At 64.0% G+C, this 56,062-nt stretch carries 55 protein-coding genes (2 of these 55 running past the window's edge); 30 read left to right on the top strand and 25 right to left on the bottom strand.

Annotated elements, in window-relative coordinates:
- The 3 genes in view from mnhG to NO357_RS19735 are tightly spaced (each overlapping or abutting the next) and all read right to left on the bottom strand, a layout consistent with a single transcriptional unit that may run on beyond the window.
- Window positions 1-351, bottom strand: the 5' portion of a protein-coding gene (gene mnhG / locus NO357_RS19745) for a monovalent cation/H(+) antiporter subunit G (protein ID WP_306737466.1). 57 nt of this gene lie to the left of the window's left edge; only the first 351 of its 408 coding nucleotides appear in the window; it begins with the start codon at window positions 349-351; its stop codon lies beyond the left edge, outside the window.
- A complete protein-coding gene (locus tag NO357_RS19740; protein ID WP_306737465.1) occupies window positions 348-641 on the bottom strand; it encodes an MrpF/PhaF family protein in 294 nt (97 codons plus the stop codon). Before NO357_RS19740 ends, mnhG begins: the two co-directional genes overlap by 4 nt.
- Window positions 641-1,114: a Na+/H+ antiporter subunit E gene (locus tag NO357_RS19735; RefSeq protein ID WP_306737464.1), complete on the bottom strand. Its 474-nt coding sequence runs from the start codon at window positions 1,112-1,114 to the stop codon at window positions 641-643. Before NO357_RS19735 ends, NO357_RS19740 begins: the two co-directional genes overlap by 1 nt.
- Window positions 1,115-1,446: 332 nt before the next feature.
- Between NO357_RS19735 and NO357_RS19730 the strand changes: the two genes are divergently transcribed.
- The 4 genes from NO357_RS19730 to NO357_RS19715 all read left to right on the top strand — a co-directional run bounded on the left by NO357_RS19730 (window position 1,447) and on the right by NO357_RS19715 (window position 6,055).
- The gene (locus tag NO357_RS19730; protein ID WP_306737463.1) at window positions 1,447-2,106 is read left to right on the top strand and encodes an ABC transporter ATP-binding protein; all 660 of its coding nucleotides are present in this window, start codon (window positions 1,447-1,449) and stop codon (window positions 2,104-2,106) included.
- Complete coding sequence (locus tag NO357_RS19725) at window positions 2,084-3,871, top strand: capsule biosynthesis protein (protein ID WP_306737462.1); 1,788 nt, start codon at window positions 2,084-2,086, stop codon at window positions 3,869-3,871. The genes NO357_RS19730 and NO357_RS19725 overlap by 23 nt, the downstream gene beginning before the upstream one ends.
- Before the next feature lie 78 nt (window positions 3,872-3,949).
- Window positions 3,950-5,443 carry a phosphomannomutase/phosphoglucomutase gene (locus tag NO357_RS19720; protein WP_306737461.1) on the top strand — a complete coding sequence of 498 codons (1,494 nt, stop codon included), beginning with the start codon at window positions 3,950-3,952 and terminating at the stop codon, window positions 5,441-5,443.
- A gap of 126 nt (window positions 5,444-5,569) precedes the next feature.
- Complete coding sequence (locus tag NO357_RS19715; protein WP_306737460.1) at window positions 5,570-6,055, top strand: DUF995 domain-containing protein; 486 nt, start codon at window positions 5,570-5,572, stop codon at window positions 6,053-6,055.
- Window positions 6,056-6,089: 34 nt separating this feature from the next.
- On the opposite strand, the gene NO357_RS19710 is transcribed toward NO357_RS19715, so the two are convergent.
- From NO357_RS19710 to NO357_RS19685, 6 genes are all read right to left on the bottom strand, one after another.
- A complete protein-coding gene (locus NO357_RS19710; RefSeq protein ID WP_306737459.1) occupies window positions 6,090-8,108 on the bottom strand; it encodes a M3 family metallopeptidase in 2,019 nt (672 codons plus the stop codon).
- Between the two features lie 74 nt (window positions 8,109-8,182).
- Window positions 8,183-9,127, bottom strand: a complete 945-nt coding sequence (locus NO357_RS19705) for an NAD(P)-dependent alcohol dehydrogenase (protein WP_306737458.1) — start codon at window positions 9,125-9,127, stop codon at window positions 8,183-8,185.
- Window positions 9,128-9,158: 31 nt separating this feature from the next.
- Window positions 9,159-10,211, bottom strand: coding sequence for a HesA/MoeB/ThiF family protein (locus tag NO357_RS19700; protein ID WP_306737457.1), 1,053 nt, complete (start codon window positions 10,209-10,211; stop codon window positions 9,159-9,161).
- Window positions 10,212-10,223: 12 nt separating this feature from the next.
- Window positions 10,224-10,679 (bottom strand): dUTP diphosphatase, encoded by a 456-nt coding sequence (gene dut, locus NO357_RS19695; RefSeq protein WP_306737456.1) that lies wholly within the window; start codon window positions 10,677-10,679, stop codon window positions 10,224-10,226.
- Window positions 10,680-10,707: 28 nt separating this feature from the next.
- Window positions 10,708-11,901 carry a bifunctional phosphopantothenoylcysteine decarboxylase/phosphopantothenate--cysteine ligase CoaBC gene (gene coaBC, locus NO357_RS19690; protein ID WP_306737455.1) on the bottom strand — a complete coding sequence of 398 codons (1,194 nt, stop codon included), beginning with the start codon at window positions 11,899-11,901 and terminating at the stop codon, window positions 10,708-10,710.
- Between the two features lie 123 nt (window positions 11,902-12,024).
- Window positions 12,025-12,828: a ChaN family lipoprotein gene (locus NO357_RS19685; RefSeq protein WP_306737454.1), complete on the bottom strand. Its 804-nt coding sequence runs from the start codon at window positions 12,826-12,828 to the stop codon at window positions 12,025-12,027.
- A 55-nt stretch (window positions 12,829-12,883) separates the two neighbouring features.
- Between NO357_RS19685 and cobU the strand changes: the two genes are divergently transcribed.
- The 4 genes from cobU (at window position 12,884) to NO357_RS19665 (ending at window position 16,574) form a co-directional block, all read left to right on the top strand.
- The gene (cobU, locus tag NO357_RS19680; RefSeq protein ID WP_306737453.1) at window positions 12,884-13,402 is read left to right on the top strand and encodes a bifunctional adenosylcobinamide kinase/adenosylcobinamide-phosphate guanylyltransferase; all 519 of its coding nucleotides are present in this window, start codon (window positions 12,884-12,886) and stop codon (window positions 13,400-13,402) included.
- Window positions 13,399-13,971 carry a histidine phosphatase family protein gene (locus tag NO357_RS19675; protein WP_306737452.1) on the top strand — a complete coding sequence of 191 codons (573 nt, stop codon included), beginning with the start codon at window positions 13,399-13,401 and terminating at the stop codon, window positions 13,969-13,971. Before cobU ends, NO357_RS19675 begins: the two co-directional genes overlap by 4 nt.
- A 57-nt stretch (window positions 13,972-14,028) precedes the next feature.
- Window positions 14,029-14,895, top strand: coding sequence for a glutathione S-transferase (locus NO357_RS19670; RefSeq protein WP_306737451.1), 867 nt, complete (start codon window positions 14,029-14,031; stop codon window positions 14,893-14,895).
- Window positions 14,896-15,059: 164 nt separating this feature from the next.
- Window positions 15,060-16,574 carry a YifB family Mg chelatase-like AAA ATPase gene (locus tag NO357_RS19665; protein ID WP_306737450.1) on the top strand — a complete coding sequence of 505 codons (1,515 nt, stop codon included), beginning with the start codon at window positions 15,060-15,062 and terminating at the stop codon, window positions 16,572-16,574.
- On the opposite strand, the gene NO357_RS19660 is transcribed toward NO357_RS19665, so the two are convergent.
- The 4 genes from NO357_RS19660 to rsmI all read right to left on the bottom strand — a co-directional run bounded on the left by NO357_RS19660 (window position 16,561) and on the right by rsmI (window position 19,870).
- Entirely contained in the window at window positions 16,561-17,475 is a 915-nt protein-coding gene (locus NO357_RS19660; RefSeq protein WP_306737449.1) for an alpha/beta hydrolase, read from the bottom strand. The two genes, NO357_RS19665 and NO357_RS19660, sit on opposite strands and share 14 nt — an antisense overlap.
- Window positions 17,472-18,407 (bottom strand): glutathione synthase, encoded by a 936-nt coding sequence (gshB, locus tag NO357_RS19655; protein WP_306737448.1) that lies wholly within the window; start codon window positions 18,405-18,407, stop codon window positions 17,472-17,474. Before gshB ends, NO357_RS19660 begins: the two co-directional genes overlap by 4 nt.
- Before the next feature lie 120 nt (window positions 18,408-18,527).
- Window positions 18,528-18,977 carry a YraN family protein gene (locus tag NO357_RS19650; protein ID WP_306737447.1) on the bottom strand — a complete coding sequence of 150 codons (450 nt, stop codon included), beginning with the start codon at window positions 18,975-18,977 and terminating at the stop codon, window positions 18,528-18,530.
- Complete coding sequence (rsmI, locus tag NO357_RS19645) at window positions 18,974-19,870, bottom strand: 16S rRNA (cytidine(1402)-2'-O)-methyltransferase (protein WP_306737446.1); 897 nt, start codon at window positions 19,868-19,870, stop codon at window positions 18,974-18,976. The genes NO357_RS19650 and rsmI overlap by 4 nt, the downstream gene beginning before the upstream one ends.
- A gap of 89 nt (window positions 19,871-19,959) precedes the next feature.
- On the opposite strand from rsmI, the gene NO357_RS19640 reads away from it, so the two are divergent.
- The 6 genes from NO357_RS19640 to murJ all read left to right on the top strand — a co-directional run bounded on the left by NO357_RS19640 (window position 19,960) and on the right by murJ (window position 28,568).
- Window positions 19,960-21,138 (top strand): penicillin-binding protein activator, encoded by a 1,179-nt coding sequence (locus NO357_RS19640; RefSeq protein ID WP_306737508.1) that lies wholly within the window; start codon window positions 19,960-19,962, stop codon window positions 21,136-21,138.
- A complete protein-coding gene (locus tag NO357_RS19635) occupies window positions 21,125-23,932 on the top strand; it encodes a [protein-PII] uridylyltransferase (protein WP_306737445.1) in 2,808 nt (935 codons plus the stop codon). The genes NO357_RS19640 and NO357_RS19635 overlap by 14 nt, the downstream gene beginning before the upstream one ends.
- Window positions 23,929-24,162, top strand: coding sequence for a YdeI/OmpD-associated family protein (locus tag NO357_RS19630; protein ID WP_306737444.1), 234 nt, complete (start codon window positions 23,929-23,931; stop codon window positions 24,160-24,162). The genes NO357_RS19635 and NO357_RS19630 overlap by 4 nt, the downstream gene beginning before the upstream one ends.
- 158 nt (window positions 24,163-24,320) lie before the next feature.
- Window positions 24,321-25,541: a hypothetical protein gene (locus NO357_RS19625; protein WP_306737443.1), complete on the top strand. Its 1,221-nt coding sequence runs from the start codon at window positions 24,321-24,323 to the stop codon at window positions 25,539-25,541.
- A gap of 28 nt (window positions 25,542-25,569) precedes the next feature.
- Window positions 25,570-26,895 (top strand): hypothetical protein, encoded by a 1,326-nt coding sequence (locus NO357_RS19620; RefSeq protein ID WP_306737442.1) that lies wholly within the window; start codon window positions 25,570-25,572, stop codon window positions 26,893-26,895.
- A gap of 128 nt (window positions 26,896-27,023) precedes the next feature.
- Window positions 27,024-28,568 carry a murein biosynthesis integral membrane protein MurJ gene (murJ, locus tag NO357_RS19615; RefSeq protein ID WP_306737441.1) on the top strand — a complete coding sequence of 515 codons (1,545 nt, stop codon included), beginning with the start codon at window positions 27,024-27,026 and terminating at the stop codon, window positions 28,566-28,568.
- A gap of 156 nt (window positions 28,569-28,724) precedes the next feature.
- On the opposite strand, the gene NO357_RS19610 is transcribed toward murJ, so the two are convergent.
- On the bottom strand, window positions 28,725-29,423 hold the full coding sequence (locus NO357_RS19610; RefSeq protein ID WP_306737440.1) for a rhomboid family intramembrane serine protease: 699 nt from the start codon (window positions 29,421-29,423) through the stop codon (window positions 28,725-28,727).
- 104 nt (window positions 29,424-29,527) lie between these two features.
- On the opposite strand from NO357_RS19610, the gene trpS reads away from it, so the two are divergent.
- A complete protein-coding gene (trpS, locus tag NO357_RS19605) occupies window positions 29,528-30,544 on the top strand; it encodes a tryptophan--tRNA ligase (RefSeq protein WP_306737439.1) in 1,017 nt (338 codons plus the stop codon).
- Here trpS and NO357_RS19600 read toward each other — a convergent pair.
- Entirely contained in the window at window positions 30,541-32,448 is a 1,908-nt protein-coding gene (locus tag NO357_RS19600; protein ID WP_306737438.1) for an ankyrin repeat domain-containing protein, read from the bottom strand. The genes trpS and NO357_RS19600 overlap by 4 nt on opposite strands.
- Between NO357_RS19600 and NO357_RS19595 the strand changes: the two genes are divergently transcribed.
- From NO357_RS19595 to NO357_RS19545, 11 genes are all read left to right on the top strand, one after another.
- Window positions 32,401-33,270 (top strand): branched-chain amino acid aminotransferase, encoded by an 870-nt coding sequence (locus tag NO357_RS19595; RefSeq protein WP_306737437.1) that lies wholly within the window; start codon window positions 32,401-32,403, stop codon window positions 33,268-33,270. The two genes, NO357_RS19600 and NO357_RS19595, sit on opposite strands and share 48 nt — an antisense overlap.
- Window positions 33,271-33,345: 75 nt before the next feature.
- Entirely contained in the window at window positions 33,346-33,801 is a 456-nt protein-coding gene (locus tag NO357_RS19590; protein ID WP_306737436.1) for a universal stress protein, read from the top strand.
- Between the two features lie 99 nt (window positions 33,802-33,900).
- Complete coding sequence (locus NO357_RS19585; protein WP_306737435.1) at window positions 33,901-34,464, top strand: NifU family protein; 564 nt, start codon at window positions 33,901-33,903, stop codon at window positions 34,462-34,464.
- Window positions 34,454-35,047 (top strand): tRNA (adenosine(37)-N6)-threonylcarbamoyltransferase complex dimerization subunit type 1 TsaB, encoded by a 594-nt coding sequence (gene tsaB, locus NO357_RS19580; RefSeq protein ID WP_306737434.1) that lies wholly within the window; start codon window positions 34,454-34,456, stop codon window positions 35,045-35,047. The genes NO357_RS19585 and tsaB overlap by 11 nt, the downstream gene beginning before the upstream one ends.
- On the top strand, window positions 35,037-35,483 hold the full coding sequence (locus NO357_RS19575) for a GNAT family N-acetyltransferase (protein ID WP_306737433.1): 447 nt from the start codon (window positions 35,037-35,039) through the stop codon (window positions 35,481-35,483). The genes tsaB and NO357_RS19575 overlap by 11 nt, the downstream gene beginning before the upstream one ends.
- 101 nt (window positions 35,484-35,584) lie before the next feature.
- A complete protein-coding gene (locus tag NO357_RS19570; protein WP_306737432.1) occupies window positions 35,585-36,574 on the top strand; it encodes a BMP family lipoprotein in 990 nt (329 codons plus the stop codon).
- Between the two features lie 7 nt (window positions 36,575-36,581).
- A complete protein-coding gene (locus NO357_RS19565) occupies window positions 36,582-38,147 on the top strand; it encodes an ABC transporter ATP-binding protein (protein ID WP_306737431.1) in 1,566 nt (521 codons plus the stop codon).
- 14 nt (window positions 38,148-38,161) lie between these two features.
- Window positions 38,162-39,259: an ABC transporter permease gene (locus NO357_RS19560; RefSeq protein ID WP_306737430.1), complete on the top strand. Its 1,098-nt coding sequence runs from the start codon at window positions 38,162-38,164 to the stop codon at window positions 39,257-39,259.
- Window positions 39,259-40,224 (top strand): ABC transporter permease, encoded by a 966-nt coding sequence (locus NO357_RS19555; RefSeq protein ID WP_306737429.1) that lies wholly within the window; start codon window positions 39,259-39,261, stop codon window positions 40,222-40,224. The genes NO357_RS19560 and NO357_RS19555 overlap by 1 nt, the downstream gene beginning before the upstream one ends.
- A 118-nt stretch (window positions 40,225-40,342) precedes the next feature.
- Entirely contained in the window at window positions 40,343-41,266 is a 924-nt protein-coding gene (locus NO357_RS19550; RefSeq protein ID WP_306737428.1) for a sulfite exporter TauE/SafE family protein, read from the top strand.
- 1 nt (window position 41,267) lies between these two features.
- Window positions 41,268-42,038: a TIGR02186 family protein gene (locus tag NO357_RS19545; protein ID WP_306737427.1), complete on the top strand. Its 771-nt coding sequence runs from the start codon at window positions 41,268-41,270 to the stop codon at window positions 42,036-42,038.
- Window positions 42,039-42,044: 6 nt separating this feature from the next.
- On the opposite strand, the gene NO357_RS19540 is transcribed toward NO357_RS19545, so the two are convergent.
- The 6 genes from NO357_RS19540 to NO357_RS19515 all read right to left on the bottom strand — a co-directional run bounded on the left by NO357_RS19540 (window position 42,045) and on the right by NO357_RS19515 (window position 48,228).
- Complete coding sequence (locus NO357_RS19540; RefSeq protein ID WP_306737426.1) at window positions 42,045-43,574, bottom strand: ATP-dependent DNA helicase; 1,530 nt, start codon at window positions 43,572-43,574, stop codon at window positions 42,045-42,047.
- A gap of 45 nt (window positions 43,575-43,619) precedes the next feature.
- Window positions 43,620-44,252, bottom strand: coding sequence for an acyl-homoserine-lactone synthase (locus NO357_RS19535; protein ID WP_306737425.1), 633 nt, complete (start codon window positions 44,250-44,252; stop codon window positions 43,620-43,622).
- An 86-nt stretch (window positions 44,253-44,338) separates the two neighbouring features.
- The gene (locus NO357_RS19530) at window positions 44,339-45,085 is read right to left on the bottom strand and encodes a helix-turn-helix transcriptional regulator (RefSeq protein WP_306737424.1); all 747 of its coding nucleotides are present in this window, start codon (window positions 45,083-45,085) and stop codon (window positions 44,339-44,341) included.
- Window positions 45,003-45,212 carry a hypothetical protein gene (locus NO357_RS19525; RefSeq protein ID WP_306737423.1) on the bottom strand — a complete coding sequence of 70 codons (210 nt, stop codon included), beginning with the start codon at window positions 45,210-45,212 and terminating at the stop codon, window positions 45,003-45,005. The genes NO357_RS19530 and NO357_RS19525 overlap by 83 nt, the downstream gene beginning before the upstream one ends.
- Window positions 45,213-45,426: 214 nt before the next feature.
- Window positions 45,427-46,716: a crotonyl-CoA carboxylase/reductase gene (gene ccrA / locus NO357_RS19520; protein ID WP_306737422.1), complete on the bottom strand. Its 1,290-nt coding sequence runs from the start codon at window positions 46,714-46,716 to the stop codon at window positions 45,427-45,429.
- Window positions 46,717-46,848: 132 nt separating this feature from the next.
- Window positions 46,849-48,228, bottom strand: a complete 1,380-nt coding sequence (locus NO357_RS19515) for a 1-acyl-sn-glycerol-3-phosphate acyltransferase (protein ID WP_306737421.1) — start codon at window positions 48,226-48,228, stop codon at window positions 46,849-46,851.
- A 137-nt stretch (window positions 48,229-48,365) separates the two neighbouring features.
- Between NO357_RS19515 and NO357_RS19510 the strand changes: the two genes are divergently transcribed.
- The 4 genes from NO357_RS19510 (at window position 48,366) to glyA (ending at window position 52,880) form a co-directional block, all read left to right on the top strand.
- Window positions 48,366-50,333: an ethylmalonyl-CoA mutase gene (locus NO357_RS19510; RefSeq protein ID WP_306737420.1), complete on the top strand. Its 1,968-nt coding sequence runs from the start codon at window positions 48,366-48,368 to the stop codon at window positions 50,331-50,333.
- A 69-nt stretch (window positions 50,334-50,402) separates the two neighbouring features.
- A complete protein-coding gene (locus NO357_RS19505; RefSeq protein WP_306737419.1) occupies window positions 50,403-50,846 on the top strand; it encodes a GNAT family N-acetyltransferase in 444 nt (147 codons plus the stop codon).
- A gap of 11 nt (window positions 50,847-50,857) precedes the next feature.
- The gene (gene deoD, locus NO357_RS19500) at window positions 50,858-51,562 is read left to right on the top strand and encodes a purine-nucleoside phosphorylase (RefSeq protein WP_306737418.1); all 705 of its coding nucleotides are present in this window, start codon (window positions 50,858-50,860) and stop codon (window positions 51,560-51,562) included.
- Window positions 51,563-51,581: 19 nt separating this feature from the next.
- Window positions 51,582-52,880 carry a serine hydroxymethyltransferase gene (gene glyA / locus NO357_RS19495; RefSeq protein WP_306737417.1) on the top strand — a complete coding sequence of 433 codons (1,299 nt, stop codon included), beginning with the start codon at window positions 51,582-51,584 and terminating at the stop codon, window positions 52,878-52,880.
- A gap of 139 nt (window positions 52,881-53,019) precedes the next feature.
- Here glyA and NO357_RS19490 read toward each other — a convergent pair whose 3' ends face one another.
- The 4 genes from NO357_RS19490 to NO357_RS19475 all read right to left on the bottom strand — a co-directional run.
- A complete protein-coding gene (locus tag NO357_RS19490) occupies window positions 53,020-53,862 on the bottom strand; it encodes an urea carboxylase-associated family protein (RefSeq protein ID WP_306737416.1) in 843 nt (280 codons plus the stop codon).
- 187 nt (window positions 53,863-54,049) lie between these two features.
- On the bottom strand, window positions 54,050-55,222 hold the full coding sequence (locus NO357_RS19485) for a type III PLP-dependent enzyme (protein ID WP_376744406.1): 1,173 nt from the start codon (window positions 55,220-55,222) through the stop codon (window positions 54,050-54,052).
- A gap of 184 nt (window positions 55,223-55,406) precedes the next feature.
- On the bottom strand, window positions 55,407-55,616 hold the full coding sequence (locus NO357_RS19480) for a hypothetical protein (protein ID WP_306737414.1): 210 nt from the start codon (window positions 55,614-55,616) through the stop codon (window positions 55,407-55,409).
- Between the two features lie 48 nt (window positions 55,617-55,664).
- A protein-coding gene (locus NO357_RS19475) for a hypothetical protein (protein WP_306737413.1) crosses the window boundary here: on the bottom strand, window positions 55,665-56,062 show its 3' portion. 319 nt of this gene lie beyond the right edge of the window; 398 of the gene's 717 nt are visible here — the last part of the coding sequence; its start codon lies off the right edge, out of view; it ends in the stop codon at window positions 55,665-55,667.

Below are 56,062 nucleotides of genomic sequence, written 5' to 3'. Positions count from 1 at the left end.
CGCCACGGTCAGCGGCTCCGGCTCGGCGGCGATCAGCCCTTCGGCCTCGCGCGGGCGCAGCCCAGAGACCAGCGCCGCGTTGGCCACCGCGTGGGTCGCCGTCGGCCCGGTGATGAACAGGAAAATGCCGATCACGATCAGCTTGACCGTCACCAGCGTCAATCCCGACTGCAGGCACATGCCCGCGATCAACAGGATCATCCCGGCGCTGTCGGTGACCGAAGCGGCATGTAGCCGCGACCAGAAATCGGGAAGCCGCCAGGTCCCGAAGGCGCCGACCAGTGCGAAGAACGCACCGCTCACGACCAGCACCCAGCTCAGCACTTCCTGGATCAGCGCCGCGGTGCTCATGACTGCTCCTCCTCGTCATCCCGCGTGCGGGCGTAATCGCCGATCGCGCGATAGCGGAAGAACTTCAGCACCGCGATCGTGCCGACGAAGTTGATCAAAGCGTAAAGCAAAGCGATATCAAGGAAATCCGGCCGTCCCGACAGGAACCCCTTCACCGCGATCAGGAGCACCGTCAGCGTGCCGAACAGGTTCACCGCCAGCACCCGGTCATACACCGTGGGGCCGCCGAACAACCGCATCAGCGTCAGCACCATCCCCAGTATGATCATGATAGTGGCGACAACGAACATCACACGGCCTCCGCCGCGCTGACGCGCCGATCCATCTCGGTCAGTTCTCCGATCGTGCCAGGCGTATAGGCCACGGCATGCACCAGGAACCGCTCGGGCTCGGTTTCGACCGTGATCGTACCCGGCGTCAGCGTGATCGAATTGGCAAAGATCACTTGCCCCAGATCGGTCTTCTGGGTCACCTGAACCGCGAACAGATGCTGCCTGATCGGCATCTGCGCCGCCAGGATGATCCGCGTGACCGCCCAGTTGGCCTTGGCGATTTCGCCCAGAAGCCAAAAAAGATACAGTGGAAAACCCAGCGGCTTGAGCGCCAGCTCAACCGGGTCGCTGTCTACCAGGTCCATCCGCCGCACCACCAGTACCGCAAGCCCGGCCGAGGCCACGCCAAGTCCGACGATCATCGGTGTGTAGATGCCCGACAGCAGCAGCCATAGCACGACAAGAACGACAAATGCGCCGATGATCCGCAATATCAGCTCCCTGTTGGGCGGGCGGCGCTCGGCGCCGGAACCCGCTGTGTCCCCGTTCTTTCTTTACAGGTTTTGGTACACGCGGCGGCACCGGAAGACAACAACCGGTGCTCGGCTTTTGCCAGCCATGCTCGCCGCATCGCGGCGTCTGCCACCGCCGTGGCAATCGCTACACCGGTCCCTCTGGGCCATTTTTCAACGGCCAAGACACAATTTTGCCGTATCCCGTTGTAATAAGAGGACCCATTCCGTCATAATGATTGGAACCGAGGCAAATCTTGCCTTAAGGAAACCCCGCTAAAGAGGGTGGCAGAGCAGAGCCGGAGCACGAAATGCTCGAGTTTGAAAATGTCAGCAAGTCCTTCTGGACGGGCTCGCAGCGCAAGGTGATCCTTGACCGGGTTTCCTTCCGCGTCGAGCTTGGCCGCTCTATCGGGATTCTGGCGCCCAATGGCACCGGCAAGACCACGCTCATCAACATGATGGCCGGGCTCGAAAAACCCGACGAGGGCGAGATCCGCCGTGGTTGCCGCATCTCCTTCCCGCTGGGCTTCATGGGCGGCGTCGTCGGCAAGCATTCGGCGGTCGAAAACTCGCGCTACATCGCGCGTCTCTATGGGCTCGATCCCGATTATGTCGAAGCCTACTGCCGCTGGCTCTGCGGGCTGGGCGAATATTTCGACCAGCCGCTGGGCACCTATTCCTCGGGGATGCGGGCGCGGTTCTCGTTTGCGCTGATGCTGGCGCTCGATTTTGACATGTACCTGATCGATGAAGGCATGCCCGGTTCGACCGATGTCGAATTCAACAGGAAAGCCGGCGACATTTTGCGCGATCGGCTGCGCACCACCACCGTTGTGATCGTCTCGCACAGCCCGCAGACACTCGAACAGTTCGCCAGTTCGGCCGCCGTGCTGCTCGACGGCAAACTGCACATGTTCGACACCTTGGAAGAAGCGAAACATCTCTATGACTACCAAACCCAAGGCTAGGAAATTCCGCATCCGACGCACCACGCCAGCGGATGGCGCAGGCATGGCATCCGCGGCCGGCAGCAGCCCGGACGCGACGACGAAACCGTCGCAGCCGGTGACCGCCACCACCCTGACCCGCCCGACCGCGTCGTCCCGCCCGGCGAACCAGGCAGCCACCGCTTCGAACGCGACGCATCAGGCAAGGCAGCCCGAGCCCCGGGCGACACAACAGCCCGCCCCCGAACAGGCCGGGCCCGCACCCCGGAGCACCGACATCGCTTCGGCACGCGAAACCAGGGCCGAAACCAATATCGACTCGATCCGCCGCGAAGGCCTCACCGGCCGTCAGTTGCGCATGGCCCGACGCGTGGCACAGAAACACGGTCTGGCGCCGATCTCGGATTTCGACGCCGTGCGCCAGTTGCGCCTGCGCGGCATCGACCCGTTCCAGCGCGCCAACATGCTCGAACTGGTGGTTCCGACCGAGGCCGGTCAAGGCGGTGGCCATGACGGCGGTGACCCGCCGCTGCCGGTCGATACCGGCGGCAACCCGCCCGATCCCGGCCGGGTGCAATTGCCCCAGACCGTGCAGCTCGGCAAGGCCGGGCTGCCCTCGACCGATACGATGTCCCCGGCCGAGCGCCGCGCCGCCGAGATCACCGAAATACAACGCGACATCGCCCGGCGCCGCCGCCGCAAGCTGTTCCTGCTGTTCAGCCGGCTCTCGGCCTTTGTCTTTGTCCCGACCATTATCGCCGGCTGGTACTATTTCGTGCTGGCAACGCCGATGTATGCCACCCATACCGAATTCCTGATCCTCCAGGCCGATGGTGGCGGCGGTGGCGGCATGCGCGGGCTTCTGCCGTCCAACTATGCCACAAGCCAGGACAGCATCGCCGTGCAATCCTATCTGCAATCCAAGGACGCGATGCTCAGGCTCGATGCCGAATACGGTTACCGCGCGCATTTCTCGGCCTCCTCCATCGACCCAATCCAGCGGCTCGACCCCGATGCCTCGAACGAGGCGATGCACAAGCTCTATAAGAAGAACGTCAAGATCGGCTACGACCCCACCGAAGGCGTGGTCCGGATGGAGGTGGTCGCCGCCAATCCTGAAGTCGCCTTCAACTACGCCTCACTGCTGGTGAAATTCGCCGAGGAACGCGTCGACGAACTGTCGCGCCAGAAGCGTGAGGATTCGATGCGCCTGGCCGACGAGCGCCTGGAAGAGGCCAAGGCCGAACGCCGCGCCGCGCAGGAGGCACTCATCCGGCTGCAGGAAACCGAGGGCGTCGATCCCGCCGAACAGCTCGCCGTTCTGCGCCAACAGATCGCCGGCTACGAGGCCGAGCTGCTGGAGAAGAAGCTCCATCTCGCCGCGCTGCTCGACAACCCGCGCCCCAACCGCGCCAAGGTCGACGGCACGCAGGGCGACGTGCGCCGGCTGACCGCCCTGCTCGAAACTCTGAACGCCAAGATGACCGAGGAATCGAACGGCCAGGGCTCGCTTGCCGCCCGTGCCGCCAAGATCGCCATCGCCCAGGCCGACCTTCAGTCCGCCGACCTGTTCCTGCAATCGGCACTCGAGGCTGCCAAGGCGGCCGAGGCCGAAGCCAGCAAGCAGGTGCGCTATCTCACCGTCCCGGTACAACCGATCGCGGCGCAGGAACCCTCCTATCCGCGCGCCTTCGAGAACACGGTTCTGGCCTTCCTGATCTTCGCCGGCATCTACCTGATGATCTCGCTGACCTCGTCGATCCTGCGCGAACAGGTCTCGTCGTGAACACAGTCGCGCCTTGCGTGCAAAAGGCTGTCATGTAATGTCCCCCCGATCAGGACGACACGAGGAATCCGCATCGCAATGAAACCGCTTGCCACCGTCACGCCCAACACTTGGGAGTTTCTGCGCGACCCGATGATCGCGCCCACCGGTTTCCGCGAATACGATGCCCGCTGGAAATATCCCGACGAGATCAACCTGCCCGGCATGACGTCCCTGGGTCTCGGCCTCGGCACCCAGATGCGCCGTCGCGGCATCGCCCCGGTGATCGCGGTCGGCAACGATTATCGCGACTACTCGCTGTCGATCAAAAACGCGCTGATCGTTGGGCTGGTTCAAGCCGGCATCGCGGTCAAGGATATCGGCCCCGCGCTCAGCCCGATGGCCTATTTCGCCCAGTTCCACCTCGACGTGCCAGCGGTCGCCATGGTGACCGCCAGCCACAATCCGAACGGCTGGACCGGTGTCAAGATGGGATTCGAGCGCCCACTGACCCACGGTCCCGACGAGATGGCCGAGCTGCGCGATATCGTGCTGAACGGCGAAGGCCAACCCGCAGCCGGTGGGTCCTACGAATTCGTTGACGGCGTGCGCGAGGCCTATCTCGATGACCTCGTCGGCGACTTCCGCATGACCCGCAAGCTGCGCATCGTCTGCGCCACCGGAAACGGCACCGCCTCGGCCTTTGCCCCCGAGTTGTTCGAACGCCTCGGCGTCGAGGTGATCCCCTCGCATAACGAACTCGACTACACCTTCCCCAACTACAACCCCAACCCCGAAGCCATGGAGATGCTGCACGACATGGCCGACAGCGTGAAGGCTCACGGTGCCGACATGGCGCTTGGCTTCGACGGCGATGGCGACCGCTGCGGTGTCGTGGACGACGAGGGCGAGGAGATTTTCGCCGACAAGGTCGGAGTCATCATGGCCCGCGACCTGTCGAAGCTCTATCCCGGCTCGACCTTCGTTGCCGACGTCAAGTCCACCGGCCTCTTCGCCTCGGACCCCGAGCTGCAAAGGAACGGCGTCACCGCCGATTACTGGAAGACCGGCCACAGCCACATGAAGCGCCGGGTGAAAGAGATTGGCGCGCTGGCGGGATTCGAGAAATCCGGGCACTATTTCCTCGCCGAGCCGATCGGCCGCGGCTACGATTGCGGCATGCGCGTCGCGGTCGAGATCTGCAAACTGATGGACCGCAACCCGGGCCAGTCGATGTCCGACCTGCGCAAGGCGCTGCCGAAGACCTGGTCCACCCCCACCATGTCGCCCTATGCCGCCGACACCGAGAAATACGATATCCTCGACCGCTTGGTGCAAAAGCTGGTCGCCAAATACAACGCCGGCGAAACCTTCGCCGGCCGAACTATAAAAGAGGTTGTCACCGTCAACGGCGCCCGCGTCATCCTCGACAACGGCTCCTGGGGCCTGGTGCGCGCGTCGTCCAACACCCCCAATCTCGTGGTCGTCTGCGAAAGCAGCGACTCCGAGGCCGAAATGCGCGCCATCTTCGCCGATATCGACGCGGTCATCCGCACCGAGCCCGGCGTCGGGGACTATGACCAGACGATCTGACGCCGCCCGCCCCGCAACAACCACAGACCGATTTCTGGAAACAGTTTGTCAACGGTAAGCGCCTTGACCGTTCTGCTCCAGATGGCGACTGTATTACTTTGTATTGACCTTTTTTGAGGGGCGATAATGACGCCATCGAAATTCCAGCTACTCACGGCGGCCCTGCTTGTCGCACTGCCGGGCTGGTCCGCTGCCGATTCCAAACCTCGTGGCGCCCAACCGGCAAGCTATGAAAAGATCGCTACCGCCTATGCCGGCAAGACCGAGCTCTGGGGCGACAACTGCAACGGTGGCATCTACTTCGCGCCGAACTGGCAGGCCCGGGCATGGTGCGCCGACACCAGCGAAAACTTCGGGGCCGGGCGGTGGTCTGTCGAACCCGGCGGTCTCGTCTGTCATGACCTGACCTGGTATTGGCCAAACGGGGCGCGTGCCGGCGCGTCTCCGGGGGGCAAGACCTGCGTTTCACACGTGGTCGACCGGTGGGGCAAGCTGTGGCGCAATTGGCCCGGTTCCGCCGAGTGGTGGCCGCTCGACGGCTCCGGCGCTCTCGTGCGCGGGTACAAGCTGCAACAGCAGGTGCAACAGACACAACGCCGGCTCGGCATGTGATCGCCACCTGCCTGGCGTGTGACCGCTTGCGGGCTCAGCCAGCGGGAACCAGCCCCCGGCCTTTCAGCAGCGCCTCGACCCCTGGCAACCGCCCGCGGAACCGGGTGTAAAGCTCGCCCGCATCGACCGACCCACCGGTTGACAGAATGTTCGTCTCCAGACCCTTGGCGACCTCCGGATCGAACGCACCGCCAGCTTCCTCGAAAGCGGCGAACGCGTCGGCGTCCATCACCTCGGACCACATGTAGGAATAATAACCCGAGGAATAGCCGTCACCGGAAAACACATGCGCGAAGTGCGGCGTTGCATGCCGCATCACGATCGCATCCGGCATCCCGATCCCCGCCAACACCTCCGCCTGCCGATCCATCACGTCCACCGGCGCCGGTCCGTCATGAAATTCGAGATCGACCATCGCCGAGGCCACGAACTCCACAGTCTGGAACCCCTGATCGAAATTCGCCGCCTCAAGCACTTTCTCCAGCATCGCGTCCGGCATCGCCTCGCCGGTCTCGACGTGTCGCGCAAACTCGCGCAGCACCTCCGGCACCTCCAGCCAATGCTCGTAAAGCTGCGACGGCAGTTCCACGAAATCCCGCGCCACCGACGTGCCCGACACGCTCTCATAGGTCACGTCCGACAGCATCTGGTGCAGCGCGTGGCCGAACTCGTGAAACAGCGTTCGCGCATCGTCATAGGAAAGCAACGCCGGATCGCCCTTGGCGAAGTTGCACACATTGATTACCACCGGCGCCTGTTCCTTTGGCCACTTGGCCTGAGATCGCATCGCCGAACACCACGCGCCCGAGCGTTTTGAGCCCCGCGCGAAATAATCCGCGATGAACACCGCCACGTGCCGTCCGTTCCGCGTCACCTCCCACGCCCGGCAATCGGGGTGGTAGAGCGGCACGTCCAAAGGTGAAAACTCCAACCCGAACAACCTGTTGGCGCAGGAAAATGCCGCCGCAATCATCCCCTCCAGCGGCAGAAAAGGCTTCAACGCGGCATCATCCAGATCATGCTCGGCACGGCGCCGCCGCGCCGCGTAGTAACGCCAGTCCCAAGGTTCCAGCCGGCCGTTAAGACCATCGTCATGCATCATCCCTTCCAGAATTGCGGCATCGGCTTCGGCCCGCGCCCTGGCCGGTGCCCACACCGCCACCAGCAACTCGCGCACCGCGTCCGGCGTCTTCGCCATCTCGGTTTCCAACTTGAACTCGGCGAAATTTCCGTACCCCAGCAGCTTCGCCCGTTCCTCGCGTAGCGCGAGGATTTCGCGCGCGATCTCGCGATTGTCGGTCGCGCCGCCATTGGCCCCCCGCGCCGCCCAGGCCCGGAATGCCTTTTCCCGCAGATCACGCCGCGGCGAGCTTTCCAGGAACGGCACGATCAGCGATCGGTTCAACGTCACCACCGGGCCGTCGACCCCCTTCTCGCGACCGGCCTCGCGGGCAGCAGCCACGACGAAGCCGGGCAGCCCTTCGAGGTCTTCCTCACCAAGTTCCATGAACCAGTCACGCTCGTCGGCCAGAAGGTTTTGGGTGAAAGCGGTGCCAAGTTCGGCCAACCGTGCCTTGATCTCCTTCATCCGCGCCTCGTCCGCACCGGAGAGCGCCGCGCCCGAGCGCACGAAATTGCGCCGGGTCAGCATCAGCACGCGGGCCTGCTCGTCGGTCAGACCCAGCTGCTCACGCCGCTCCCAAATCGTCTCGATCCGCCGAAACAGCGCCTTGTTGGCGGTAATTGCCGCGAAATGCCGCGCCAGCTTCGGCGAAAATGCCCGCTGCAAGGCCTCGCGCTCGGGGTTGCTGTCGGCCCCGGCGACGCTGAAGAACACCGCGAGCACCTTGTCGAGCGCCTCGCCCGCGGCTTCCAGCGCCCCGATCACGGTGTCGAAATCGGCCTGGCGGGCATCTTCGGCAATGGCCGCGATTTCGGCCTCATGCACCGCGAGCGCCTGCTCCAGCGCCGGCGCGAAATCGGCATCCGAGATCGCGTCGAACGGGGCAATCCCGAACGGTGTCTGCCAATCGGCCAAAAGCGGGTTCGTCATCTCGGGTTTCTCCAGTTTCGCTGCCGCACAGACATAGGGTATGACGCCGGCCGCCACAATCCGGACACCGCGGTTCAAGCGGCCAGATCAAGCCGCACAATGCCTGTCTTGTGCCCGGTTTCGACGAAGCGGAAGGCCTCGATGACATCGTCCACCGCAAAGCGCCGGTCGAACACGCCCTTGACCTGCCCGGACTGCATTAGACCGGCCAGGTCCTGGACGAACCCGGGCGCATCGGTCGGAAACGGCACGCCCACCCGTCCGCCGCGCAACGCGGCCAGCCAGATGTTCGACCAGACGGGCCCCAGATCGGTGGCGCAATACAGCCCGCCAGGCTTCAGCAAACTGCGGCAGGCGAAATACGACGTATGCCCGACCGCGTCCATCACCACGTCAAAGGTCTCGCCGATCGCCGTGAAGTCCTCGACCGTGTAGTCGAGAACCTGCCCCGCCCCCAGATCCCGTGCCAGGCTCAGGTGCCGCGGCCCGACAACCGCGGTCACATGCGCCCCCCGCGCCCGGGCCAGCTGCACCGCGGCTGTGCCGATCGCGCCCGACGCGCCGTAAATCAGGATCGATTGCCCGCGCGCCAGTCGCTTGACAGTGGAACTGGCATACCACGCGCCCTCGCAGATCACTGCCTCGTCCATCGGTACCGGGTCAGGGATGACCGCCACGGCGCCGTTCTGCGGCACGCAGATAAATTCTGCATGCGCCCCGAACCGCTCGGGGGACATCCCGAACACCCGGTTACCTGGTGCAAACCGCTCCACCCCGGCGCCGCAGCGCTCTACCACACCCGCGAAATCCATCCCCGTGATCCGGTGGCGCGGCCGCCACCAGCCCGTCATCGCCCTGGCAAAGAAAGGATGCCCGCGCAGGGTGGCGGTATCGGTCCGGTTCACCGTGCTGCAATGCACCCGCACCAGAACCTCCCCCGCCCCTGGGTCCGGCACTGAAACGTCGGCAAGGTGTAGGCTCTCGGGTGGGCCGTAGCGATCGCAGATCACGGCTTTCATCGTGGCAACTCCGCAAATGACGTGCCTCAGACTACCCGCCGCGCGCTCCGCCGCAAACCGGGCAATCGGCGCGCCGTTTTACCGTGATCTTGCGGCTTTCGCCCCACAGCCCGTCATAGATCAGCATCTCACCTTTCAATACATGCCCCGCCCCGGCGATCAGCTTCACCGCCTCCAGCGCCATCATCGCGCCGATCACGCCTGGCAGTGGCCCGACCACGCCCGCCTCGGAGCAACTCGGCGCCAACCCCGGCGCAGGCGCCTCAGGGAAGACACATTGATAGCACGGAGCACCGCCGCCCGCATCGAACACCGAAAGCTGCCCCTCCCATTGGGTAATCGCTCCGGAAATCAAAGGCTTGCCGACCGAAACCGCGGCCCGATTGGCCAGGTAACGGGTGTCGAAATTGTCCGTCCCGTCGATGATCACGTCATACTCGCCAAACAGCTCCCCGGCGATTTCCTCGTTCAGACGCCGCTGATAGGGCTTCACGACGACAAACGGGTTCAGCGCCCGCATCCGCTCCGCCGCGGAAAATACCTTGGACATCCCGATGGTCTCATCGGAATGGATGACCTGCCGCTGCAGGTTCGAGCCGTCGACCTCATCGTCATCGACAACGCCGATCGTGCCCACCCCCGCCGCCGCGAGGTAGAGCAGTACCGGCGACCCCAAGCCCCCCGCGCCGATCACCAGCACCTTCGCCTGTTTCAACCGTTTCTGCCCCGGCCCGCCCAGTTCGCGCAGCACGATATGGCGGGCATAACGGCTCAGTTCGGTTTCCGAAAACGCTCCCGGCGCCGCTTCACCCCCGGCCACCGCCGGCGCCTGCGCCCGCGCCTTCAGCCAGCCAAGACCGCGAGCATATCCCGTCGCCGCCACGGCAAACACCCCGATCATCCCCCACAGCACCGGGCTTTCTCCCGTCGCCATCCGCAGGGCATGGCCGTCGGGCAGAACCAGATGCATGACAAAGACCGCCAGCCACAACAGCCCGATCAGTCCCCAGACCATGCCCACGGGCCAGCGCATCAGCCGCCCCAGACCCCAGATCATCGCCGCGAGACCGAAAACCAGCAGCATCCGCCGCGCCCCCTACACGCGCCCGGTCGAGCCGAACCCGCCCGCACCGCGCGCCGTGTCGCTCAGTTCCTCAGCCATGTCGAACCCCGCCTGAACCACCGGCGCCACCACCAGTTGAGCGATCCGCTCACCATGCGTCACTGTGAACGGCTCGGTGCCTGCATTGAGAACGATCACGCCCAGCTCGCCGCGGTAGTCGCTGTCGATCGTGCCGGGGCTGTTGGGCAAGGTGATCCCGTGCTTCAGAGCCAACCCCGAGCGCGGCCGCACCTGCACCTCGAAGCCGTGCGGTATCTCCAGCCGCAGCCCGGTCGGCACCAGCGCCCGTTCCCCAGGCGCCAGCACCACCTCCCTCCGGTCCGGCAGGTTCGCCCGCACATCCGCCCCGGCCGCACCCCGCGTCTCGTAAGATGGCAGCGCCACCGCCCGGTCGGCGCCGCCGACCCAACTCAGCCTGATCCGCACCACGCCTGCCCTTTCGTCTTTCCGAAAATACTCAAGCCAGCGCCTCGGCGATGCGCTCGGCCAGCCGTTTGGCAACCTCGGCCTTGCCCATCCGCGGCCAGTCCTCGACGCCATCCTCCATGATCAGGTGCACCGCGTTCTCGTCGCCGCCCATGATGCCGGTTTCGGGACGCACGTCATTGGCCACGATCCAGTCGCAGCCCTTGCGCAGCCGCTTGGCGCTTGCGTTCTCGATCACATCGTCGGTCTCGGCGGCAAAGCCCACCACGAGGTCCGGCCGGCCCGTCTTCATTCGGCTCACCGTCGCCAGGATATCCGGGTTCTCGGCGAACTCCAGCACCGGAAGCTTGCCACCCACCTTCTTGATCTTCGACGTCGCGGCCGAGGTCACTCGCCAATCCGCCACCGCGGCGGCAAAGACCGCGGCATGCACCGGCAGCGCCGCCTCGACAGCTGCCAACATCTCAGTCGCGCTCTCGACCTCGACGACCTCCATACCGCCGGGCCGTGCTGCATCCGCCGGGCCAGTCACGAACACCACCTCGGCCCCGAAATCGCGCAGCGCTTCGGCGATCGCCGTGCCCTGTGCGCCCGACGAGCGATTGGCGATATAGCGCACCGGGTCGATTGGCTCATGCGTGGGCCCCGAGGTCACCAGCACCCGCTTGCCGGCCAGCGGCCCGCCGGCCAGGGCCAGCCCGACGGCGTCGACGATCTCCAGCGGTTCAGCCATCCGCCCGGGACCGAATTCGCCGCAGGCCATGTCGCCGTCATTCGGTCCGACAAATCCCACGCCGTCGCCCTTGAGCGTCGCAAGATTGCGCTGGGTGGCGGCGTGGTCGTACATCCGCACATTCATCGCCGGGGCTGCCAGAACCGGCGTGTCGGTCGCCATCAACAGCGTCGAGGCCAGATCATCGGCATGCCCCCCCGCCATCTTGGCCAGCAGGTCCGCCGTCGCCGGCGCCACCACCACCAAATCGGCGACGCGGCTAAGCTGGATATGCCCCATCTCGGCCTCGTCGGTCAGGTCGAAAAGATCGGTATAGGCCTTCTCGCCGGCCAGCGCGGCCACGCTGAGCGGCGTGACGAATTCCTGCGCTGCGCGTGTCAGCACCGGCGTGACCGCCGCCCCGCGTTCACGCAGCCGCCGGATCAGGTCCAGGCATTTGTACGCGGCGATCCCGCCGCCGATGATCAGAAGAATGCGTTTGCCCGCCAGCATCTCGGCCTCCGCGAAAGCTTCGATCCGATTGTTACGGTGCATCCTCGCGGAAAACAATGACTCCGACCGCAACTCCCGGTCCGCCGTCGCCTGCAGGACCGCGCGATCCCCGGAAAAACTGGCTCACTCCGCCTCTTTGCCGTTCTCAAACATCGCACAGGGATCGTCGCGCTCGGCCTCCGGTACGGTCTCGACCGCGTCGAACGCCCCGTCTTCGCCACCCGGCTCGACGAGTCCCAGCGAAAACACCGCCGCATCGCTGACCCGCGCCAGATAGACCGGCGCGCCCCAGTCCCTGCGGGCATGGCCATTACCGGTGATCACCACCACTGGCCCGCCGGTGTCGCGTAGCGCCGCGACCGCCGTGCGCGCCAGCACCGCGTCGCGCAACCTCTGCAACTCGACGATCCCCGGCAGCATCTCCTCCGGCAACGCCTCGCAATGCGCCTCGAACTGGAACTGCTCCCGCACCGCCTGCAGGCTCTCGGGCAAGGGCTCCGTCAGGCCATAAGCCTCAGCATCGGGCCCGAAATTTTCGACGACCCCGGTCTCCATCGCCGCCCGCGTCTCCTCCCGCGGCACCCCAGCGCCATAGATCGCCGCCTGCGGCGCGGCAGCAAAGATCGGGTAATACATCGCGAAATCGGGCCAGCCCAGGTGCTGCCAATCCAGCGCCTCGCCCAGCGCCGTTTCATCGCCGCGCAGCTCCGGGGTAACCCGCTCCGCCAGCCCCGGCGTCAGCATTTCGAAGACCAGCGCTGTCGGCGCAAGCGCCGCTACCAGCTCGGCCTGCCGCGCATGCGCCTCGGCATTGTCATGAACTTCGCCCAGAAACACCACCTCTGCCTCGGACATTCCCGAGGGCAGCTCGGCCGCCTGCACCGCGCCTGCCGTCACCAGCCACAAAGCCGCCAGAATCCTGCCCATGCTTTTCTCCCTGTCCGCAACCTGCTACGCCTCCTTCGCAGATAAGGACGGCACCATGGCAGCGCAACTCACCCTGGTTCTCGGCGGCATCGCGTCCGGCAAATCCGCCCATGCTGAAGGGCTGGTGCGGGCCGTCGGCAAGCCGATGATCTACCTCGCCACGGCCGAGCCCGGCGATGCCGAGATGCAGGCCAAGATTTCCCGCCACCGGACCGCCCGGGGGGCAGGATGGGATACCATCGAAGAGCCGCTCGCCGTCGCCAAACGCCTCCGGGACGCACCGGCGCAGCACGCGATCCTGTTCGACTGTGCCACCATGTGGCTGACCAACCACTTGCTGGCCGATCATGATCTCGCCGCCGAACAGGCCGGATTGCTCGATGCCCTCGCCGCCTGCTCCTCGGACCTGGTGATCGTCTCCAACGAGGTCGGCCTCGCCGGCGTGCCTGAAAACGCCCTCGCCCGCCGATTCGCCAATGCGCAGGGCACCCTCAACCGGGGGCTCGCCGCCGCCGCAGACCGCGTCGATCTCGTCACCGCCGGACTGGCGCAAACCCTCAAGGGGGCAAGATGAGCCGGGTTTTCTGGGTCCGACACGGCCCCACCCATGCCAAAACGATGGTCGGCTGGTCCGACCTGCCCGCCGATCTTTCCGACACCGCCCGTCTGTCCCGGCTGACAGCCTTCCTGCCCGGTGACGCGCTTGTCGTCTCTTCCGACCTCAGCCGTGCCGTGACCACCGCCGATGCGATCTCCGGCCCGCGCCAACGCCTGCCCCATGACCCGGCCCTGCGCGAGATGCATTTCGGCGACTGGGAACTCAAGCGCCATGCCGAGATCGAGGATCAGGCCCACGCCCGCCGCTTCTGGGAACAGCCCGGCGACATCCGCCCTCCCGGCGGCGAGAGTTGGCACGAGCTCACCGCCCGGGTCGACGGTGCCGTCGCGCGGCTGATAGCCGAGAACCCGGACGCCGACATCATCGCCGTGGCACATTTCGGCGCCATTCTCAGCCAGCTGCAACAGGCGCTCCGCCTCACCCCCTACGAGGCCTTCTCCCACCGCATCGACAACCTTTCGGTCACAGAACTGCATCGCCGCGGCACCGGCTGGCACGCCGAGCGCTTCAATCACTGTCCGTGATGATCTGCTCTCAAAACATCATTTTGCCGCGAACTCCGGCGCGCCTAACCTGCCTCCATGACCTATGATCTTTTCGTCGCTGACCGCGCCTTCTCCAGCTGGTCGCTCCGCGGCTGGCTGATGTTCGAGCAGTTCAATCTGCCGGTCCGCACCCACATGGTCGGACTCTACGACGGCACCATGGCCGAAGACCTTGCCGACCTCGCCCCGGCGCGGTTTGTGCCGGTGATGCGCGACGCGGACGGTATCGTGGTGGGCGATAGCCTCGCCATGGCCGAAACCCTGGCCGAACGTCATGCCCAAGCCGGGCTCTGGCCTTCCGATCCCGCCGCCCGGGCGCTGGCGCGCTGGATGGTCGCCGAAATGCATTCGGGGTTCACCGCGCTTCGCTCCGACTGCCCGATGCAGCTTCTGCATCAATACCAAGGCTTTGTCCCATCCGATGCTGTTCGCGCCGACCTTGATCGCATCGAAACCCTTTGGGTGCTGGCCCGTGACCGCCACGGCGCATCCGGCCCGTGGCTTTTCGGCGCCTACAGCCTGGCCGATGTGTTCTACGCCCCCGTCGCCGCTCGGATCGCCGGTTACGCTCTACCGGTGGGCGCCGACGCGACGGCATATGTCGCCCAAACCCTCGCCGCCCCTGCCATCCGCCGGTGGCGCGCCATGGGGCTGACCAAGAGCTACGACCCGGTGCCCTATGCCATCGACCTGCCGACGCAACCCTGGCCCGGCCCCACACCGTTGCCGGCCCGCGCCGTCGACGCGGGCCCCTCGGAAAACGCCGCCTGTCCCTATTCCGGCTTGCCCGTCACCCATTTCATGGAACTCCAGGGCCACACCTTCGGCTTTTGCAACGCCTTCTGCCGCGACAAGACCGTGCAGGACCCCGAGGCCTGGCCCGCCTTCACCGCGCTGCTCTGACCCGGTGATCGCGCCGGCGGTGCAGGTGCGACAACCCCGCCGTCACTCGGCAATTAGGGTGGAAACGCTCTGACGGGGGCGGTCCAATCCCCGCGGCGTTAACCATTCCTCAACTATCCCCGCGCTATTGATTAACCAACGTTAACCACACCCGGAGCGCTGAGATGGTCGCCCGCGCCTATACGGTCGCCTTCGAAGGCGTGGAGGCCCGCACCGTCGAGGTGCAATGCGCCGTCACCCCCGGCCTGCCCGGCTTTTCCATCGTCGGACTGCCGGACAAATCGGTTTCCGAGGCGCGCGACCGGGTGCGCACCGCATTGTCGTCACTCTCCATCGCCCTGCCCTCGAAACGCATCACCATCAACCTCTCGCCGGCCGACATGCCGAAGGAAGGCAGCCACTACGACCTGCCTATTGCACTGGCGCTCCTCGCCGCGCTCGAGATCATCCCGTCCGATGCGACCGAGGCCACCACCGCGCTGGGCGAACTGTCACTCGACGGCTCGCTCGTGCCCGTCACCGGCGCGCTGCCCGCGGCGATGAGTGCGGCTGAGGGCCACCGCACACTGATCTGCCCCAGCGCTTCGGGGGCCGAGGCCGCCTGGGTCGGCGCCGCGCGGGTGCTGGCCCCGAAGACGCTGGCCGATGCGGTACGCCATTTCACCGGCCAGTCCCCGTTGCCGCCCGCCGAACCCGGCGAGGTTGCCGACGTCGCCCAGGTCCGCGACCTGGGCGACGTCAAGGGTCAGGAACGCGCCAAGCGTGCGCTCGAAATCGCCGCCGCCGGACGCCATCACATGATCATGGTGGGCACACCGGGCTCGGGCAAATCCATGCTCGCGGCGCGGCTGCCCGGCATCCTGCCGCCGCTGACCCCGGCCGAGGCGCTGGAAACCTCGATGATCCACTCGCTTTCGGGCCTGCTCGACGAAGGCGGCATTTCCCGCACCCGACCCTTTCGCGAGCCGCACCATACCGCCTCGATGGCCGCCATCGTCGGTGGCGGCCGCGGCGCGAAACCAGGCGAGATCAGCCTCGCTCACAATGGCGTGCTGTTCATGGACGAATTCCCGGAGTTCCCGCGACAGGTGCTGGAAACCCTGCGCCAGCCGATCGAGACCGGCGAAGTCGTCGTCTCCCGCGCCAATGCCCATGTGCGGTACCCCTGCCGCTTCCTGCTTCTGGCCGCCGCCAACCCGTGCAAATGCGGCTATCTCTCCGACCCCGCCCGCGCCTGTTCCCGCGTACCCCACTGCGGCGAAGATTATCTCGGCCGCATCTCCGGTCCGCTGATGGACCGCTTCGATCTGCGGATCGAGGTGCCCCCGGTCGCCTACGCCGATCTCGATCTGCCCGCGGCCGGCGCCAGCTCGGCCGAGGTCGCCGCCCGCGTGGCGCAGGCCCGCGACATCCAGGCCGCGCGCTTCGCGGACAGCCCCGGCATGCGGCTCAACGCCGATGCCGAAGGCGCATTGCTGGAAGACATCGCCACACCCGACGAGGACGGCCGCGCCCTGCTGGTCAAGGTGGCTGAACGGTTCGGCCTGTCGGCCCGCGGCTATCATCGTGTCTTGCGCGTCGCCCGCACCATCGCCGATCTCGACGGCTCTCAGGCGGTGCGTCAGCCGCATGTGGCCGAGGCAGTGGGCTACCGGCTGATGACCCTCAAAGAGACCTGATCCAGCCCGACACCTGGGTCAGCGTAGCCTCCGCCTCGGGGATGATTCGCTGGAAGATCGGCCAGACATGCGGCAGGTCGCGGGCAATGACCTCGTTGACCTCCACCCCTTGCCGGCGCAGAACCGCGGCCATTCGCAGGGTATCGTCGCGCAGGATCTCGGTGTCCCCGACACACATCCAGACCGGTCCGACCCCCGCGAAATCGGCGAACAGCGGCGAGGCCCGCGGATCGCGCGGATCGGCACCATTGAGATACATGACCTCCAAGTCCTTCGCCCGCGAGGTCGGCAACATCGCCTCGACGACAGCATTGTCGCGAAACGAGTCGCCGGAGAAGGTCATGTCAGTGAGCGGCGAAAAGGCGAAGGTCGCCGCCGGCTGCGGCAGCCCGAGACGGCAGATCTGGCCCAGCAGTGCCAACGCGATGCCACCGCCGGCGCTGTCGCCACCCAACACGATCCGCCGCGACGGCCCGGCCGCGATCAGCGCGCCATAAGCGGCCAGCGCGTCGTCGATCGCCGCCGGGAACGGATGTTCCGGCGCCTTGCGGTAGTCCGGCATCACCGCGACCCGCCCGGTCAGCGCCGAGATCCGCGCCAGCATCGCCCGGTGCGTGGCGGGCGAGCCCATCACATAGCCGCCGCCGTGGAAATAGAGGAGGAGTTCCCGGTCGTCCGCCCCCGGCCCCCGCACCTTCAGCGCCGGTACGTTTTCCAGCCTGTCCGGGACGTAGCGGCTGCCGCGGGGACCGTGGAACATAAGCCGCGCGCTGCGCTCGAAACTCTGCCGCAGCTCCTCGGGATGCTCGATCCGTGCCAGCCGTCGCTTCTCGATGAGCCGCAGCACGCCGTTCAGCGCCCGCGCCCTGACGCTGGGCCGGTTCGTCGCGGCCCGGGTCATGCCCGCTTCGCCTCGATCGCCTCCCAGATCTGCGCCGCCACGTTGACGCCATCGAACCGCTCCAGCTCCTGGATGCCGGTGGGCGAGGTCACGTTGATCTCGGTCAGGTAATCGCCGATCACGTCGATCCCGACGAACACCTGCCCCTTCTCGCGCAGAAGCGGGCCGATGGCGGCGCAGATTTCCCGGTCCCTGTCGCTGAGTCCGATCTTCTCGGGCCGGCCGCCGACATGCATGTTCGACCGCGTCTCGCCCTCGGCCGGCACCCGGTTGACCGCGCCCACCGGATCACCATTGACTAGGATGATGCGCTTGTCGCCGTTGCTGACATCGGGCAGGAATTTTTGCGCGATCAGCGGTTCGCGCGAAAACCCGGTGAACATCTCGTGCAGCGAGGCCAGGTTGCGGTCGCTCTCGGTCAGGCGGAAAACGCCGGCGCCACCATTGCCGTAAAGCGGCTTGAGGATGATATCACCGTGTGCGTCTTTGAACTCCCGGATGGTGTCGAGATCGCGGGCGATGGTGGTGGGCGGCGTCAGGTCGGGGAAGTCCAGCACCAACAGCTTTTCGGGATAGTTGCGCACCCAGAACGGATCGTTCACCACCAGCGTCTGCGGATGGATGCGCTGCAGCAAATGCGTTGTCGTGATGTAGAACATGTCGAAGGGCGGATCCTGGCGAAGCCAGACCACGTCGAACTCGGACAGGTCTACGTCGCGCCGCTCTCCCAAGGTGTAATGGTCGCCCTCGACACGCCGCACCGCCAGCGGCCAGCCCCGCGCCATCACCCGGCCGTCGCGGAACGACAGATGTTCGGGCGTGTAGTAGAACAGTTCGTGACCGCGCGCCTGGGCTTCCTCGGCGAGGCGAAACGTACTGTCGGCGTCGATGTTGATCGGGCCAATCGGGTCCATCTGGATGGCAATTCTCATGAGGCTCGCTCTTTTCTAGATCGTCGCCTCTTACATGGCCCAGCCGAACCGCCGGTGCAATCCGTCGCAGATGGTTTCCTGGCGGCATGTCATCGAGACGCCGGCCGGACGGGGACCAGGCTACATGTCGCCGAATGCGTTCTCGACAATCCTGACCGCGCCGGCCGCATCGACCAGCGCCACGTCGAACCGCACGTCGGTCAGCAGCCCCGCCGGCGCCGATGCCAGGTATTCCTCCGCCGCGCCATAGATCCGCGCCATCTGCCGCGCGCTCAGGCTTTCGGCCGCCCGCGCGAAACTCGCGCTCTTCTTGACTTCGACGAAAACCAGCGCGTCGCCATCGCGCATCACGAGGTCGATCTCCCCCTGCTGCCCGCGAAAGCGCCGCCGCTCCTCGATCAACCCGCGCCGGACATAATCGCGCACCACGCTGTCTTCCGCGGCGAGGCCCGACAAAAAGGCCTGCTGTCCGCGCCGCCGCCGGGCACCATCAGGCGTCGCGGACAGTCCATCCCCCGGCTCGGCAACCGATTGCCGGGCAGACCCGACCTGAGAATTTCGCGCCGTCATTCGCCGTCTTCCTTCACAAGCACCAAAGCCCGCTGATAGATCTCGCGCCGTTTTCGCCCGGTTTCCCGGGCCACCCGGTCCGCCGCATCGCGCACCGACTCCGTCCTGAGCGCGTCGCGTATCGCCGAGTCGACATCTATTTCCTTAATTTTCAATGAACTTCCACGGTCCACCAGAAAGACGATCTCGCCCTTCAGGACCTTCGCGGCAGCATGCTCGGCCAGCTCGTCGAGCGTGCCGCTCACCACCTCCTCGAATTTCTTGGTCAACTCGCGGCAGAGCGCCGCCCGGCGCGCGCCGCCCAGCACCTCGGCGGCATCCTTCAGCGTCGCGGCGATGCGGCGGGGCGATTCGTAGAAGATCAGCGTCGCCGGTACGTCGGCGAGCTCGGCAAGAGCGGTTTTCCGCTTGGCGCCCGTCGCCGGCAGGAAACCGGCGAACAGAAACCGGTCCGTGGGCAAACCCGACAGCGTCAGCGCCGTGATCGCCGCCGAGGCGCCCGGCGCGGCGTGCACGGCGTGCCCCGCCGCCCGCGCCGCCCGCGCCAGGTCGAAGCCCGGGTCGGAAATCATCGCCGTGCCGGCTTCGGGCGCATAGGCCACCGATTTGCCCTCGGCCAGCGCCTGCAACAGCTTGGCCCTAACCTTTTCGCCGCTGTGTTCGTGATAGGCGATCAGCGGGCGACCCGACAGCGCTAGCCCGTGGATCTCCATCAACCGCCGCAGGCTGCGGGTGTCCTCGGCCGCCAGCACATCCGCCACAGCCAGGATATCGAGTGCCCGCAGCGTGATGTCCCGCGCCGCCCCGATCGGCGTGGCCACCAGCCAGAGCCCCGGCGCCAGACCGCCGCCTGCCCCTGCCCCTGCCGTCACTTCGTCGCGTGTCCGATTCACCCCTAGACCCCGAATGCTGGTCGATTATTATTCCCCAGGAAGCCGCCGTCGGCCCGGCGTCGCGTCATCCTAGGGAGTGAGAAGTGTCCATGTTTGCCGTTTTGTCCCCGATCCGCAAGAGTGCCGCCCGGCTGCTGGCGTTGACCTCGGTCCTCTGGCTTGCCGCCTGTCAGCCGGTCGCCGTAGGCGGCGGTGGCGGCCCCCGGATCAATCCGACCGCACCGGTGCCGGTGGCGCTGCTGGTACCTCATGGTTCGTCCAGCAGCGGCGATACCTTCCTCGCCACGGCGCTCGAGAACGCCGCGCGCATGGGCGTGTCGGATCTCGACGGGGTACGGATCGACCTGCGAGTCTATCCCACCGCCGGCAACGCCGCCCAGGCCCAGCAGGCCGCCTCCAAGGCCGTGGCCGAAGGTGCCAAGATCATCCTCGGGCCGGTGTTCGCCGAGGCCGCCAATGCCGCCGGCGTGGCCGCCGCGCCGCGGGGCGTGAACGTGCTGGCCTTCTCCAACAACCCGACCATCGCGGGCGGCAATGTCTACATCCTCGGCCAGACCTTCGATACCACCGCCAACCGACTGACCGCCTTTGCCCGCCGCCAGGGCAAGGCCCGGATCGTGGTGCTGCATTCCGACAATGTCGCCGGCCAGCTTGGCCGCGCCGCCATCGAACGCGCCATTGCCGCCCAGGGCGCCACACTGGCCGGGACCGTGGCCTACGAATTCAGCCAACAGGGTGTCGTCAATGCCATCCCGCGGGTGAAATCGGCCGCCACCACGGGTCAGGCCAATGCCGTCTTCATGACGGCAAACACCGCCGGTGCGCTGCCGCTCTTTGCGCAGATGTTGCCCGAAGCCGGGCTGTCGCCGGCCTCCACCCAGTATATCGGACTGACGCGCTGGGATATCCCGCCGCAGACGCTCGAACTGCCCGGCGTCCAGGGCGGCTGGTTTGCTCTGCCTGATCCAGGCAAGACCCAAGCCTTCTCATCACACTACCAGGCACGCTTTGGCGAAACCCCACCGCCGATTGCTGGGCTCGCCTATGATGGCATCGCCGCTATCGGAGCGCTGGTGAAAGCCGGCAAGGCCGATGCGCTGACCGGTGCGGCGCTGACCCAGGGCGCGGGTTTCCAGGGTGCCACCGGCATCTTCCGCCTGCGCCCCGACGGCACCAACCAGCGCGGCCTGGCCGTGGCCCAGATTCGCGACCGCCAGGTGGTCGTGGTTGATCCGGCCCCGAGCAGCTTCGGCGGTGCCGGGTTCTGAGCCGGCCGCGCTCGCGGCCCCCCTCCTGCCCGGCCTGGGCGACCCCCCGGCCGATCTGGTCTGCCCGGCGGACGCGATCTTCGACCGCACCCGCATATGTGCCGATCTGCGCACCGCCTGCGACGGCGCCGACGGCGAAGCTGCGCTCCGGCGCGAGATCGTCACCGTGCTCGGCGCCGCCCGCAATCAGGGCATGGCCGCCATCGCCGACGGATTCGCCGCGAAACCCTTCGAGGCCCGCGCCACCACCCGCGCCTATACCTGGTTGACCGACTGCCTGATCGCCTGCACCTTCCACATCGCCACCACCAAGCTGCACCCGCTGCCGGCCCCGACCGAGGGCGAACGTCTGTCGCTGCTTGCGGTCGGTGGCTATGGACGCGGCGAGATGGCGCCGTTCTCGGATGTCGACCTGTTGTTCTTGACGCCCTACAAGATCACGCCCTGGGCCGAGAGCGTGATCGAATCCATGCTCTATATCCTGTGGGACTTGCGGCTGAAGGTCGGCCATGCTTCGCGCACGGTTAAGGATTGCCTGCGGCTCGGGCGCGAGGACTACACCATCCGCACCGCGCTGCTCGAACACCGCCATATCATCGGTGATGCCGATCTGGCCCGGGAACTGCACAGAACCCTGCGCCGTGATCTCTTCAAAGGCTCCGAACGCGACTTCATCGAGGCCAAGCTGCACGAGCGCGAACAGCGCCACCTCAAGCAGGGCGAGCGGTACGTGGTCGAACCCAACGTCAAGGAAGGAAAGGGCGGCCTGCGCGACCTGCAGTCACTCTACTGGATCGCCAAGTACACTTACGATGTCGACGACGTTGAGGATCTGGTCCGGCTCAAGATGCTCCGCCCCGACGAACTCGCCACCTTTCAGAAGGCCGAGAACTTCCTCTGGGCGGTGCGCTGTCACCTGCACCTCGCCTCGGGCCGGGCCAACGAACAGCTCAGCTTCGACATGCAGGTCCAGGTGGCCGAACGCATGGGCTATGCCGACAAGGGCGGCCGCCGCGCGGTCGAGCATTTCATGCAGGCCTATTTCCGCCAGGCCACCCGCGTCGGCGACCTGACCCGCATCTTCCTGACTAAGCTCGAAGCCACCCACGCCAAAGGCGAGCCCCTGCTGGAGCGGATCTTCAAACGCCGCCGCAAGGTCAGGGAGGGCTATGCCGAGATCCATGGCCGGCTGGCGATCAGCAACGAAAAGAAGTTTCTCTCCGACCCGCTCAACATCCTGCGCCTTTTCGAGGAAGGGTTGCGGACGGGGATGCTGATCCATCCCGACGCCATGCGCCTGGTCACCGCCAATCTCGACCTCATCGACGACGACATGCGTCAGAGCAAGGAAGCCAACCGCATCTTCCTCGGCCTGCTGTTGAAACACGGCAACCCCGAGCGCGCCCTCAGACGAATGAACGAGCTTGGGGTGCTCGCTGCGTTCCTGCCCGAGTTCGAACCGATCGTGGCGATGATGCAGTTCAACATGTATCATTCCTATACGGTCGACGAACACACCATCCAGGTAATCTCGAACTTCAACCAGATCGAACATGGCGAGCTTGACGAAGAGTTGCCGGTCTCGGCCGAAATCCTCAAGAGGAAACGGCTGAACCGCAAGGTGCTGATGGTGGCGATGCTGCTGCATGATATCGGCAAGGGGCGCGACATCGACCATTCCGTCCTCGGTGCCCAGATTGCCCGCACGGTCGCGCCGCGCCTCGGTCTCACCAAGGCGGAATCCGAAACCGTCGATTGGCTGGTGCGCTACCACCTTCTGATGTCCGACATGGCGCAGAAACGCGATATCGCCGATCCGCGCACCGTACGCGACTTCGCCAAAGCGGTGGGCTCGATCAAGCGGCTCGACCTTCTGCTAATCCTGACCGTGTGCGACATTCGCGGCGTCGGCCCCAATGTCTGGAACAACTGGAAGGCCGTGCTATTGCGCGCGCTCTACCGCCAGACCCTCACCGTGCTCGAGGAAGGCATCGAAGCGCTCTCGCGTGAGGTTCGCGGCGCAGACGCCAAGAAGAACCTGCGCGACGCCCTGCCCGACTGGGATCCGGCAAGTCTCAGGACCGAAACAGCCCGCCACTACGAACCCTACTGGCAGGGGCTGCATGTCACCGCTCACGTGGTCTTCGCCCGGCTGCTGAAAGACATCGGCGACGACGAGATCCGCATCGACCTGCACCCCGACGAGGACCGCGACGCCACCCGCGCCTGTTTCGCCATGACCGACCACCCGGGCATCTTCTCGCGCATGTGCGGCGCTCTGGCCCTGGTCGGCGCCAATATCGTCGATGCCCGCACCTTCACCACCAAGGACGGCTATGCCACCGCGGCCTTCTGGATCCAGGATGCCGAAGGACACCCCTACGAGGCCTCCAAGCTCAAGCGGCTGGAACAGATGATCCACAAGACGCTCAAGGGCGAGGTCATCGCCCGCGACGCGATCCAGACCCGCGACAAGTTCAAGAAGCGCGAAAAGGCCTTCAAGGTGCCGACCTCGATCACCTTCGACAACGAGGGTTCGGAGATTTACACCATCATCGAGGTCGATACCCGCGACCGCCCCGGGCTGCTCTTTGACCTCACTCGGACCATGGCCAACATGAATGTCTACATCGCCTCGGCGGTGATCGCGACCTACGGCGAACAGGTGGTCGACAGCTTCTACGTCAAGGACATGTTCGGCCTGAAGTTTTATTCCGAGGCCAAGCAGCGGGCACTGGAAAAAAAATTGCGCGAGGCCATTGAACTGGGTGTCGAGCGCGCCTCGGCACAATGACGCTCAAACGCCCGATCCAGCCGATGCCCGACGACATCGCCGCACGGCTCGACGCCGCGGGCCTGCGCGCCGCCTACGATGCCCGGCCACCTTATCAGCGCAACGACTGGCTGGCCTGGATCGCCCGCGCCAAGAAACCCGTTACTCGCGAAAAGCGAATCGCGTCGATGCTGACCGAACTGGAACAGGGCCACGGCTACATGGGCATGGACTGGCACCCGCGGAACTGAGCCTTCCGCGCCGCGCAAGCGTGACAAACCGCGCCTTTGACAGCCCTGATGCGCGGGTGCTCCAATTGCCTGCATATCGGGGTCGCGCGGCCACGGTTCGGCCTCTCGGCACAGACCAACTTCGGCGCGGTCCCCGGCAGGACTTGGGGACTCAGATCATGAAAAACATCATTCCAGCCGCCTTGCATCTTGGCATGCTTGCGGCCACCGCCCTGACCGCACCAGCCTCGGCGCAGACCACCCTTCTCACCGGTAATCACTCGATCGACGGCAGGCTCTGCGTCGGTCGGGAATGCACCGCGGCCGAAAACTTCACGGTGAACCAGACGACCCTGAAACTGAAGGATTTTGACGGGCCGCGCATCCTGTTCGACAACCCCGGAACCTTTACCGGCGGCGCCCCGAAACCGGATTGGATACTGGGCAACGAGCAGATCGGGTCTTCCTTCACGCTGCGCGAGGTGGCGACGAACAACGCCATCGTGAATGTCTGGAGTGGGGCCCCGAGCAGCGCGCTGACGATCCGCGACACCGGCGCCATCGGTCTGGGAACCTTGGTGGCCGAACGCCACCTGCACCTGCGAACGGGCGACGCCCCGGCAATTCGCTTCGAGCAGGACAGCGCGCTGGGCTTCCCGCCTTATATCTGGGACATGATCGCCCACGAAACCGCCTTCCACATACGCGATGAAACCAATTCCAGCATCCCGGTCTGGATCGAAACCGGCGGGATCAGCAATGCGCTGGTCATCGAAGACAGCGGTGAAATCGGGCTCGGCATTTACGAACCCGCAGCCAGCCTGCACATCCACCGTGACAACGGCACGGCGCAGCTCAAGGTCGAAGAAACCAGCGCCGCCGTCAGTCCCCGCACCCTGATGAACCTGCAGAACAACGGCCGCCCCGAGATCGTAATGGGCAACACCGGAACGGGCGGCGAATGGTCCTTCGGCGCCGGCACCAATTTCATCCTCAAACAGGGGGCCGTGGGGTCGGCTTCTTCGGCCAAAACCAAACTGTTTGAAATCCAACCGTCAGGAAACGCCATCCTCGCCGGCACGCTCACCACCGGCGGCACCACCTGCGGCGGCGGCTGTGACCGGGTGTTCACCGAAGCCGCGATCATTCCGGCGCCCGACTATGCCGCGCGGATGTGGGGCGACGGTCACCTGCCGCATGTCGGGCCGACCCCGGAGGGCGCCCCGATCAACGTCAGTGAAAAGCTTGGCGGCATGCTCAATGCGCTGGAACACGCGCATGTCTTCATCGACCAGCAGGCCGCCGAGATCGAGGCGCTCAAGATCGCCTATGCCACCGAAATCGCCGCGCTGCGCCAGGACCTGGCCGCGCTGACCGCACGTATCGCAGCCGCAGACTGACCCGAGCTGAACTGTGAGGAGACCCGACATGAATGTCCCTGGCCGTATCCTGCTCGCCAGCCTTGCATTTCCTGCCCTTCTGGCCGCACCATTGTCCGCGCAGGACACCCATACCAACGGCGTGGTCATTTCCGACAGCGACCCGGCGGTGGCCGACCTTTTCGTGCAGGATTTCAGCGTGCTGGACGGGCAGGTCTGCATCGGCAACGGCTGCGCCGACAATGTGCTGCCGCACCAGAATACCGGGCTGCAACTGAAATCCGCCACAACCACCATCGATTTCACCGACACCTCGGGCAATCCCGGCTTTCCCACCCGCGACTGGCAGTTGCGCGTCAACGACCCCGGCAATGGCGGGCTCGACCGGTTCTCGGTCAGAGATCTGGACGAGGACACCATTCCCTTCACCATCGAGGGCGGCGCGCCGGACAACGCGCTCTATGTCAACAGCGCAGGAGATGTCGGACTCGGCACCATCTTTCCGGAGACCGAGCTGCACATCGTGGGCGGCTATCCGGTCATCAAGCTGGAACACAGCACAAACGTCTTCCCGAGCTACAATATCGGCTACAGCGGAACGGGCGATTTCTATATCAGACAGGAAGGTGATGGCCTGTTTGCCTCACGACTGATCATCAACAAGGCCACGACCAGTTCCGGCCTGGATCCGGTGTGGATCAACGCCGAGGGTAATGTCGGACTTGGAACCGCGACGCCGACGGCGCCGCTTCACATCCAAAAAAACGACGCGACGGCGCAGATCAGGGTCGAGGAATTCGAGTCCCCGGCTGGCCCGCGCACCCTACTCAACCTTCAGAACAACGGCCGCCCCGAGATCGTGATGGGCAATAGTTCCACCGGCGGCGAATGGAGCTTCGGCGCCGGTAGCAACTTCATTCTCAAGCAGGGTTCCGTCGGCAGCGCCTCTTCTACGAAAACCAAGCTTTTCGAGATTCAGCCCACCGGCGACGCCGTCCTCACCGGCAGCCTGACCACCGGCGGCACCACCTGCGGCGGCGGCTGCGACCGGGTGTTTTCGCAAGATTACGACCTGCCCTCGATTGCCGAACATACAGATCAGATGTTTTCCCTCGGTCACCTGCCCAATGTCGGCCCCACCCCCGAAGGCGCGCCCTTCAACCTGACCGACAAGCTCGGCCGGATGCTCAACGAGCTCGAACACGCGCATATCTACATTGCGCAACAGCAGGACGAACTCGAAACCCAGCGCGCGCAAAACCGCCGGCAGGGCGACCTGATCGAAAGCCAGCACCGGATGATGACGGCAATGAACACCGACATCGCAACCCTCACGGCCCGCCTCGCAGCGCTGGAGGCGCAGCTGGCGGACTGATCGCAGCCGCGCCTGTGGCAAATCCCGCGCGGCCGCGGCTGGCGCGTGCTGCCGGCCATTTTCCCCGCGCTCGTAAGCCGCTATAACGCGCCAAAAGGGCTCCGGCCCGCCTAAAGGCACGCGCAGACATGAAACCCATCCGCCTCGTCTCCGGCTTTCTCACCGTCGGCTTCTGGACGCTGATGAGCCGGATCCTCGGCTTCGTGCGCGAGATGATGATCCTGGCCTTCATCGGCCCGGGCCCGGTGATGGACGCTTTCGTCGCCGCCTTCCGCCTGCCCAACATGTTCCGCCGTTTTTTCGCCGAAGGCGCTTTCAACGCCGCCTTCGTGCCGATGTTCGCCAAACGCTACGAGGCCGGCGACGACGCGCCGGGCTTTGCGCGCGAGGCGCTCTCGGGGCTCAGCTTCATCGTGCTGATCCTCACAGCGCTGGCGATGATCTTCATGCCGGCGCTTGTGTGGGCCACCGCCGAGGGCTTTTCGGGCGACGACCGGTTTGACCTCACCGTTGGCTATGGCCGCGTCGTCTTCCCCTATATCCTCTTCATGTCACTCTCGGCGCTGTTCTCCGGCGTGCTCAACGCCACCGGCCGCTTCGCCGCCGCCGCCGCCGCGCCGGTGCTGCTGAACATCTTCGTCATCTGCGCCATGACCGCCGCTGCCTTCCTCGGACAGGAGGTGATCCGCTGGCTGGTCTGGACCATCCCCGTCGCCGGCATCGCCCAACTGACCCTGGTCTGGACCGCCGCCTCGCGTGCGGGCATTACTATCCGCCCGGGCCGGCCGCGCTGGAGCCCCGAGATGAAACACCTCGTCGCCGTCGCCCTGCCGGCGGCGCTGTCCTCGGGCGTCATGCAGATCAACCTGCTGGTCGGCCAGCAGGTCGCCTCGCGCACCGAGTCCGCGGTGTCCTGGCTGTTTGCCGCCGACCGGTTGTACCAATTGCCGCTGGGCGTGGTCGGCATCGCCGTTGGCATCGTTCTGCTGCCCGATCTCGCCCGCCGTCTGCGCGACGGCGATCATGACGGCTCGCGCCACGCCTACTCCCGCGCCGGCGAGATTTCACTGGCGCTCACCGTTCCCTCGGCGGTGGCCCTGGTGGTGATCCCGCTGCCGCTGGTCTCGGTGCTGTTCGAGCGCGGCGCCCAGACCGCCGACGATACCGCGGCCATCGCACTTGCCACCGCGATCTACGGGCTCGGCCTGCCGGCCTTCGTGCTGCAGAAGGTTTTGCAACCGCTCTATTTCGCCCGCGAAGACACCCGCACGCCGTTCCGGTTCGCGCTCTGGGCGATGGTGATCAACGCTGCCGTTGCCATAGGCCTGCACCCGGTGATCGGCTGGATCGCCCCCGCCATCGCCACCACGCTGGCCGGCTGGGCCATGGTCTGGATGCTGGCCCGCGGCGCCCGGCCGATGGGTGAAATTGCCCGCTTCGATACCCGCTTCCGCCGTCGCCTCTGGCGGATCGTCGCCGCCTCCGCTGTCATGGGCGGGGTGCTCTGGAGCGTGAACCTGACGCTCGGGCCGCTGATCGTGGCGCCCGGGTGGCGCTATCTGGCACTGCTCGTCCTGGTGCTGTCGGGCATGGTCAGCTATTTCCTCGCCGGCCGGCTGCTCGGCGCCTTCGCCCTGCACGAGTTTCGCGACGCCCTGCGGCGCGGTGGCTGAGCGACATCGCACGGCGCCGCTGCACCGCGCGCCCGTTTAACTCCGTCCCTTACCGAATCCTTGCACCACCGCGCGCCAGACAGGGTGCCAGCCAGACTGCCAGCCAGGGTGCCGTATCGGCAGTTTGTTACCGTGCGGTCGCCTTAACCATTCGGTTTACTCATGCCGCAGCTTCGACCTGAGCCGCGACCAGCCCCCGGGACTGACCACGAAAGACAACAAAAAGCCCCAGACGAATCCGGCCAGATCCGCGATCCAGTCGGTCTGCGCCCCGAAAAGAATCCCGAATATCAACTGGATCGCCATCAGCAGACCGATCAGCGTAAACGCCCGGGCCTGGTTGTCGCCACTTTGCCCGAGCTTCAGCCACAACACGTAGGAAAACGCCCCGATCAGCCCGTAGATCCCCGGAAAGGCCCCAACCAAGATACCGGTTTCACTGGAAAAAAGGGCCCAGACCACGGCCCCGCCAACGCCAGACCCCAAGAACACGATGGCCACTGCCCACCAGGCAAACACCTCGCCCACGAACTTACCCAGCGCCAGCAACATCACGCCCGCAACCAGCATATGCGTGAAGGTCCAGTGCACGAAAAGATAGCTGACGAAGCGCAATAGGTGTTCCGCCGGCCAGACCCCGTGCTGCCACATCAGCTTGAACACGGCGGCACTGAACCCGTAGTCCTCGATCGCCGCCACGCGCCAGCCCACCGCCGCCGGGCCACCTACAAACCCTTGACTGCCAAGCGTAAAGGCCGCCTCTAACAGCAGCATCAACAGGAAAAAGACTACCACCACCGGGCTGATCGGATTGACCGGGTTCGGACCTCGGGGCGCGGGTTCGTAGTCGCTCATTGCCTTTTCCCAGGGCCTCTTGTTGCCGGGGCCCTTGTTTCCTTGACGCCGCTTTCCCCCATGGGTAAGCCACCCGCAGCCAGAAATCCAGACGGAGAAATTCCATGTCAGAGGCGGCCTACACGCCCCGCGTGTTCTCGGGCATCCAGCCCTCGGGCGGGCTGACGCTCGGCAACTATCTCGGCGCGATCAAGCGCTTCGTCGAGATGCAGGATTCCGGCGTCGAGACGATCTATTGCGTGGTCGACCTGCATGCCATCACCGTCTGGCAAGACCCCGAAGCGCTGCCTCGCCAGACGCGGGAGCTGGCCGCCGGTTACATCGCCGCCGGGCTTGACCCGGAAAAATCCATTCTTTTCAATCAATCACAGGTAGCCGAACACGCCCAGCTTGCGTGGATCTTCAACTGCGTCGCCCGCATGGGCTGGATGAGCCGCATGACCCAGTGGAAGGACAAGGCCGGCAAGAACCAGCAGAACGCCTCGCTGGGGCTCTTCGCCTACCCGTCGCTGATGGCCGCCGATATCCTGCTCTATCACGCCACTCACGTGCCCGTGGGCGAAGATCAGAAACAGCATCTCGAGCTGACCCGCGATATCGCGCTCAAGTTCAATCACGACTACAAGACCGATTTCTTCCCGATCACCGAACCGGTAATCGAGGGGGCCGCGACCCGGGTGATGTCCTTGCGTGACGGCTCAAAAAAAATGTCGAAATCCGATCCTTCGGACGCCTCGCGCATCAACATGACCGACGACGCAGACACTATCGCCAAGAAGATCCGCAAGGCCAAGACCGACCCCGACGCCCTGCCCTCCGAGGCCAAGGGGCTAGAGGACCGTCCGGAAGCGCGCAACCTTGTTAACATTTTTGCGGCATTGTCCGAATCGAGTATCGACGAGGTGCTGCGCGACGTCGGCGGCAAGCAGTTTTCCGAGTTCAAGCCGATGCTGGCCGAGCTGGCGGTTAACAAACTTGCGCCGATCTCAAGCGAGATGGAACGCCTGATGCAGGATCAGGCCGAGATCGACCGCATCCTCAGGGGCGGCGCCGCCCGCGCCCGCGCCATCGCGGCGCCGATCTTGCAGCGCACCTATGACATCGTCGGCATGGTGCGCTAGGGTCGCCGCTCGGCCACAATCTTGATCGCCGCGTCCAGCGCGCGACGGCGGCGGTTGATGCGTCGCACGAGGCTGGCATTGCCACAGTGTTCGTATTCCCTGAACTCGGCCGCTTCCTTGGCCCGTTCCTGTTCAAGATAGTCCGTCAGGCTGAGACGCCTGCCCTTGCGCAATGATAGATCGGCTCCGGCTTCTACTAACCGTTTGAATTTCCATTTATCTTCGGCGGCTGCAAAGATCAGCGGCGTATTGCGCCGTTCTCTGGTCGGCCATCGCTGCCAACTTATGATCGCGTTCACATCCGCCCCGGCCTGCAACAGGGCATTCGTTTCGCTGCGGCCGCCACTGATCACCGCACAGGCCAATGGTGTCCAACCTTGGTAATCCACCGCTTCGAGATCCGCACCAGCCTGCACCAGCATGTTGACCATCGCCGCCTGTTCCTCGGCGTCCTTGCGGCGCTGACGCGCCAGGATATGCAGGGCCTCTCCGTTGCCACATCCCTTTAGCGACGCCCCCGCCGACAGCATCGACCACAGTCGCTGCAAACGATACTCTTCCGCCTCGATCGGCCAATAGATCGGGTGTTCGCCCCGCGTCGCCGGATAGCTCTTCATGTCCACCCGCACCAGAGCCGCACGATACTCGTCCAACGTCTCGGCCAGCTCGACCGCCCGAAACGCACCAGGCTCCTCCCCCCAGGTCAGTTTTCGACCCTCGGGCGCACCGGAAAAGCCCGCCAGATCAGCGATCATCTCCAAGGATTTCTCAAAGTTTTTCAGTCGCTTGGAATAAAGGTCAACACCGCATTTGCGTTTCCTGGCGTCTTTTAGATAACCATGGGTATCGTTGATCTGACCACGTATGTAGCTACCAAGTTTCGTGATCTTGTCTATGCAACGCTGATGCCCTTCGATGAAGTCCAAAACGACTTTCAGCTTCTCTGGATACTGCGCGACAGCCTCCAGTTCCTCGATCCCAACCCTGGCGCCAACCTGCAAAAAGAACCCGACATCCTCGACACTGCCGCGATCCAATGCAATCTCCAGCGGCGTTTGGCCATGCACGTTGCGCGCCTCCAGATCGGCCCCTTTCAGAACCAGCAAACGCAGGATCTCCAACCGCACCGGTGCCTTGCGTTTCATCTCGGCCATCTCGTGCAGCACGGTGTTCCATAGCGAGCCCTGCAAATCAACCCGCGCCCCATGGCGCAACATCGCTTGCACCCGTTCCATCGGGCGGCTGCGGGCAGACAAGGCCCAGATCAGCGGAAATTGCGACTGCTGCAACCCGCTGCCATAGGTCCGGTCCAGCGCCACCTCCGGCAACAGCGTGCAAAACGCATCGAAATCGTCCGCCTTGTGCAGCTTCTCGGCGGCCTCGGTGAACCCGACATAGCGCGAAATTTCCCCGCGCTCTGCGAACAGTTGATCTTGTCGCGCGTTGAGCTGTTTCATCCTTTTCCGGTCACCGTTCGTTCGCGCCTCTCTAAGCTCCTGAGAATTGGCAATAAATTCGTCCATGTTCTGCTGGATCAAGACACAACGCTGCTGATCTTCGGGCGGCAACAGATTGCCATGTTTGTCCCGAAACGGCTCACGCGGTTTTTCGGCCGTCACGGCATCCTCGCCTTCCGCCAACCGCAACAGCTGGACGACACCGTGCGTCTTGGCCTTCAGGTCTGATCTGTCCTCCGGGGGTAAACCGTCCATGTCCTGCCTCACCAATACCAGCGAACCGTTTGGCCCGGTTCTCTCATACAAACGGGGCGATACTGTGACCCCAAAACACGCTCTCCCCTTTACCCTGTCGCCGCTGCGTCCTAACTTCGCACCCGGAGCAAGGGAGAGCGACAGATGGCGATCAGCAGCAACATCCGCACCTATTTCAACGGCACCTGGCACGACGGCAACCCGGTGGTGATGCGCGCCGCCGATCACGGCGCCTGGCTCGGCACCACGGTGTTCGACGGAGCGCGCTGGTTCGATGGCCTCGCCCCCGATCTCGACGCCCATTGCGCCCGGGTCAACCGCTCGGCCGAATCACTGATGCTCACGCCTACGACCAGCACCGAAGACATGGTCGAGATCATCCGCGAAGGCCTTGAGATGTTTGATAAATCCGAGGCCGTCTACATCCGTCCGATGTATTGGGGGATCGACGGCGACCTGTCGCTCTCGGCCATCGCCCCCGGTGGCGAGGAGACCGGCTTCGCCATCTGCCTCGAGGCCGTGCCGATGGCGCGGGCCACCGCTACCACCACGCTGACCCGCACCCGTTTCCGCCGTCCGGTCCTGGAGGACGCCGTGGTCAACGCCAAGGCCGGCTGCCTCTATCCCAACAACGCCCGCATGATCAAGGAGGCCCGCGCCAAGGGCTTCGGCAACGCGCTGGTGGCTGACGCGGTAGGCAACGTGGCCGAAACCGCCACTGCGAATGTCTTCATGGTCAAGGACGGAGAGATTTTCACTCCCATCGCCAACGGCACCTTCCTCGCCGGTATCACCCGGGCGCGGCACATCATGAACCTCGCGGCTGAAGGCATGAAGGTGCACGAAACCGTGCTCGGCTTCGAAGATTTCCACGACGCTGACGAGGTTTTCCTGTCGGGCAACATGGCCAAGGTCACACCGGTCACGGCGTTCGACGACACCCAATACCAGGTTGGACCCGTCACCCGCCGGGTCCGCGAGCTCTACTGGGACTGGGCCGCCTCCAACGGCTGAGGCCGCGCGCTTCTGACCCATTGCCCCACCGCCGGCTTTCGCCATGATCGCGGCAAAATGTAGGAGTGCTCCTCAATGCGCAAGTTTCTCGTGGTGCTGGACGACAGCCGCGAATGCCTCAACGCCATGCGGTTCGCGGCGATGCGGGCGCAGAACACCGGCGGCGAAGTCGAAATCCTCTCGGTGATCCCGCCGGAAGAGTTCAATCACTGGCTCGGCGTCGGCGAGTTGATGCGCGAAGAGGCAAAGGAGCGGATCCACGCTCATTTCGAGGTTTTCGCCAAGTGGATGCGCGAAAAGCACGATATCGATCCGCGCCTGGTTATCCGCGAAGGCAATATCGTCGACAAGGTTCTCGAACGGATTAACCAAAGTGCCGAAATCGGCGTGCTGGTGCTGGGTGCCGCGGCTGGCAAGAGTGGGCCGGGGCCGATCATCACGGCATTGCTGCGTCAGGCCGGTACTCTGCCGGTGCCGATGACCATCGTGCCGGGCGACATGTCGAAGGAACGGCTCGAGGCGATTACCTGAGAGGTCACGCGCCGCCGACCTTAATTTAGAACGCCTCTAAATATTGACATCCGGGATGCAGGTTAGCATATCTGAGCAAAGCGATAAGGATATGCCGTTATGTTCATTCAGACCGAATCCACCCCGAATCCGGCAACGTTGAAATTCCTGCCCGGCCAGCGCGTGATGGAAAGCGGCACTGCCGACTTCACTGATCCCATTGGCGAGGACGTGTCGCCGCTTGCGGCCCGCATCTTCGGCGTCAACGGCGTGGCGGGCGTGTTCCTGGGAGGTGATTTCGTCACCGTAACCAAATCGGCCGAGATGGAGTGGGACCATGTCAAACCGGCCATCCTCGGTGCGATCATGGAACATTTCCAGTCCGGCGCCCCGGTCATGGCCGAAGGTGCCATAGCCGAGGGTGGCCACACCGAGGATGACGGCCCCGACAGCACGATCATCAACCAGATCAAGGTGTTGCTCGATACCCGCGTGCGGCCGGCCGTGGCACAGGATGGTGGCGATATCACCTTCCATGGCTTTGACAAGGGTGTGGTCTACCTGCACATGCAGGGCGCTTGCGCCGGCTGCCCGTCCTCGACCCTGACGCTGAAGATGGGCATCGAGAACCTGCTGCGCCACTATATTCCCGAAGTGACCGAGGTGCGCCCGGTTGCCGTCTGAGGCACTGGTCCTCGGGTTCGACACATCGGCCGCGCATTGCGCGGCCGCTTTGCTCTTGGGGGACCGGGTTCTTGCCGCAACCAGCGAGGACATGGGCCGCGGTCAAGCCGAACGGCTGATGCCGATGCTCGAAGAGATGCTGTCCGGTTCAGGGAAAAACTGGTCCGATCTCAAGGCGATCGGTGTCGGCGTCGGCCCCGGAAATTTCACCGGTATCCGCATCTCGGTGGCTGCGGCCCGTGGCCTCGCGCTCGCACTGAACATCCCGGCCCGCGGGGTGGACACGTTCTCCGCGTCCGAACTGGGTCGGACGGGAACCGTCCTGCCAACCGTCCCCGCGCCGCGCGGACAGCTGTACCTGCGCCCCCCCGGCGAGGCCCCGACGATCGCAGCGGCGGACTCGGTCGACAGCCACGGTTTGCCCCCGGTCCCGCCCCCTGCCCCGGCCGTGCTGGCCGAAAACATCGCCCGGATCGCCGCCGCCGGCGGCGGCACCGTGCCCGCCGCGCCAGTCTATGTCCGCCCGGCGGATGCCTCACCCTCCAGCACGCCGCCACCGACGATCCTGGCCGATGACCCCTGAAAACCTTGCCACGCTGCACGCTCGCGCCTTCAAACGGCAGCGTGCCTGGTCGGCCGCGGAATTCGCCGCGCTTCTGAACAGTGATCACGTCTTCCTGTGCCCGGGACCGCATGGTTTTGCACTCGGTCGCGCGGTGGCGGACGAGGCCGAGTTGCTGACCATCACTACGGACCCCGACCGGCGCCGACAGGGCCATGCCCGCGCCTGCCTGCTCGCGTTCGAGACACAGGCGCGCGCGCGGGGTGCGGCCCGCGCTATTCTCGAAGTCGATCATGGTAACAGCGCCGCGATCGCACTTTACCAAAGCGCTGGCTACGACACCGTGGCGACGCGACCGGCCTATTATGGTTTACGCAACGGCACGCGCGCAGATGCGCTGATCATGGCCAAAAGCCTGAAGGATGAAACCCAGTTTCCTGTTGACCAGATGGTCTAAACCCGGCCTAAATCGGGGATGATCATTTCCTGATCTGCTTGCTTTTTTAGGGGCCGCGGGCAAAAGACCTGCGCCCCATTTCAACCAATAGGGAGAACCCAATGACCCTGATGCAGAAATTCCTGGGTGCTGCCGCCGCTGTTGCCCTGTCTGGCGGCGCTGCACTGGCCGAACCGGCGCTGATCTTCGATCTCGGCGGGAAGTTCGACAAATCCTTCAACGAAGCTGCCTTTGGCGGAGCCCAACGCTGGGCCGAGGAATCCGGCGGCGCGTTCCGCGAGATCGAGCTGCAGTCCGAGGCCCAGCGCGAGCAGGCCCTCCGCCGTTTCGCCGAGGCCGGCTCCAACCCAATCGTGATGACGGGCTTTGCCTTTGGCAACGTGCTGTCCGAGGTGGCCCCCGATTACCCCGACACCAAGTTCGCCATCATCGACATGGTGGTCGACGCCCCGAACGTGCGCTCGGTGGTGTTCAACGAACACGAAGGTTCCTACCTCGTCGGCATGATGGCCGCGATGGCCTCGAAATCCGGCACTGTGGGATTTATCGGCGGCATGGACATCCCGCTCATCCGCAAATTTGCCTGTGGCTACGTTCAGGGTGTCAAGGCCGTCAACCCCGACGCCACCGTGATCCAGAACATGACCGGCACCACGCCCGCGGCTTGGAATGACCCGGTGAAAGGTTCCGAGTTGACCAAGGCGCAGATCGGCCAGGGTGCCGATGTGGTCTATGCCGCCGCCGGCGGCACCGGCGTCGGTGTGCTGCAGACCACCGCCGACGAGGGCATCCTGTCGATCGGGGTCGACAGCAACCAGAATTACCTGCACCCCGGCAAGGTGCTCACCTCAATGATGAAGCGCGTCGACAACGCCGTTTACGAGGCGATGAAGTCCGGAACCGATCTGGAAACCGGCATCAACGTCATGGGTATTGCCAATGGCGGCATCGACTATGCCCTTGACGAGCACAACGCCGCGCTGGTCGACGAGGCGATGAAGGCCGCCGTCGACGCTGCAAAGGCCAAGATCGCCAGCGGCGAACTTCAGGTGCACGATTACATGTCCGACAATTCCTGCCCGGCCGAGTAATCGCCGCATGCAGGGGGGCAGAGTTACGGAGCGGCGGGCAACCGCCGCTCCGGCCATCGAGCTGAGGGGCATTTCCAAGGCCTTCGGCCCGGTACAGGCCAACAAGGATATCTCGATCCGGGTGATGCCGGGCACGATCCACGGCATCATCGGCGAAAACGGCGCCGGCAAGTCGACGCTGATGTCGATCCTCTATGGCTTCTACAAGGCCGACGCCGGTGAGATTTTCATCAACGGTCAAAAGACCCAGATCCCCGACAGCCAGGCCGCAATCCGCGCCGGCATCGGCATGGTGTTTCAGCATTTCAAGCTGGTGCAGAATTTCACCGTGCTTGAAAACATCATCCTTGGGGCAGAAGACGGCGGCCTACTGAAGCCGTCGCTGGCGAAAGCGCGCAAATCGTTGATCGCGCTGGAAAAGGAATACGGTCTCAAGGTCGATCCCGACGCCCTGATCGAAGAGATCGGTGTGGGCAAGCAGCAGCGGGTCGAAATCCTGAAAGCGCTCTACCGCCAGGCAGAAATCCTGATCCTCGACGAGCCTACCGGCGTTCTAACGCCGGCCGAGGCCGATCAGCTGTTCCGCATCCTGGCGCGGCTCAAGGCAGAAGGCAAAACCATCATCCTGATCACCCACAAGCTGCGTGAGATCATGGAAATCACCGACACCGTCAGCGTCATGCGCCGCGGAGAGATGACGGCGACGGTAAAGACCTCTCAGACCAGCCCCGAGGAGCTGGCCGAGCTGATGGTCGGCCGCAAGGTGCTGCTGCGGGTCGACAAGGCGCCGGCCAAACCGGGGGCTGAGGTGCTTTTGGTCGATGACCTTCGCGTCACCGACGAAGACGGGGTTGAGCGGCTCAAGGGCATCTCGCTCAAGGTTCGCGCTGGCGAAATTCTCGGCGTTGCGGGCGTGGCCGGCAACGGTCAGTCCGAGCTGCTGGAAGTCCTGGGCGGCATGCGGCCGGCCACGGGCCAGGTCAGTATCAAGGGCGAATCCATTGACCTGACAGGCAAACGCTCCGACGGCCAGTCACGCCGCTCGCGCGGCATCGCGCATGTTCCCGAAGACCGTCAGCACGAAGGCCTGATCATGGACTTCGCGGCCTGGGAGAACCTGATTTTCGGCTATCACCACGATCCCGAATATCAGGCCAACCGGCTGTTGATGGACAATTCGGACGTCACCCAACTGGCCGCGAGGAAGATGGAACGGTTCGATGTGCGACCGCCCAACCCGCGGCTCACCGCCAAGAGTTTTTCCGGCGGCAACCAACAGAAACTCGTGCTGGCCCGCGAGATCGAGCGCAACCCCGACCTGTTGCTGGTCGGCCAGCCGACCCGTGGCGTCGATATCGGCGCCATCGAATTCATCCACAAGCAGATCATCGCGCTGCGCGACGCCGGCAAGGCGATCCTGCTGGTGTCGGTCGAACTGGACGAGATCATGTCGCTTTCGGACCGGATCGCGGTGATGTTCGACGGCCGCATCATGGGCGAACGCCTACCCAGCCAGACCGACCAGACCGAACTCGGCCTGCTGATGGCCGGAATCGATCCGGATACCGATTAGGGAGGAACGGCTTAATGGAAAAGATGCCGAAATGGGCCGACGCCGTCCTGGTGCCGCTTTTGAGCCTGCTGATGGCTGCGATCCTCTCGGCCATCGTGATCTTCGCGATCGGCGAGGACCCGGTGGCGGCTTTCAAGCTGATGGTCGACGGGGCGCTGATGCGCAGCGCGGGATGGGGATACACGCTCTACTATGCCACCAATTTCATCTTCACCGGGCTGGCGGTGTCGGTCGCGTTCCACGCCCGTCTGTTCAACATCGGCGGCGAGGGCCAAGCAATGCTGGGCGGACTGGGTGTAGCGCTGGTCTGCCTTTACATCCCCTGGCCGCACTGGACTCTGGCGATCATCGGCGCTTCGATCGGCGGTGCGATTTTCGGCGCGGCGTGGGCCTTCGCCCCGGCTTATCTGCAAGCCAAGCGCGGCAGCCACGTGGTGATCACCACGATCATGTTCAATTATATTGCCTATTCGGTGCTGAACTACCTGCTTGTCAACGTGCTGATTGCCAAGGGCTCAATGGACCCAGCCACGCCGAAGTTTCCTGAAGCCACCCACCTGCCCACCTTTCGCGACATGTTTTCGACCGCCGACACGATCCTGTTCCGCGGCTCTCCGGCCAATGTGTCATTCTTCCTGGCGCTTTTCGCCTGCGTCTTCGTCTGGCTGCTGATCTGGCGAACCCGGCTGGGATATGAAATCCGCGCATTCGGTCATTCCGATACGGCAGCCAATTACGCCGGCATCTCGGCCGTCAGGATCACCATCGTTACCATGCTGATCTCGGGGGCGTTAGCTGGTTTGATGGCCGTAAACACCACCCAGGGCGAGGCCGAGCGGCTGATCCTCAACCCAACCGAAGGTGCGGGCTTCATCGGTATCGCCGTGGCGCTGATGGGGCGCAACCACCCTGTCGGCGTCTTCATCGCGGCACTTTTGTTCGGCTTCCTCTACCAGGGTGGGGCCGAGCTGGCGCTGTGGACCAATATCCCGCGCGAGTTGATCGTGGTGATCCAGGCGCTGGTGATCCTTTTCACTGGCGCGCTCGACAACATGGTGCGGATGCCGCTGGAACGCCTCTTCCTCGCCTTCCGCCGGAAGGAGGCGCGTTGATGGACTTCACCACCCTCCTGTTGGTGCTCGATTCGACGGTGCGGCTGGCCACGCCGCTGCTTCTGGCCTGCCTGGCAGGGCTTTTTTCGGAACGCGCGGGTATTTTCGACATCGGGCTCGAAGGCAAGATGCTGATGGCAGCGTTCTTTTCGGCCGCCGTCGCCTATGCCACCGGCAATGTCTGGCTGGGGCTTCTGGCGGGCATCGCCTCGTCGATGGCGCTGTCGGCGATCCACGGATTGGCCTCGATCACCTTCCGCGGCAACCAGCTGATCTCGGGCGTGGCGATCAATTTCCTGGCTGCCGGTGTAACCGTAGTGGTGGCGCAAAGCTGGTTCCGGCAAGGCGGGCGCACGCCATCGCTGGAAGGCGCCTCGCGCTTCAACCCGATCGAGTTGCCGCTCGCCGAAAGCTTGAGCGGCGTGCCGCTGCTGGGTCCGATCTATCACGAGCTGGTCTCGGGTCACACCGTTCCGGTCTATGCCGCCTTCGCCGCAGTGCCGTTGACCTGGTGGATTCTCTTCCGCACCCGCTTCGGGCTGCGCCTGCGCGCAGTGGGCGAGAACCCGGAATCGGTCGATACCGCTGGTGTGTCGGTCATCGGTTTGCGTTTTGCCGCCGTGGCGATTGCTGGTCTGCTTTGCGGCATCGCCGGCGCATATCTCGGGACCGCCCTGCAGGCGGGTTTTGTCAAGGACATGACTGCGGGCCGCGGCTTCATTGCCCTGGCCGCGCTCATCTTCTCGAAATGGCGGCCCTGGCACGCGCTTTATGCCACGCTGCTGTTCGGCCTGCTGCAGGCCATCGCGGTGCGATTCCAGAACATTGACCTCGGCGGCTTCGTTATCCCGGTGCAGTTCATGGAAGCCCTGCCCTATATCCTGACAGTCGTGATTCTGGCCGGTTTCGTTGGCAAGGCCATACCGCCACGTGCGGGCGGCGAGCCGTATGTGAAGGAAAGATAGGCTTTCCCCAGAAAAACATTCGAAATTCCTGATGTTTTTTCCACCTGTGCCAAAATGCCCCGCCAAAGGGCATTTCTGCCGGCTTGATCACCGGTATCAAGCGGCGCTAGTTACGCCCATGCAAATCTATCTCCCCATCGCCGAAGTTTCGGTCAACGCGTTTCTCCTGCTCGGTCTTGGCGGGCTGGTGGGCGTTCTCTCTGGCATGTTCGGCGTGGGGGGCGGTTTTTTGATGACGCCGCTGCTGTTCTTCATCGGCATTCCGCCTGCCGTTGCAGTGGCGACCGAGGCGAACCAGATCGTGGCATCTTCGTTTTCTGGTGTGCTGGCGCATCTCAGGCGCAAGACGGTCGACATCAAGATGGGGGGCGTGCTGCTGGTCGGTGGCCTGATCGGGGCCGCACTTGGCGTGATGCTGTTCAACTATCTGAAATCACTGGGCCAAGTCGATTTGTTGGTCAAGCTTTGCTATGTCGTCTTCCTCGGCATTATTGGCGGCCTGATGTTCGTTGAAAGCCTGAATGCGATCCGCCGAGCCAAGAAATCGGGTGGCGCACCAGTGCCGAAGCGGCGGCAGCGCACCTGGGTCCACGCTCTGCCGTTCAAGACCCGGTTCCGCACCTCCGGTCTTTATATTTCCGTCATCCCGCCTGCAATCGTCGGCGTTGCCGTGGGCGTTCTGGCCGCGATCATGGGGGTCGGAGGCGGCTTCATCATGGTTCCGGCCATGATCTATATTCTCGGAATGCCGACAAAGGTGGTGGTCGGAACCTCGTTGTTGCAGATCATCTTTGTGACGGCCTTCACCACGCTGCTGCACGCGACCACAAACTATACGGTTGATATGGCGCTGGCGGTTCTGTTGCTGGTTGGCGGCGTGATTGGCGCCCAGATCGGCACCCGCATCGGCGTGAAGCTCAAGGCGGAACAGTTGCGTATCCTGCTCGCGGCAATGGTTCTTATGGTTTGCGGCAAGCTGGCCTACGATCTGCTAGTGCAACCCGCCGAGCTCTATTCCATCGGCGTGACGGGAGGGCACTGAGATGAAACGTCTGGCCGTCCTCCTGATCCTCATTTTCACCGCCACCCTGCCTGTCCACGCCAATGAAGACGTCGTTCTGGGGCTCAGCCAGAACCGCATCGCGATCACCGCCAATTTCGACGGCTCGGAAATCCTGATCTTCGGCGCGGTCAAACGTGACGGACCAATCCCGGCAGGCAATCCACTCGATGTCGTCGTTGCCATCGAAGGACCGTCGGCCGCCCTGACCGTGCGCCGCAAGGAGCGCAAGTTCGGCATCTGGGTGAACACCGACACGATGCACGTCGACTCTGCGCCAGCCTTCTATGCTGTCGCCGCCAGCGGCCCGCTGAAAGAGGTTCTGACCGAAACCGAAGATCAGCGTCACCACATTTCAATTCCCGAGACGATCAAAGCGATCGGCGCCACGGAGGAAGTGGCCGACCCGCAACCCTTCACTGATGCGGTGATCCGAATCCGAGGCGCAAGCGGGCTGTACCAGATTCTCGAAAACCAGGTCGAGATCGCCGAACAGACACTATTCCGCACCTCGGTCGCGCTGCCGTCGAACCTCACAGAAGGCCACTACAAGACCCGCGTCTTCCTGACTCGCGATGGCAAGGTAGTGTCGCATTACGAGACAACGATCGACGTGCAAAAGGTTGGGCTCGAGCGGTTCCTCTTTAATCTGTCTCGGGAAAAGCCACTGATTTATGGACTGATGTCGCTGGCCATAGCCATCGCTGCCGGCTGGGGCGCGTCAGCCTTCTTCCGTATCTTCCAACGCACCTGACGGGGCTCAATCTGGCTCCTCGGCCGCCAGTTCCAGCGGCACCGCCGGCGCGACCAGATCCTCAGTCGTTAGGGGATGGGTTGGCTTGGAAAGCCGGTTGCGCACCACCCAGCAAAGCCGTTCCTGCGCCCGCGTGATCGCCACATAGGCCAAGCGCTTCCATAACGGCTGACCTGCCTCCACCCGTCCCATCCGGGCCGCGGCGTAGAGGTCGGGGGCAAACACCTGAACGGTCTCCCATTGCGAGCCTTGCGCCTTGTGGATAGTGACAGCCGCGCCATGCAGGAACGTTGCGCCCATCCTCGCGGCAAAGGGGATGAAGGGTTCCTCCTCGTCCGGTTTCTCGATCTTCACGATCGAGGCCGCCGACACCTGCGGATCAGGCGCTCCGATAACATGCAGTCGCGAAAAGCCCGGTTTGCGCCCCGGACCGAGATAGACCACCTGCGCGCCCTTGATAAGCCCACGCGCCTCGAGGTCGAGCCGCCGCTTGCGGTGTTTCAAGGGCAATTCAATCCCGTCGCAGATCAGCGGCTCGCCGGGCAGAAGCGCGTCCTCGGGCGCACCGTGAACATTGCGGAAGGCCTGGATCAGCCGGATTCGTGTGGCGTTGCGCCAGACCAGCACCGGGCTGCGTGCCATTAGGTCGACCTCGACACGGCTTGCCCAAACCACCCGATCGTCGCGCTGCGCAGTCTCCTCGACCAGGCGCTCGAAATCCTCGAAGCCCAACGCCGGATCGGAGAGCGCGTGCGCCAGATCAAGGATTGGGCTCGATGCCTCCTGCCGGTGGATGCGGTGCAGCTCCAACTTGGCGGCTTCGTCAAGCCGATCGAACACCATCGCCCCCGACTGGTTCACCGGGGCAAGTTGAGCCGGATCGCCGAACAGAATGAGGATCGGGAAGATCTCTTGCAGATCCTCGAACTGCTTGTCGTCGAGCATCGAAGCCTCGTCGACGAACCCGATATCCAAAGGTTCGTCCCGCCGTTTCCAGCCGGTGATGAAATCCGACCCGCGCAGCCCTGCCGCCGCCAGCGCCCCAGGGATCGAACGGTTGATTTTGTAGAACGCCGCCGCGCGGTCGAGCGCAGCGTCGGTCAGCGCCTCAATCTCAGGTCGCTCGCCCTCGCCTGCCAACCACTCGGCGATGCGTTCGTATTGCGGGTCGTAGACGGGAGTATAGATAATGCGGTGGATGGTGGTGGCAGGCACACCCTGCATCCTGAGAACGCTCGCGGCCTTGTTCGTGGGGGCCAGCACCGCCACGCTGCGCCGGTCCTTCCGACGTCGGCTTTCGTAGTCGCCCGAGACCACCTCGACTCCGCAATCCTCTAGCGCCTTGAACAATTCGCTCAGAAGCAGGGTCTTACCCGACCCGGCCTTGCCCAAAACCGCCCAGACCATACTCTGGCCTTCGCGCGGCGGGAGCAGGCTGCCTTCGTCGAGGTCCACACCCAGCGGCAGAAATGCCTCGGCGATGCGGTCGAATGCCTCGGCCTGGTCATGAGAGAAGGTGATTGCCGGCAGGGTCATGGGGCGACCCTATCGCCCCCCTATCACATGCACAATGATCGCCGCTCAGGCGCTTTGATGTGCGCGCTCATGATGGCCGAAGCTGCGCGCAAACCACAAGCGCACGAGTGTCGGTGAGATCCCCGCACGACGTGCCACCTGCCGATGCGCCTCCGGCGTGAAGTCCCACAATCCCACGGATGTCTTTGCCCGTCCGGACCCTTGGGAACCCAGCACATCGGGCGACGCGCCGATTCTGGAATAGACTCGTACCATTGGCGCGTCGAAGATGCCGACGAAATGCTCCACCCCAAACTGGCGCATGATCTCACCCCCGCCGAGCATCAGCGCCGCCGCCACCTGCGGTCCAGATGTTCGCGACAGGCAGAACCGGGTGCATTCCCAGATAACCGGGCTTTCGATCCGCACCCCACCTGTGAGATGCAGGAAATGGTCGTTGACCATGGTTGGCCCTGTGGTGGGTAAAAGCCGCAGCGACCCGCCATGGGTACCGTCAGGGTTCTGCCAAATCACGTAAAGTGGGTTTTCCCGGTCATACTGATCACGCTCCTCCCTAGCGGCGTTCACCGTCACGTCCCAGCCCAGACGATCGCGGAACTGCATGGCGCGGTCGCAATACATGCCATGGGCAAGTTTCAGGAATGGACCGAGGTCATTTTCATAGATGAACCGAAGCATTGGCTGCCCCTTTCCGTATCAGAGCGGGGTAACCTAAAGCGCGCGAGGTTAACGGATGTCTGCACCTCCGCCCGCCGCGAAAACGTTCAGATAACGATCAGACCGCGCGACAATGCGCGCGCCACGGCATGGGTCGTGTTCACAGCTCCGAGCTTGAAGCGGGCTGACTCGATATATACCCTTAACGTGTGTTCCGAGATCGACAGCGTCTCGGCCACTTGAGCCCGGCTGTAACCCATCGCCAGAAAGGTCATCGCGTCAACTTCGCGTGGGCTCAGCGCCTGGGCCTGTTCGGGCGCGCGATCCGGTTCGAGCTCCAGCGCAGCATGATTGAAGAAATGCGCGATCAGGATCAGTTCGCGGCGGTTCTTCTCGGTGAACTCGGCCCAGGTGGCATCGTCGCAGTTGTGCGACACGGTGAACAGCGCGAACTGCCCGTTGGGGCCGCGGATCGGCACGGAATAACCCTGATTGCCAACACCGAAGCCCTGAGCCTCGGCCTGGAACGCGCGGGCCGCCTTGCCGGTCCAGTCCAGTCGCTTCCAGTCAACCGGGTGAAACCGCTGGTAGCAGCCCTGTATCACCGGATCGACGCGCAGGTAATCCTTTTCAACATAGCGTTGCACCCAGTCGTCCGAATAGGTGCCGAATCCGTATTGCTGACCCGAACTCGACACCCAGTGATAGACGAGATGATCGATTTCGAAGTAGTCGCGCAGCTGTTCGGACACGCTCTGCAACTGATCGAATTCAGAGGCGCGTTCTAACTCCGCTAGGATCTTTTCCAACCGTCCCTTTTGCCGGCTCTGCGTCAACGCGCGATCCTTCCCCATCGGATGCGATCTCGGCAGCTGCGACCAGCGACGCGTCCTCGAGTTGCTCGGCCAACGCCACCAGACCGTTGGCTTTCGCAAAAGCCTTCAGGTCGGTGAGTACATCCAGTATCCAGTCGTTTTTCATCACGATTCTCTCTTATTAGTAGTTAACGAAGTGTTAACACAACTTTATCATGTGGCTGGATTTCGCGAAATTCGCGGTTCTTTTCTCCCCAGAAATGGCGAGGCCGCGACGCACCGGTTCAGGGCGATCCGGAATACACCTGACGCCAAGAAAAGCCCGCGAATCGTCGATCCGATTCGCGGGCGTCGTTTTCTTTTTGCGATTGCCGGGCGGGTCAGCCCCTGGCGGCCTCAAGCACATCCTCAACCGTACGTAGACCGGTCTTCGGGGCCTGCACCAGCACGGCCATGTTTCCGGGTTTGTGCTCGTTGCGCAGCATCTTCATATGCGCCCGCGGAATCTCATCCCACGGGAAGACCTCGGACATGCAGGGATCAAGCCGCCGCTCGACCATCAGCCTGTTCGCCGCCGCGGCTTGTTTCAGGTGTGCAAAGTGCGAACCCTGCAGGCGCTTTTGGTGCATCCACATGTAACGCACGTCGAAGGTCGTGTTGAAACCCGACGTCCCGGCGCAGATCACAACCATGCCGCCCTTTTTCACCACCAGTGTCGAAACCGGGAAGGTCGCCTCGCCGGGGTGCTCGAACACCATGTCCACGTTCACGCCCTTGCCGGTGATGTCCCAGATCGCCTTACCGAACTTGCGGGCCTCTTTCAGCCACTCGAAATATTCCGGGCTGTTCACGGTCGGCAGTTGACCCCAGCAATTGAAGTCCTTGCGGTTGATTACGCCTTTGGCGCCCTGGTCGAGCACGAACTGGCGCTTGCTTTCGTCTGAGATAACCCCGATCGCATTGGCGCCGGCCGTGTTTGCCAGCTGGATCGCATAGGAGCCCAAGCCCCCCGAGGCGCCCCAGACCAGGACGTTCTGACCGGGTTTCAGCTCGTGCGGGTGATGCCCAAACAACATCCGATAGGCGGTGGCGAGCGTCAGTGTGTAACAAGCGCTTTCTTCCCAGGTCAGGTGCTTGGGGCGTTCCATCAACTGCTGTGCCTGCACCCGAGCGAATTGGGCAAAAGAGCCGTCACCGGTCTCATACCCCCAGATCCGCTGGGTCGGCGAGAACATTGGGTCGCCGCCGTTGCATTCCTCGTCGTCGCCGTCGTCCTGGTTGCAGTGGATCACGACCTCGTCGCCCACCTTCCAGGTCTTCACCTTGTCGCCCACGGCCCAGACGATGCCCGAGGCATCCGACCCGGCGATGTGGTAGTCCTGCTTGTGAACATCGAATGGACTGATCGGCTTGCCGAGGCCGGCCCAGACGCCGTTGTAGTTGACGCCCGCGGCCATCACCAAGACCAGCACTTCGTGGCTATCTATTTTCCACGTGTCGACAACCTCGACCTGGAACGACTTGTCGGGCTCGCCGTGGCGTTCGCGGCGGATCGCCCAAGCGTACATCTTCTTGGGCACATGGCCCAGCGGCGGCATCTCGCCGATCTCGTAGAGGTCTTTTTCCGGTGCGTCGTACGCCGCGATCCCGGTTTCGGTATCCAGTGCCATGTCGAGCTCCCTAGTCATCTTGCCGCGATGCAGAATCGCGCCGTTGTCACCCGAAATATCGGCGCATACGCAACAATGCAATGCTTCCTATGGGTCATTTTGAAATTTTATAACCGCGCAGTTGCAGAAATTTCAGCCGACTTCGCCGCGTACGCGAAAGAGATGGCCGATGGAAGCCGCATAGTATTCCATCAAAGGACGATCTTCGGACGAAACCGCGAAACAGCCGTCACGCTCAATCGCGACGCGCCGGCGGCGCAAGTTACGCAGGCCGACCTCGACGGCATAGCTGTAATCGTCGCGCGGAATGTGCACATGGGCGTTGTGCAAGTCTTCCACAAGATCCTTAACCGCCTCTTCCAGAGCCGCACGCGTCAGCGGCGCCTCGGCCCACAAGAGCGCAGTTGCGACCAGCGGCACCGGCAGAACCGGTACTTCCTGACCAATGCGGCGCATCAACTCCTGCGCCAAAGGTTCGACAACCTCCGGGCCACTCTGTGCGGTACTGAACGCCCGGAGCGATACCGGTGCGCCAAAGCTGACAGCGGCATAGCCGAAGCGGTGATATTTCCCGCGGATCCGCAGCCAGAGCTGCTTCGTCAGAAATTTCGCCAAGACCGATATTTTTGCCCGGAACCGGCGTTCCCCCGCCTGCCCGGCGGCCACCAGGATGCGGTCCTCGAACACCCGGTCATAGTTCAGCGCCACCGGCACGAAGACGACGTCACGACCGTCGGGATCGTGCCCCTCAACGATGTATTTAAGGATCCCCATCCGCGGCTTGGCCAGCGCCCCGTCGAGCGACAACCCGCCCTCGGGAAATACCGCCTGCATCACCCCGCCATCGGTCGCCAGCCGTACATACCGGGCCAGAACCTTGCGATAAAGCGCCCCGCGGGATTTGCGGCGAATGAAATAGGCCCCCATCGCCTTGATCAGCCGGCTGAGCGGCCAAACCCGCGCCCATTCACCGACGGCATAGCTAAGCGCGCTGCGCTCGGCCGCCAGGTAAGTTACCAGAACGTAATCCATATTTGACCGATGGTTCATCACGAACACCACAGTCGCGTCGGGGTCAATCTCGGACAGCTTGTTTTCGGCATAGTGCCCGAGACGCACGCGGTAGAGTGTGGTGCTGATCAGTTTCGCCAGTCGGATCGCGAAACCGAAATAGAGCGACGCGCTGAACGACGGCACGATTTCACGGGCATATCGCTGCGCCGTCTCGAAGGCCACGTTTTCAGGAACGCCCTCCTCCTGGGCATGTGCGGCGATCGCCTTGGAGACCTCTGGATCATAGATCAGCCGTTGGATCATGTCGTGGCGACGGGCAAGCTTGAACGGCTGGATCGGGCGTTCGAGGCTCTGGTTCAGCCGAGCCACCACGCGTTCCATCCGGCGGCGGAAAAACCAGCGCACCGAGGGCAGCATGATCTTGTCCAGCGCCGCATAAGCCGCGAAGCCGGCGATCACCAGAAACAGCCAGAGAGGCATTTGAACGGGCGAGAACATGGCGGCAGCGTGACAGGGAAACCGGCCCGCGTAAATCACCTCATGCCGCAATGCAGCGAATTGACAGCGCCACAAAATTCCAAGTATCTACAGCAAGACGAAAGAAAATTGCCCGAACCGATTCACGAGGCCCGCCCATGTCGCAACCGCAGAAAGACCGTCCCTGGATTATCCGCACCTATTCGGGGCACTCGACCGCCAAAGCCTCGAACGAGCTATATCGCTCGAACCTGGCCAAGGGTCAGACCGGTCTGTCGGTGGCCTTCGACCTGCCGACCCAGACAGGATACGACAGCGACCACGTGCTGGCCCGCGGCGAGGTCGGCAAGGTCGGCGTGCCGGTCTGCCACCTGGGCGATATGCGCACGCTGTTCGACCAGATCCCGCTGGAACAGATGAACACCTCGATGACGATCAACGCGACCGCGCCGTGGCTGTTGGCGCTTTATATCGCAGTGGCCGAGGAACAGGGCGCCGATATCGCGAAACTTCAGGGCACAGTACAAAACGATATCATTAAGGAATACCTAAGCCGCGGCACGTATGTCTGCCCGCCGAAGCCATCACTGAAACTGATCGGGGACGTGGCCGAGTATTGCTACACGAACGTGCCGAAATGGAACCCGATGAACGTGTGTTCCTATCACCTGCAGGAAGCGGGCGCGACGCCCGAGCAGGAACTCGCTTTTGCATTGGCCACGGCAACAGCGGTGCTGGACGAGTTGAAGGACAAGGTGCCGGAAGAAGATTTCCCGGCGCTGTGCGGGCGGATTTCCTTCTTCGTCAACGCCGGCATCCGGTTCGTCACCGAGATGTGCAAGATGCGCGCCTTTGTCGATCTGTGGGACGAGATCCTGCAGGACCGTTATGGCGTAGAGGACCCGAAATTCCGCCGTTTCCGCTATGGCGTGCAGGTCAACAGCCTGGGCCTGACCGAGCAGCAGCCGGAAAACAACGTCTATCGCATCCTGATCGAGATGCTGGCGGTGACGCTGTCGAAGAAAGCCCGCGCCCGGGCGGTGCAGCTGCCGGCCTGGAACGAGGCACTCGGCCTGCCCCGTCCGTGGGATCAGCAATGGTCGATGCGGATGCAGCAGATCATGGCGTTTGAGACCGATCTGCTTGAATACGAAGACCTTTTCGATGGCAACCCGGCGGTCGACGCCAAGGTCGAGGCGCTGAAAGATGGAGCGCGGCACGAGCTGGCGACGCTCGATTCCATGGGCGGGGCGGTGGCGTCGATCGAATACATGAAATCGCGGCTGGTGGAGTCGAACGCCGAACGGCTGGGCCGGATCGAGGCCGGGGAAACCGTGGTCGTCGGCGTCAACAAATGGACCGAAGGCGAGCCAAGCCCGCTGATGACCGGCGATGGTGGAATCATGACGGTCGACCCGGCGGTCGAGGCTGAACAGATCGCGCGGCTGAACACCTGGCGGGCCGAGCGGGATCAGGCGGCGGTCGAGCAGGCGCTCGCCGATCTGCGCACGGCCGCAAAGACGGGGGCCAACGTCATGGGCCCGTCGGTCGCCGCGGCCAAGGCGGGAGCCACAACTGGCGAATGGGCCGCCGTAATGCGTGCCGTTTTCGGCGAATACCGCGGGCCGACAGGGGTTTCCGGCTCACCCTCGAACAAGACGGAGGGGCTGGACGACATCCGCCAGGCGGTGGATGCCGTTTCCGACCGGCTGGGCCGTCGGCTGAAATTCGTGATCGGTAAGCCGGGGCTCGACGGCCATTCCAACGGTGCCGAACAGATCGCCTTCCGCGCCCGCGACTGCGGCATGGACATCGACTATCAGGGCATCCGCCTGACCCCGGAAGAGGTTGTAACGGCGGCGAAAACCGAGGCCGCACATGTCGTGGGCCTGTCGATTTTATCAGGGTCGCACATGCCGCTGGTAGAAGAGACGCTGGAGCGGATGCGCGCCGCGGGGCTGGGCCATGTGCCGGTGATCGTGGGCGGCATTATCCCCGACGAGGATGCTAAGCGTCTGCGCGAGTTGGGCGTGGCGCAGGTCTATACGCCCAAGGATTTCGAGCTCAACACCATCATGATGGACATCGTGGCGCTGGCCGATAAAGAGGTTGCTGCGGCCGAGTAAGCCCCCCTTTCCAATCGCTTGAAAATGGCGCTAGGCTGAGGCTCGGCGCCATTTTCTTTGCGAGGGACCATGCCCGATCTGACTATCCGGCCGATCGCGCCCGGCGACGCGGACGACTGGCGCCGGCTTTGGACGGCCTATCTGGAATTCTATGAGGCGAGCGTGCCTGAAGCGGTCTACGCAGCCACGTTCAAGCGATTGTGCAACAAGGAAAAAACCGATCAGAACGGACTCCTCGCGCTGCTGGATGCGCGGCCTGTGGGGCTGGTGCATTACATCTTTCATGCGCACAACTGGAAGGTGGAAGAGGTTTGCTATCTTCAGGATCTCTATGCCGACCCGGAGGTGCGCGGCACCGGCGTGGGCCGGGCGCTGATCGAAGCGGTCTATACGGCGGCGGATGCGGCGGGCAAACCCTCGGTTTATTGGTTGACCCAGGAGTTCAACGCCACGGCGCGGCGACTGTACGACCGCATCGCCAATGTCACGCCGTTCATCGTCTATCGCCGCTGAAGGAGAACCTTATGAGCATTCACATTGGGGCCGTACCGGGCAAGATTGCTGAAACCGTTCTGATGCCCGGCGACCCGCTCCGGGCCAAATGGGCCGCCGCGACCTTTCTGGACGAACTGGAATGTGTCAATGAAACCCGAGGGATGTTGGGTTTCACCGGATTATGGAAAGGCAATCCCGTGACCATCCAGGGATCGGGTATGGGGATGCCGAGCCTCAGCATCTATGCCAATGAGCTGATCAGCGACTTCGGCGCAAAGACACTGATCCGGATCGGCTCCTGCGGGGCGATGCAGGAAACCGTCGGAATACGCGATCTGGTCATCGCGATGACGGCGAGTTCGATTTCGACCCCGTCGCGGGGCGTCTTCAGGGAATTGAATTTCGCCCCTTGCGCCGATTTCGGGCTGGTTGAAAAAGCGGTTGCGGCGGCGCGGCATAGGGAGGTCAAAACCCATGTCGGCGGGATCTATTCGGCCGATGTCTTCTATGATGAACGCCCTGATCTCAACGAGCAGATGACCCGTCACGGCATCCTGGCGGTCGAGATGGAAGCGGCGGAACTTTACACCGTCGCCGCACGTTTCGGAGTGCGGGCGCTGGCGGTGCTGACGGTCTCGGACCACTTGTTGACGCATGAGGCGCTGCCGAGCGAAGACCGGGAGCGCAGCTTCGGTGACATGGTGGAGATCGCATTGGAGGCGGCTTTTGGTTAACCTTTCCAGACGGGATTGGGTGCCCGAGCCCAGCGAAACCCTTGTTCAGACCATCGCCGCCCGCGTGGCAGACGAAACCACCGAAACGATTGCACGACGGATCGAGGATCTGGCCCGCGAGAACCGGATCATCCACGAAAAAGATTGCTTCAATCTTAACCCGGCGACCAACGTGATGAATCCCCGCGCCGAGGCGCTGCTTGCGTCGGGTATCGGCACCAGGCCGTCGCTGGGATACCCGGGCGACAAGTACGAGATGGGCCTTGAAGCCATCGAGGAAATCGAGGTGATCTGCGCCGAGCTCTGCGCCGAAGTGTTCGGAGCGAAATACGCCGAAATCCGGGTGCCGTCGGGGGCAATCGCCAATCTCTACGGGTTCATGTCGCTCTGCAAACCCGGCGACCAAATCATTGTGCCACCTGCAAAAATCGGCGGCCACGTGACACATCACGTGGATGGCTGCGCCGGGCTTTACGGGCTGAAAAGCCACGCCGCCCCGGTCGATGCCGATGGCTATTCGGTCGATCTCGACGGGCTGGCGCGGCTGGCCGAAGCTGTGAAACCGCGCCTGATCACTATTGGCGGGTCATTGAATTTGTTCCCGCATCCGGTTCGGGAAATCCGTAGAATTGCCGACAAAACCGGGGCTTACGTACTGTTCGACGCGGCCCATCAATGCGGCATCATCGCCGGCAGGGCGTGGAAGAACCCGCTCGACGAGGGCGCCCATCTGATGACGATGAGCACCTACAAATCCCTGGGTGGGCCGCCTTCGGGTCTGATCGTCACCAATGTAGCAGAGATCGCCAAGCGGCTGGATTCCATCGCTTTTCCGGGAATGACAGCGAATTTCGACGCGGCGAAATCGGCCGCTCTGGCGATGGCGATGCTGGACTGGAAAGACTATGGCAAGGCGTATGCGCAGGCCATGATCGATACCTCAAAGGCGCTGGCCAAGGCTCTGAAAAACGAGGGGATTCCGGTTTTTGAGGGCAAGGGCGGCGCGACCGAAAGCCATCAGTTCGCGGTGCTGGCCGAAGGCTTCGGCGGCGGGCAGACGGCGTCGAAAAAGCTGCGCAAGGCGGGGTTCCTGGCCTGCGGGATCGGCCTGCCTATAGCAGAAGTTCCAAATGATCTCAATGGCTTGCGGATCGGAACGCCGGAACTGGTGCGGTGGGGGATGGGCGTGGACGACATGCCCGAACTGGGGCGCCGGATTGCGGCGGCGTTGCGGACGAATGCTCCGGAAGACATCGCAGAAGCGACCGCAAGATATCGCGGCTTATTCAACCGTCTCCACTACGTCCACGAAGGTTAACCGGCGACGGTTAGCGGAACTGCGCTGTATGGCTGCCTGGCTGGCAAGCTGGCTGGCCGCCTGTCTGGCGCGCGGTGGCGCAAGATTCAAGCAAGGGTCGGGTTAACCAGGCGTGCGCTAGGCATTTCGAAAGGCCGGGTCAGCGCCCGTGGCTGCGATCGTAGCCATTGACCGGCGGCGGGGTCCAGCCCGCCAGCGCGCCGTCGGCGGGGGCGAAGACCTCGACCAGCAGCGGGTGGCAGGTGGACGTATCGGAGGAATGCTCGGCCGAGCAGTCGCCGCCCGGGCAAGCCGAGAGCGCCCCGAGCAGGTCGATCTCGGCGAAGAATTCGAGGTGATCGCCGGCGCGGACCGGCGAGGCCTTCATGAAATATTGCCCCGTGTCGCGGGTGAAGCCGGTGCACATGAAGACATTCAGCACGTCGTGGACATGCGGTTCGGCCTGCGCCAGCGTCATGCCGGTCTCGTCCGCCAGCGCCCGGGTCAGGTTCGAGTGGCAGCAATGGTGATACTGGCTGCCCGAGAGCAGATTGCCGGTATAGGGGTCGCAGCGGGTGCCGATCACGTCATGCACCGAGCCGCCATACTGGTCGATGCCATACCAGGCAAGCGTGTCTTCGGTGATGGTGGCCATCGGGCGCAGGTAGGGAAAGGCCGACCACATCCGCTCTCCGGTGGTCAGGTGGGTGCCGTGCAGGGCGCGGGTCTTGCCGGAATAGAACCGTTCCGAGAGGTCATTCGCGTTCCACAGGTTGAGGTCGCCCACCTGCGGGCCATCGGGAGCCGAGATGCGGAAGAACTGCCCGGCGGGGACGCGGAAGGTGCAGGCCTCGCGCGGCGGGGCGACAAACTCGCCGGTCTTGACGGCGGTGGCGCGGGCGGCGCGGTAAAGCGCAAGGTCGGGCACGGGCAGGGTTTCGTTGGGATAGCAGATCACCGGGGCGATGGCGCGGCGAAGGGCGGCGTCGGCGGGTTCGGTCATGGGGTGCTCCGTCAAGGGTTTGCCCCAGCATTCGCCGCGGCGCACCCGGTGGCAAGCCCCGACCGTTTTCCGACGCGGAAATCGGTCCGGAAACCGCCACGGTTTCCGGGCGCGCAACCTCGCGACGGGCGCCACCCGAGTCCCGCGTCGGGACTCGGGCCGGAATTCGCCTCGAATTCCGCCGGCGTCAGATCACCACGACGTCGAGCGGCGGGAAACCGTTGAAGCCGACCGAGGCGTAGGACGAGGTATAGGCGCCGCAGTTGCGGATGATCAGCTTGTCGCCCGCTTTCAAGCCCAGCGGCAGGTCGATCATGCGCTTTTCGTAGAGCACGTCGGCGCTGTCGCAGGACGGGCCGGCGAGGATGCAGGGGCCCATACGCTCGTGGTCGCGCGCGGTGAGGAACTGGTAGCGGATCGCCTCGTCCATGGTCTCGGCCAGGCCCGAGAACTTGCCAATGTCGAGGAAGACCCAGCGATGCAGATCATCGTGGGATTTCTTCGACACCAGCAGCACTTCGGCGGCGATGGCACCGGATTCGGCGACCAGGCCGCGGCCCGGCTCGGCCATGACGTTCGGGACATCGCCGAAATAGAACGCGACCAGATCCATCACCCGGGCGGCATACGGGGTCGGCGCCTCGATCACGTCGCCATAGAAGGCCGGGAAGCCGCCGCCGATGTTGAGCAGCGTCAGATCATGGCCGGCGGCGCGGGCTTCGTGCCAGGTGGCGGCGACCTGGCCCAGGATCGGCGACCACATTTCCGGCCGCCGGGTCTGCGAGCCGACGTGGAAGCTGAGGCCGACCGGGACGAGGCCCAGGTCGCGGGCGCGGTCCATCAGGCCGATCGCCTCGGGGGCGGCGCAGCCGAACTTGCGGGTCAGCGGCCAGTCGGCCTGCGAGGCTTCGACGATCAGGCGGATGTAGACGCGGGCGCCGGGGGCGTGCTCGGCGATCTTCTCAAGCTCTTCCTCGGCATCGGCGGCGAACAGGGTGACGCCGGCGTGATGCGCGAAGGCGATGTCGACGGGTTTCTTGACGGTGTTGCCGAACGAGATGCGGTCGGGATCGGCGCCCTGCGACAGGCAGAGCTCGATCTCGGCGCGCGAGGCGGCGTCGAAGCCCGAGCCGAGATTGACCAGCGTCTCGATGATCTGCGGCGCCGGGTTGGCCTTGACGGCATAGTGGATGTGGGCGCGGCCCAGACCGGCCGACAGCGCGTCGTATTGGCGGGCGACGGCCTGAGTGTCGAGCACCAGGGTCGGACGATCGAACTGATGATCGCGGATGTAGGTTTCGACACGGGAAGGGGCAAAGGCGCGCGCGCCAAAGGCGCGTTCGGTAACATGAGCGGTCATGGTCATCTCCAAATGAGACCCCGGACATCTTTCAGCCGGACGGGTTGCAATCAGAGACGTTACCGTCGCTGCATGTGTGCCAGTGAGTACAGAGGCGCGTGCGTTGGCGTCTTGAGCGCGCATTTGGGGCAAGTCGCGAGTCGTTTCAAGAGAAAAAATGCGCGTGGATACATTTTTCTCAGGTTCAGGGGCGCCGGCCGGGACGGAGGCATTCGCGCGGCGGCTGGCCATCCGCGGTGATGGTTTCTGCGCCACAGGCCATACATCTGAATTTACATGATTTTTCACCGTTCCCGCGACCCTGCGCACGCCAGCGACAATGCCGCATGGGGCGGTTCGAAAACAGCAGGATGAGCAGGAAAGCCACGATCAGGCCGGCGATGGCAAAGACCATTCAGACGCCTCCCTGTGCGGCGAAACCGGGTTTTTTGGTGGGCATGGCTCAGCTCCCGCGCTCGTGGCGGCGGCGCCATTCACGGGCATAGACCGACTCCTCGGCGTGTTTGCGGGAGGATGCGGCGGCGCGCGCGGCAACCTCGTCGGGGGTCTCGGGGCGCGCCATAGCCTCGCGGATCTGAGCGGCGCGCTCGTAGGGGATGACCTGCACCATCGGCGTGCCGGCTGGCAGCCGCAACGCGCGCGGCGGGGCCGTCCAGAGGAAGGGGACGTTGACCGGCACGTCCAGCGCATCGCAATCGACCGAACCGGCAAAGGCGTGGAATGGCAGCTCGAAATGGTTGACCGGGTGGAGAAAGCTGGCCGACCAACCCGGCGGCGACTTGACCCGCCATGGGTTGAGGAACTTGAGCGGCTGTGCGCCCTCGAACGGCCCCGGCTGGT

Origin of the sequence: Marimonas arenosa (genome assembly GCF_030848945.1) — a bacterium.
Taxonomy (GTDB): domain Bacteria; phylum Pseudomonadota; class Alphaproteobacteria; order Rhodobacterales; family Rhodobacteraceae; genus Marimonas; species Marimonas arenosa.
The sequence above is the reverse complement of the archived record's forward strand: the minus strand, read 5'-3'. Positions and strand labels throughout refer to the sequence as shown.

Bases quoted from the DNA above. Each gene is read 5' to 3' on its own strand.
- NO357_RS19630 (WP_306737444.1), top strand. From the start codon at position 23,929: ATGACGCTCAAACGCCCGATCCAGCCGATGCCCGACGACATCGCCGCA.
- NO357_RS19565 (WP_306737431.1), top strand. From the start codon at position 36,582: ATGCAGGGGGGCAGAGTTACGGAGCGGCGGGCAACCGCCGCTCCGGCC.
- NO357_RS19480 (WP_306737414.1), bottom strand. From the start codon at position 55,616: ATGGTCTTTGCCATCGCCGGCCTGATCGTGGCTTTCCTGCTCATCCTG.
- NO357_RS19675 (WP_306737452.1), top strand. From the start codon at position 13,399: ATGAGCCGGGTTTTCTGGGTCCGACACGGCCCCACCCATGCCAAAACG.
- NO357_RS19550 (WP_306737428.1), top strand. From the start codon at position 40,343: ATGCAAATCTATCTCCCCATCGCCGAAGTTTCGGTCAACGCGTTTCTC.
- NO357_RS19555 (WP_306737429.1), top strand. From the start codon at position 39,259: ATGGACTTCACCACCCTCCTGTTGGTGCTCGATTCGACGGTGCGGCTG.
- NO357_RS19535 (WP_306737425.1), bottom strand. From the start codon at position 44,252: ATGCTTCGGTTCATCTATGAAAATGACCTCGGTCCATTCCTGAAACTT.
- gshB (WP_306737448.1), bottom strand. From the start codon at position 18,407: ATGAGAATTGCCATCCAGATGGACCCGATTGGCCCGATCAACATCGAC.
- deoD (WP_306737418.1), top strand. From the start codon at position 50,858: ATGAGCATTCACATTGGGGCCGTACCGGGCAAGATTGCTGAAACCGTT.
- cobU (WP_306737453.1), top strand. From the start codon at position 12,884: ATGGCAGCGCAACTCACCCTGGTTCTCGGCGGCATCGCGTCCGGCAAA.
- NO357_RS19570 (WP_306737432.1), top strand. From the start codon at position 35,585: ATGACCCTGATGCAGAAATTCCTGGGTGCTGCCGCCGCTGTTGCCCTG.
- NO357_RS19730 (WP_306737463.1), top strand. From the start codon at position 1,447: ATGCTCGAGTTTGAAAATGTCAGCAAGTCCTTCTGGACGGGCTCGCAG.
- NO357_RS19510 (WP_306737420.1), top strand. From the start codon at position 48,366: ATGTCGCAACCGCAGAAAGACCGTCCCTGGATTATCCGCACCTATTCG.
- NO357_RS19740 (WP_306737465.1), bottom strand. From the start codon at position 641: ATGTTCGTTGTCGCCACTATCATGATCATACTGGGGATGGTGCTGACG.
- NO357_RS19560 (WP_306737430.1), top strand. From the start codon at position 38,162: ATGGAAAAGATGCCGAAATGGGCCGACGCCGTCCTGGTGCCGCTTTTG.
- NO357_RS19710 (WP_306737459.1), bottom strand. From the start codon at position 8,108: ATGACGAACCCGCTTTTGGCCGATTGGCAGACACCGTTCGGGATTGCC.
- NO357_RS19620 (WP_306737442.1), top strand. From the start codon at position 25,570: ATGAATGTCCCTGGCCGTATCCTGCTCGCCAGCCTTGCATTTCCTGCC.
- NO357_RS19490 (WP_306737416.1), bottom strand. From the start codon at position 53,862: ATGACCGAACCCGCCGACGCCGCCCTTCGCCGCGCCATCGCCCCGGTG.
- NO357_RS19650 (WP_306737447.1), bottom strand. From the start codon at position 18,977: ATGACGGCGCGAAATTCTCAGGTCGGGTCTGCCCGGCAATCGGTTGCC.
- NO357_RS19515 (WP_306737421.1), bottom strand. From the start codon at position 48,228: ATGTTCTCGCCCGTTCAAATGCCTCTCTGGCTGTTTCTGGTGATCGCC.
- NO357_RS19700 (WP_306737457.1), bottom strand. From the start codon at position 10,211: ATGCTGCTGGTTTTCGGTCTCGCGGCGATGATCTGGGGTCTGGGGCGG.
- NO357_RS19705 (WP_306737458.1), bottom strand. From the start codon at position 9,127: ATGAAAGCCGTGATCTGCGATCGCTACGGCCCACCCGAGAGCCTACAC.
- ccrA (WP_306737422.1), bottom strand. From the start codon at position 46,716: ATGGCACTGGATACCGAAACCGGGATCGCGGCGTACGACGCACCGGAA.
- NO357_RS19595 (WP_306737437.1), top strand. From the start codon at position 32,401: ATGGCGATCAGCAGCAACATCCGCACCTATTTCAACGGCACCTGGCAC.
- NO357_RS19720 (WP_306737461.1), top strand. From the start codon at position 3,950: ATGAAACCGCTTGCCACCGTCACGCCCAACACTTGGGAGTTTCTGCGC.
- NO357_RS19640 (WP_306737508.1), top strand. From the start codon at position 19,960: ATGTTTGCCGTTTTGTCCCCGATCCGCAAGAGTGCCGCCCGGCTGCTG.
- NO357_RS19590 (WP_306737436.1), top strand. From the start codon at position 33,346: ATGCGCAAGTTTCTCGTGGTGCTGGACGACAGCCGCGAATGCCTCAAC.
- NO357_RS19665 (WP_306737450.1), top strand. From the start codon at position 15,060: ATGGTCGCCCGCGCCTATACGGTCGCCTTCGAAGGCGTGGAGGCCCGC.
- trpS (WP_306737439.1), top strand. From the start codon at position 29,528: ATGTCAGAGGCGGCCTACACGCCCCGCGTGTTCTCGGGCATCCAGCCC.
- NO357_RS19715 (WP_306737460.1), top strand. From the start codon at position 5,570: ATGACGCCATCGAAATTCCAGCTACTCACGGCGGCCCTGCTTGTCGCA.
- NO357_RS19625 (WP_306737443.1), top strand. From the start codon at position 24,321: ATGAAAAACATCATTCCAGCCGCCTTGCATCTTGGCATGCTTGCGGCC.
- NO357_RS19525 (WP_306737423.1), bottom strand. From the start codon at position 45,212: ATGAAAAACGACTGGATACTGGATGTACTCACCGACCTGAAGGCTTTT.
- NO357_RS19670 (WP_306737451.1), top strand. From the start codon at position 14,029: ATGACCTATGATCTTTTCGTCGCTGACCGCGCCTTCTCCAGCTGGTCG.
- NO357_RS19660 (WP_306737449.1), bottom strand. From the start codon at position 17,475: ATGACCCGGGCCGCGACGAACCGGCCCAGCGTCAGGGCGCGGGCGCTG.
- NO357_RS19585 (WP_306737435.1), top strand. From the start codon at position 33,901: ATGTTCATTCAGACCGAATCCACCCCGAATCCGGCAACGTTGAAATTC.
- NO357_RS19485 (WP_376744406.1), bottom strand. From the start codon at position 55,222: ATGACCGCTCATGTTACCGAACGCGCCTTTGGCGCGCGCGCCTTTGCC.
- NO357_RS19530 (WP_306737424.1), bottom strand. From the start codon at position 45,085: ATGGGGAAGGATCGCGCGTTGACGCAGAGCCGGCAAAAGGGACGGTTG.
- coaBC (WP_306737455.1), bottom strand. From the start codon at position 11,901: ATGCTGGCGGGCAAACGCATTCTTCTGATCATCGGCGGCGGGATCGCC.
- NO357_RS19545 (WP_306737427.1), top strand. From the start codon at position 41,268: ATGAAACGTCTGGCCGTCCTCCTGATCCTCATTTTCACCGCCACCCTG.
- NO357_RS19685 (WP_306737454.1), bottom strand. From the start codon at position 12,828: ATGGGCAGGATTCTGGCGGCTTTGTGGCTGGTGACGGCAGGCGCGGTG.
- murJ (WP_306737441.1), top strand. From the start codon at position 27,024: ATGAAACCCATCCGCCTCGTCTCCGGCTTTCTCACCGTCGGCTTCTGG.
- NO357_RS19505 (WP_306737419.1), top strand. From the start codon at position 50,403: ATGCCCGATCTGACTATCCGGCCGATCGCGCCCGGCGACGCGGACGAC.
- NO357_RS19540 (WP_306737426.1), bottom strand. From the start codon at position 43,574: ATGACCCTGCCGGCAATCACCTTCTCTCATGACCAGGCCGAGGCATTC.
- NO357_RS19575 (WP_306737433.1), top strand. From the start codon at position 35,037: ATGACCCCTGAAAACCTTGCCACGCTGCACGCTCGCGCCTTCAAACGG.
- NO357_RS19725 (WP_306737462.1), top strand. From the start codon at position 2,084: ATGACTACCAAACCCAAGGCTAGGAAATTCCGCATCCGACGCACCACG.
- NO357_RS19610 (WP_306737440.1), bottom strand. From the start codon at position 29,423: ATGAGCGACTACGAACCCGCGCCCCGAGGTCCGAACCCGGTCAATCCG.